Genomic DNA, 41033 nt, shown 5'->3' on the forward strand with positions numbered 1-41033 from the left:
ATACTGTTCTCCTTAGCGTGGCGGCACCCTAAACGGCTGTCCAATACAGGGCGGCACCTGATGGCCGGCGCCCCTGACCTCGGGGGTCAGGCTGCCTCCGGCCTCTGTCACGAGTCCCTCTCAGCCTAGCCAGTTGCTTGCATGATCACTAGCTGACCGGCCGCGGGAGGGTGTCCGCCAGGCGACGGCAGGATGCCTTTGGAGAGACCATTCGTCGCTTAATCCGCACCGCTCACTGTTCGCCGTGTGACGCGGGACACGCCGGAATGGCGGGAAGCGATAGGCTGTTTTCCGGAACAGCTCTTTGCGGTACGTCCGCGACCGGCCGCTCCCCGACGATGCGCTGTGCGGCGGGTGACGGCGGGGCCGCGGTCCGCCCGCGCAGCAAAGATCGATGAATGATGAGGTTCACCATGTCCCAAGACACTCCCGGCTCGACAGCCACCGCCGCCAGCCCCGCCCAGCAGGGCGACGCTCTTGAAAATCTGCTGCATGAGAACCGCAAGTTTGCCCCCTCCGAGGACTTCGCCGCCAACGCGGTGGTTGGCGCGGAAGTGTACGCCGAGGCGGACGCCGACCGCCCGGCGTTTTGGGCCAAGCAGGCGCGCGGGCTGCTGACGTGGGAGAAGGACTTCACGCAGGCTTTGGACTGGTCCGACCCGCCGTTCGCGAAGTGGTTCGTCGGCGGCGAGGTCAACGCCGCGTACAACGCCTTGGACCGCCACGTTGAGAACGGGCTCGGCGATCGGGTGGCCATCTACTTCGAGGGCGAGCCCGGGGACTCCCGCGCCTACACCTACGCGGAGCTGACAGAGGAGGTCAAGAAGGCCGCGAACGCCTTTGAATCCCTCGGCGTTGCCAAGGGCGACCGCGTGGCGGTGTACCTGCCCATGATCCCTGAGGCCGTGATCACCCTGCTGGCCTGTGCCCGCATCGGGGCGGTGCATTCGGTGGTATTCGGCGGCTTCTCCGCGGACGCACTCCGGTCCCGCATCGAGGATGCCGAGGCCAAGCTCGTCGTCACCGCCGACGGCACCTACCGCCGCGGCAAGCCCAGCGCCCTGAAGCCCGCGGTGGACGCAGCCCTGTCCCTTGAGGGAAGCGGGGGCGGCCACACCGTACAGAACGTCGTGGTGGTCAAACGCAACGGCCAGGACGTGGACTGGCACGAGGGCCGCGACCACTGGTGGGACGACACCGTCGGAGCCGCGTCCGCGGAACACACCGCCGTCGGGCACGACTCCGAGCACCCGCTGTTCATCCTTTACACCTCCGGCACCACCGGCAAGCCCAAGGGCATCCTGCACACCACCGGCGGCTACCTCACCCAGACCGCGTTCACGCACAAGGCGGTCTTTGACCTGCACCCGGAAACTGACGTGTACTGGTGCACGGCCGACGTCGGATGGGTCACCGGGCACTCCTACGTCGCCTACGCCCCGCTCATCAACGGCGCCACCCAGGTCATGTACGAAGGCACGCCCGACTCCCCGCACCAGGGCCGCTGGTGGGAGATCGTGGAGAAGTACAAGGTCTCCATCCTCTACACAGCCCCCACAGCGATCAGGACCTTCATGAAGTGGGGCCGGGACATCCCGGACAAGTACGACCTGTCCTCCATCCGGGTCCTGGGCTCCGTGGGCGAACCCATCAACCCCGAAGCCTGGATGTGGTACCGCGACGTCATCGGCGGCAACGCCGGCAAGCACGGCGAGAAGAAGGACAACCCTGCCCCCATCGTGGACACCTGGTGGCAGACCGAAACCGGCGCCCAGATGATCGCCCCGCTGCCCGGCGTCACCGCCGCCAAGCCCGGCTCCGCCCAGGTGCCGCTGCCCGGCATCGCCGTGGACGTCGTCGACGAAAACGGCAAATCGGTCCCCAACGGCCACGGCGGCTTCCTGGTGATCCGCGAGCCCTGGCCGGCAATGCTCCGCGGCATCTGGGGCGACCCCGAGCGGTTCAAAGACACTTACTGGTCCCGCTTCGAGACCATGTATTTCGCCGGCGACGGCGCCAAGAAGGACGAGGACGGCGACATCTGGCTCCTGGGCCGCGTGGACGACGTCATGAACGTCTCCGGGCACCGGCTCTCCACCACGGAAATCGAGTCCGCCCTCGTAAGCCACCCGGCCGTTGCTGAAGCTGCCGTCGTCGGCGCCGCCGACGAAACCACCGGCCAGGCCGTCGTGGCGTTCGTCATCCTCCGCGGTGACGCCGTGGACTCCGGGGACGAAATCGTCCAGGAACTCCGCAACCACGTGGGCAAGGAAATCGGGCCCATCGCCAAGCCGAAGAACATCCTGGTGGTTCCCGAACTGCCCAAGACCCGCTCGGGCAAGATCATGCGGCGGCTCCTCAAGGACGTCGCCGAGGGACGCGACGTCGGGGATGCCACCACGCTCGCCGACAACACGGTGATGCAGCAGATCGCGGCGTCGCTGAAGAAGTAGGCGCATCCGCTGTGAACTGGGCCCGTCCGGATGACCCGGGCGGGCCCGGTTCATTGCCCGCGCCTAATGTTGTTTTTCGAGCTTTCCTGTTCCCTTTTGCGAGGAGTACGCGATGATGGGCTATGAGAGCGCCGCCCGCGGTCTTGTCGCCTGAAAGGATCCCGATGCTTCCCGCCGCCCGCCACCAATCCATTGTGGACGCAGTCCAGCGCGAGCGGGTGGTCCGGGTGTCGGACTTGGCCCAGCAGCTGGGAGTTTCCCTGATGACGGTGCGTCGCGACATCGAGCTGCTGGAGGAAAGCGGCCAGGTGGAGCGGATCCACGGGGGCGCCAAGCTGCCCGGCGACGCCAGCACCCATGAGCCCGGCTTCGAACTGAAATCCACCCAGCTGACGGCGGAGAAGCGGGCCATAGCCCTCGAAGCCGCCACGCTGGTGCACGAGGGCATGGCAGTGGCCCTCAGCGCCGGCACCACAACGTGGGCCCTTGCCAAGGAACTGGTAAACGGGCCCCGGATCACCGCCGTGACCAACTCAGTGAAGATCGCGGACCTCTTCCACCACGCCTCGGCGGCAGGCTCGGGCCGCCACGCCTCCACGGTGATCCTCATCGGAGGCGAGCGCACGCCGTCGGACGCCCTGGTGGGTCCCATCGCCACGGCGGCGCTGCGGCAGCTCCACCTGGATCTGTTGTTCCTCGGCGTGCACGGCATGGACGAAGAGGCCGGCTACACCACGCCGAACCTCCTGGAAGCGGAAACGAACCGCGCCTTCGTGGCCGCATCCCGCAAGGTGGTGGTCCTCGCGGACCACACCAAGTGGGGCACCCAGGGCATCAGCACCATAGCGAAGCTTGAGGACGCCGACGAGGTGATCAGCGATGCCGGCCTGTCCCCCGAGGCCCAGCGGATCCTCAGGGACCGGGTCAGCCGGCTCCGGCTGGTTTAAGGTACGGTCTCACGGGCAGCCGCAGGACTGCCTGACCAGCAGCCTGGTCGGGAAGACGCGGTGCTGTCCGGGGGTGCCGCGGTCCGCTCCGACGAGCGCGCGGACGGCGGCCTCGGCCATGTCACGCACGGGCTGCTCCACGGTGGTAAGCGTCGGCCAGGAGTATTCCGCGTCCTCCGAGCCGTCGAAGGAGGCAAGCGCGATGTCCCCCGGGACGGAGAGGCCCGCCTCGTGGAGCGCGCGGAGAATGCCGATGGCCTGCATGTCAGAGCTGGCAAAGATGGCGGTGGGCCGGTGTCCCGACGCCAGGAGCCGCTGTCCCGCGGCGTAACCGCCAACCCGGGTGAAAGCACTGCGGGCAATCGGGCCCTCCGGCAGCCCCGCATCCTTGAGTGCCTGCAGCCAGCCGTCTTCGCGGGCGTCCGCTTCGTTGCCTGTAGTGGTGCCCATGGCCAGCCCGATGTTGGTATGGCCATGCCCGATCAAGTGTTCGACGGCGGTACGGGCACCCTTGGCCAGGTCCACGCCGACCGTGGTGACCCCGGCCGAACTCCCGCTGTGGCTCAGGAGCACGGACGGGATCTCCGCGGTTTCCAAATCGGCCAGGTCCGGCTCGAACAGCACGCTCGCCAGCACCACGCCGTCCACCTGCCGCGCCGCGAGGTTCCGGATGTTCCTGCGCTCCTTGGCTAGGTTGCCGTCCGAATTCGTCAGCACCAGGGCGTACCCGAGAGCGGCAGCCGCATCCTCCACAGCATGGGCCAGCATCGAGAAGAAAGGGTTGCTGTTGTCCGGGATGACCAGACCGATCGTTTCGCTGGACCCCAGCTTCAGGGCCCTCGCAGCCGCATTCGGACGGTAGCCCAGTTGCCGGATGGCTTCCTGGACCTTCGCTTCGGTGGCCGGTGCCACCTTCTTCGGCCCGCCATTAACTACATAGCTGACGACGGCGGTGCTCACCCCGGCGTACCGGGCAACATCCTTGCGGGTCACTTGGGTCCGCGGGGCGGGCACTGCAGGAATGGTCATGGTGTCCATGCTAGCTACAGCACACCCGGGGCATCTCCAAAGTCACGGATGGGCAGGCGCTCACCGTTTCTCCGGGCCGACTCGTGGGCCACGATGCCGGGCAGCGTGAAGCGCGCCGCCGTCCATGCGTTGACGGGCGGCAGGGACCCGGTATTCACGGCCGTGACAAAGTCGTCCACCAGGAAGTGGTGGCTGCCTTCGTGGCCGTTGGGAGCGCCGCGGAATTCCTCCGGAAGCCGGCTGCTGTCATGCACCGGGGCCAGTCCGGACACGAAGGCGTCCCGCAGTTCGGGTGACACGTTGGCGAGCGAGGGATCGTCCAGGGCCATGCTGGGCCGGGACTCCATCTGCTCGGAGATGTCGTGGACGTTGGCCTTGTCCTGCCACACGGTCACCTTGGCCAGCTGCTCGAAGCTGGCCTCGGTGCCGAAGAAGCGGAACCGGGACTCGCGGATGTGCGACGGGTAACCCACCCGGCGCATTTCGTTGGTCCGCATGGCGCCGCCGTCGTTCAGTTCGAACAGGGCCGTGGCGTTGGAAAAGTCGTTGCCGAACATGCTGACGTCCTTGTCGAACACCCCGTCCTGGCGGTCGTCCCGGACGCCGACGCAGCTGACGCTCACGGCGTGGGCGGGCAGCGCGCCCAGGACCCCACCGATCGCGTGGGTCGGGTACAGCATGGGAGGGTAGCTGGCGGTCTCCTTCCAGCGCTCTCCCCCGCTGTACTGGTAGGCGTCGTAAAAACCCAGGTCCATGTCGTGGACGTAGTCGCCTTCGGAGTAGAAAACCCTGCCAAACCTGCCGGCCTCGTGCTGCCTCCGGGCGTAGACCGTGGCCGGGTTGTAGTAGCTGGTTTCACCCATCATGTAGACCTTGCGGGTCTCGCGGACGGCGTCGATGATCCTCGCGATCTCATCCTCGGTGACCGCCATGGGCACAGCCGAATAGACATGCTTTCCGGCCCGCAGGGCCCGCTCAACCAGCGGGCCGTGGGTCCACCGCTGCGTGAAGATGGCGACGGCGTCGACGTCGGACGCCAGCAGTTCCTCGAAGGTGCCGAGGGAGCCGGCGAGGCCATACCGCGCGATGGCCTCGTCGGCGCGCTCCGGCCGCTCGTCCACGGCAAAGACCTCGCTGACTCCGGGGTGGAGGTTGAAGAGATGGGCGAACTGGCCGCCGAACTGCCCGACCCCTACAACTCCGATTGAAAACGTCATTGTTCCTGCCTTTCCGGCCATGGCCGCACCGCCGTCCGGTGCACGATTCGTGTTGGTGCACAGTCTTTCAGTCGGATCTACTCGAGTCAACATCTGCAACGTTGCAGAGATCTTGGGGCGGCATTGCTTGGCAAATATCCTTGCGATCCAATTTCTACTCGTGTAGATTCGGTGGCGATTGTTAGTTCCATCACACACCCAGGAAGGGTCGACGATGACCACCCTTACCAAGAACAGCGCCCCTGCCGGGGAACAACAGCTGCGCGACCCCGTCAGGCGGCGCCGGCTGTCCGGCCTGGGCGACCTCAGGATTGCGCTTCTGTTCATCCTCCCCGCGATGATCGGGTTCATTACCTTCTTCGTGGTCCCCACGCTCCGCGGCGTGTACCTGAGTTTCACGGAGTACAACATCCTCGGAGATCCCGAATGGATCGGTTTCGACAACTACGCAGCGATCGCGAAGGATCCGCTGTTCTGGAACTCCCTGGCCGTCACCGGGCAGTATGTCCTCATCAACATCGCCCTCCAGACAGCCTTGGCGCTTGGACTGGCCCTCCTGATGCACCAGGTCGCCAAATCCACCATCATTCGCGGGACCCTGCTCCTGCCCTACCTGATGTCCAATGTCATCGCTGCCTTGCTCTGGTTTTGGATGCTGGATTACCAGATCGGCGTCGTGAACCAGATCCTCGAATGGACAGGGCTCTCCCGCGCCGCATTCTTCGGCAGCGAAGAGTGGGCCATCCCCACGCAGGCCCTGATCAACACTTGGCGCCACATGGGCTACACGGCCCTGCTGATCTTCGCCGGCCTCCAGGCCATCCCGCAGCACCTCTATGAAGTAGCAAACCTGGACGGCGCTTCACCCTTCCAGACCTTCCGCAAGATCACCTTGCCGCTGCTGCGCCCGGTCATGGTCCTGGTTCTCGTCGTGACGGTAATCGGTTCCTTCCAGGTCTTCGACACCGTGGCCGTAACCACCCAGGGCGGCCCGGTCAACGCCACCCGGGTCGTTCAGTACTACATCTACCAGCGGGCCTTCACGGAGTCGGACTTCGGCTACGGATCCGCCATCGCCGTCATCCTCTTCCTCATCCTCGCTCTTGTGGCCTTCGTCCAGATGAAGTTCCTCCGGGGCAATGAGTCGGACCTGGACTAAGGAACCCAGCATGAACACCACCACCAGCCACGCACAGCAGCCTGCCGCTGCCCGCCGTCGCCCGTTCAACGCCCGCCGAGCGGTGGCCTGGGCACTGCTCATCCTGGCCATCGCCGTTTCCGTACTGCCATTCCTGTGGGTCCTGCGCACGGCGCTGTCCACCAACAGCGCGCTGGCGTCCCAATCGGCCAGCCTGCTGCCGGCGGACTTCACCTTTGGCGCGTTCAAGCGCGTACTCGGCCTGCAGAGCCCGGCCGAGGCCGTCGCGGAAGGCGGTTCCGGGGCCGCCATCAGCTTCTGGCTGTACCTTCGCAACTCGATCATTTTCTCTTCAATAACCACCGCCGGCGCCGTGTTCTTCAGCGCGATGGCCGCCTACGCCTTCGCCCGGCTGCGCTGGAAAGGCCGGAACGCCGTCTTCAGCCTGTTCCTGGGGACCATGCTGGTTCCGCCGATCTTCACGGCCCTGCCCAACTTCCTGCTGATCAAGAACCTGGACCTGCTCAACACGATGCTCGGCATGGTGCTGCCCTACATCTTCATGACCCCCTTCGCCATCTTCTTCCTGCGGCAGTTCTTCCTGAACATGTCCCGGGAGGTCGAAGAGGCCGCCATGCTGGACGGCGCCAAGCATCTGCGCATCTTCTTCCAGATCGTGCTGCCCAACGCCGCCGCGCCGCTGGCCACGCTGGCCCTGCTCACTTTCATCGGCCAGTGGAACGAATACTTCTGGCCGCTGCTGGTCGGTTCCCAGGACGACGTACGTGTCCTGCAGGTAGGCCTCGGCGTCTTCAAATCTCAGTCCCCGCAGGGAGCACCCGACTGGTCCGGCCTCATGGCCGCCACGTTGATTTCGGCGCTGCCGGTCCTGGTTCTCTTCGCCGCCTTCGGCAAGAGAATTGTGAACTCCATCGGCTTCTCCGGCATCAAATAGTCCTCTTTTGCACTCAACCAACCCACCCTCCTGCCCCTCCGAAAGGTCCATCATGAAAAGAACCCTCGGCGCCATCGCCGCCGCCGCCACGATCGCACTGTCCCTGTCCGCCTGTGGCGGCGGTTCCTCCGCCGGCTCGTCCGAAGCCAAGGGCGAAATCAACTACTGGCTCTGGGACGCCAACCAGCTCCCCGCCTACCAGCAGTGCGCTGACGATTTCACCAAGGCCAACCCGGACATCAAGGTCAAGATCACCCAGCGCGGCTGGGACGACTACTGGAGCATGCTCACCAACGGCTTTGTGGGCGGAACGGCTCCCGACGTGTTCACCAACCACCTCGGACGCTACGGGGAGCTGGCCGAGAACAAGCAGCTGCTGCCTATTGACGACGCAGTGGAGAAGGACAACGTGGACCTTGCTGCCTACAACGAGGGTCTCGCGGACCTCTGGGTGGGCCAGGACGGCAAGCGCTACGGCCTGCCTAAGGACTGGGACACGATCGCGCTGTTCTACAACAAGGCGATGCTCGCCAACGCAGGCATCTCGGAGGACGAGATGAAGAACCTCACCTGGAACCCGGAGGACGGCGGCAGCTACGAGAAAATCATCGCCCATCTGACCGTTGACAAGAACGGCAAGCGCGGGGATGAGGCCGGCTTCGACAAGAACAACGTCGCAGTGTACGGCCTCGGGCTCAACGGCGGCGGCGATTCCTCCGGCCAGACTGAGTGGAGCTACCTGACCAACACCACCGGCTGGTCCCACACGGACAAGAACCCGTGGGGCACGCACTACAACTACGATGACTCCAGGTTCCAGGCCTCCATCGACTGGTTCGCGGGGCTGGCTGAAAAGGGCTACATGCCCAGGCTGGAGACCACCGTCGGCGCTAGCATGGCAGATACCTTTGCAGCCGGGAAGTCGGCCATCAACGCACACGGGTCCTGGATGATCGGCCAGTACACGGGCTACAAGAACGTCAAGGTGGGCATCGCCCCCACGCCTGCAGGACCGGAAGGCAAGCGTGCCAGCATGTTCAACGGCCTGGCCGATTCCATCTGGGCAGGCACCAAGAACCCCGCCGCCTCGGTGAAGTGGGTCGAGTACCTCGCCTCGGCCGCGTGCCAGGACGTCGTGGCGTCAAAGGCGGTTGTCTTCCCGGCGCTCAAGAGCTCCTCCGACAAGGCAGCGGCAGCGTTCAACGCCAAGAACGTGGACGTTACGGCCTTCACCGAGCACGTCAAGAACAAGACCACGTTCCTGTACCCCATCACTGACAACACCGCCAAGGTCAAGGGCATCATGGAGCCTGCCATGGACGCCGTCGTATCCGGCAAGGCACCCGCCAGCTCCCTGACCCAGGCCAACGAACAGGTCAACAGCCTGTTCAAGTAGGGGCACTCCCCCCAAAGCTGTGACTGCGGATGTGGCCGCAGCCACCCGGCCCGGGTGCCGCCGCTTCCTCCTCGCGGCGGCGGCATCCGGACCACGCCGGCTCCACCTCTCCAACACCGTTCCAGCGCCACCTTGCGCACACCTTGATTACCGAAAGAGACTTACCTATGGATCCCCTGCACCTCCGTTCCGCCGGCACCAGCCTGGTGATCAGCTTCAGCAGCGGGGAGGCCGAGGTCATCCACTGGGGCGCCGACCTTGGCAGCGAACTCCCGGACCTGGCGATCCTCACCGGGGCCATCCCCCACTCCGCCATCGACGCCACCGTCCCCGCGGGGTTGCTCCCCCAGGCATCCTCCGGCTGGCGCGGCCGGCCGGCACTGCGCGGCCACCGCATCGCCGACGGCGTCTCCGGCCTCGATTTCTCTGTTCGCCTGCGCGCCGTGCGCGCCGCAGCCAACGGCAACTCTGCCGCCGTCGTTCAGCAGGATGCCGACGCCGGCATCACCGTCGAATCCACGCTCGCCCTGCACGGCGGCGGCCTGCTGGAACTGCGCCACACCGTCACGAACACCGGAACCTCACCGTTCCAGCTGGACGAACTGGCCACCGTCCTCCCGGTGGCGCCGGACGCCGTCGAACTTCTCGACCTGACCGGACGCTGGTGCCGGGAACGGCATCCGCAGCGCCGTCCCATCCAGCAGGGCACGTGGGTGCGCACCGGCCGCCACGGCCGCACCGGCCACGACTCCTCACTGCTGTTCGCGGCCGGCTCCGCCGGCTTCGGTAACCGCCACGGCCGGGTCTGGGCCACGCACCTGGCCTGGAGCGGCAACCACGAACAGTTCGCTGACACGCTCGCGGACGGGCGCACCATGATCGGCGGCTCCGAACTGCTGGGCCCGGCCGAAGTGGTCCTCGAGCCCGGCGCCGGCTACACCACGCCCACGCTCTTCGCCGCCTACTCCGACCGCGGCCTCGACGGCATCAGCGAGGCGTTCTACAGCTGGTTCCGTTCGCGCCCGCACCATGTGCTGCCGGCTGCGGGCGGCGGAAAGCCGCGCCCCGTGGTGCTGAACACGTGGGAAGCAGTCTACTTCGACCACAACCTGGCCACCCTGATCGAACTTGCGGACTCGGCCGCCGATCTCGGCGTGGAGCGGTTCGTCCTGGACGACGGCTGGTTCCGCGGCCGCCGCGACGACACAGCCGGCCTGGGCGACTGGTTCGTGGACGAGACGCTCTGGCCGGACGGGCTGACGCCGCTCATCGACGCCGTCACGTCCCGCGGGATGGAGTTCGGCCTGTGGGTGGAACCCGAGATGATTAACCTCAACTCCGACGTCGCACGCGCGCACCCGGACTGGGTCGTGGGGCCGGCCGCCGTCTCCCATAAGGACGGCGGGCGCCTGCCGCTGGCCTGGCGGAACCAGCACATCATCGACCTTGTGAACCCGGAGGCGTGGCAGTACGTCTTTGAACGGATTGACGCCCTCCTCCGCGAGAACAACATCAGCTACCTCAAGTGGGACCAGAACCGGGACCTCACGGAGCACGGGCACGCCGGACGCTCTTCAGTCCACGAGCAGACCCTCGCTGCCTACCGCCTGTTCGACGAACTGCGCAAGGCCCACCCCGGCGTCGAGATTGAAAGCTGCTCATCCGGCGGGGCACGCGTGGACCTGGGCATCCTCGAGCGCACGGACCGCATCTGGGGTTCGGACTGCAACGATGCGCTGGAGCGGCAGACCATCCAGCGCTGGACCGGCATCGTGGTTCCGCCCGAGCTGGTGGGCGGACACATCGGCCCCACCACATCGCACACCACCGCACGCACGCACCACCTCTCCTTCCGCGCCATCACGGCTCTTTTCGGCCACTTCGGCATGGAATGGGACGTCCGGGAGGTCCAGGGCGAGCAGCGCGAGGAACTCAGGCGCTTCATCGCGCTGTACAAGGAACACCGCGGGCTGATCCACAGCGGCCGGATGGTCCGGGCGGACGTCCCTGACGATTCGCTCTTGCTGCACGGCGTGCTGGCAGCAGCCGGTTCCCTCGCAACCGGCACGACGGCGGCCCTGTTCGCCCTGGTGAGCACGCGCACGTCGTTCGCGGAACAGCTGGGACGCGTCGCCCTTCCCGGACTCGAGGCGGCACGCCGCTACCGCGTGGAGGCCATCTTCCCGACGCCGGGGGACGCCGATTACGTTCATACCTTCACGCAGATCCAGTCGCCGGCCTGGCTCGCTACCGGGGCAGAAGCAAACGGCCGTTTCCTGGCCGAGGTGGGACTCGCCATGCCCAACCTCAACCCGGAGCACGCGCTGCTGCTGAAGGTCACGGCCCTCTAGGCTTCGAAAGTCCACATCGCGGATTGCCCCGCCGTTCCCGCTCTCCGGAGTAAGCGGGACGGCGGGGCGGCCCGCGCTTATCCAGAGGAACGCACATGAGAATTCTGGTTACAGGGGGCACCGGGTACATCGGTTCCCACACCGTCCTTTCCCTGCAGGAAGCCGGCCACGACGTGGTGGTGATCGACAATCTGGTGAACTCCAGTGAGGAATCGATGCGCCGCGTAGCCCGGCTCAGCGGGAAGACCCCCGAGTTCCACGCCGTGGACCTGGTGGACGAAGCCGCAGTGGAAAGAGTGTTTGTCGCCCGCGGCATCGACGCCGTCATCCACTTCGCCGGCCTGAAGGCGGTCGGTGAATCTGTCCGCGAACCCCTCAGGTACTACTACAACAACCTCGTCGGCACGCTCAACCTCGTTCGGGTCATGGAGCGGCACGACGTCCGCTCCCTCGTGTTCAGTTCATCGGCCACCGTATATGGGGAACACAATCCGGTCCCCTATGTCGAAAAAATGGAGATCGGCGCCAACAACCCCTATGGCAGGACCAAGGAGCAGATCGAGGACATCCTCTCGGACCTCGGCGACTCGGACCCCCGTTGGCACATTGCGTTGCTGCGCTACTTCAATCCGGTAGGCGCACACCCCTCGGGCCACATCGGCGAGGACCCGCAGGGCATACCCAATAACCTGGTGCCCTTTATTGCCCAGGTTGCCGTCGGGCGCCGCGAGAAGCTGATGGTCTTCGGCGGCGACTACGACACGCCGGACGGTACCTGCCTGCGCGACTACATCCACGTGGTGGACCTTGCCGAAGGCCATGTCGCCGCCCTCGACCACGTGGCCGACCGCGCCGGTGTGTTCCGCTGGAACCTCGGCTCCGGCAGAGGCTCCTCGGTGCTGGAAGTCCTGCGGTCCTTCGAAAAGGCAGTGGGCCGGCCCATCCCCTACGAGATCACGGCACGGCGCGCCGGTGACCTTCCCGCGTTCTGGGCTGATGCCACGTCCGCCCTTGCCGACCTCAGCTGGTCCACCACCAAGACCGTAGACCAGATGTGCGAGGACCACTGGCGCTGGCAGAAAAACAACCCCAACGGGTACACCGGCTAGGACCGCAGCGACGGAGAATCCCATGATCACCCCGCGCAGTCACACTGCCAAAGCCCTGACCGCCGCGCTTGCCGCGGCGTTGCTTGCCAGCTGTGCCGCGCCGCCGGCAGAGAACGAAGTCACGCTCCGCTTCTTCCAGTTCAAGCCCGAAGCGGTACAGGAATTCGCCGCTCTCATCGAGGAGTTCGAAGCCGCGAACCCCGGCATCCGGGTGCTCCAGGACAACGTCCCGGATCCGGACACCGCCATCCGGACACTCCTGGTGAAAAACAAGACACCGGATGTGCTGACCCTCAACGGAAACGCCAGCTTCGGCCTCCTCGCCGAGGCCTGCGTGTTCGCCGACCTCAGCCAGGAACCCTCGGCGCCGGAGGTGCTTCCAGCGGTGCAGGACATTCTCAACGCCAACGGGCGCTGCAACGGCTCGGAGATCAACGGGCTTCCCATGGCGAACAATGCCAGCGGCATCCTGTACAACCCCGAACTCTTCGCACAATACGGTGTTTCCGTTCCCCGGACCTGGGATGGGCTCATAGCGGCGGCCGAAACGTTCAAGGCCAATGGGATCGCACCTTTTTACATGACACTCAAAGACGCCTGGACCACCTCCCCGGCGCTGGTGAACCTTGCTGCCCAGCTGCAGCCGGAGGGATTCTTTGACCGGCTGAACGCGGCCGGTGCCGACAGGGACAACAGCCCGGTGTCCTTCACCAAGGATTACCAGGAGATCGCCGACAAGTTGCTCCAGCTCTTCAGGTACGCCCAGCCGGGCGCGATCGGGGCAGATTACGCGACAGGCAACAAGGCCTTCGCCGACGGCAAGGCCGCGATGTACCTCAACGGCAGCTTCGCAGTGCCGGCCATCCGAGCGGCGAACCCGGACGCCAAAATCGCTTCGTTCCCCTATCCCGCCACGAATGATCCCGCCAGGACCACGGTGGTGTCCGGTGTCGACGTCGCGCTGGCGATGGGCAGGGACACTCCCCACCGGGCTGAAGCGCAGAAATTCATCGCCTTCCTGATGAATAAGGTAGTGATTGACAGGTACGCCAAAATCCAAAGCGCCTTCGCCCCCATCAGGTCAGCTGCGCCGCAACAGGACCCGGCCCTCAAGGGTATGGCCCCCTACTTCACCGCCGGCAAGGTTGATGGCTACATGGACCACCGGCTGCCACCCAGCATTCCACTGGTCAACATCACGCAGCAGTTCGTCCTTGACGGAGACAAAGCGCGGTTCCTGAACAGCCTGGACAACGAATGGTTCAAAATTGCCGCCCGCACGCCGAAGCGAGGTGACCAGGAGTGACGCACTCCACCAAGGCCTTCTACTGGATGGCTGTTCCCGCGCTGCTGCTCTTCGTCACCCTGCACACCGTTCCCGTGATCACAGGCATGTTCTTCAGCCTCACGGACTACGCCGGCTACGGAAAATGGGACTTCGTTGGCCTTCAGAACTACGTCAGCCTGTTCAGGGACGACCGCGTCCTGGCCTCCTACGGGTTCACCTTCCTGTTCGCGATCACGACGACGGTGGTCGTCAATGTGCTGGCCCTCGGAATCGCCATGCTGCTCAACGCCAGGATCAAATTCCGCACCGCGTTCCGCGGCATCTTCTTCATCCCGAATGTTCTGGCGATCCTCATCATTGGCTACGTCTTCAATTTCATCTTCTCCAACTCCCTCCCCCTGCTGGGCCAGTCGCTGGGAATCGACTGGCTCTCCACCTCGATCCTGGCCAACAAGGATCTCGCCTGGCTGGGCGTCGTGACGGTCTCGGCCTGGCAATCCATCGCGTTCAGCACCATCCTGTACCTGGCCGGACTGCAGACCATCCCCGCGGAGCTGTACGAGGCGGCGGGCTTGGACGGTGCCGGCTACTGGCGGCAGTTCAGCTCCATCACCTTTCCGATGATCGGGGCGTTCTTCACCATCAACATGGTGCTGGCCCTTAAGGGCTTCCTGCAGGCCTTCGACCAGATTGTCGCCCTGACCGGCGGCGGTCCCGGCACCGCGACCGAATCCGTCGCCATGGTGATTTTCCGCGGCGGCTTCCAGGGCGGCGAGTACGGCTACCAGATGGCCAACTCCGTTGTTTACCTGCTGGTGATCGTGGCCGTGTCCGTGATCCAGCTCCGGACGCTCCAGCGCAAAGAGGCGGACTTCTAATGACCACCACAACCGAGACGGCAGCATCAGCCCGAACCGTCAGAAGGTCCCGCGGCCCGCGGCGGCGCGGCCGGCGGCTCGACGGCGTGAACTGGCCGCTGACGGCCCTGGCCGCGGTCCTGGCACTGACGGTGCTCATCCCGCTGTACCTGACGGTGGTCACCGCGCTCAAGACGCCGGACCAGCTGGGCGGCTCCGGCTTCGAGTGGCCCAGCCGCGTCCGGCTGCAGAACTTTGCCGACGCATGGAACCTGACCAACTTCCCGCGCGCCCTGCTGAACTCCGCAATCGTGACGGTGGGCGCGGTGGTCTTAACCATCCTGTCCAACTCCCTGGTGGCCTACGCCATCGCACGGAACCTGCATAAGCGCTTCTTCAGGTTCCTCTACTACTTCTTCGTCGCCGCGCTGTTTGTGCCGTTTCCGATCATCATGCTGCCCGCCACCAAGGAAACTGCTCTCCTGGGCCTGGACAACCCGGTGGGACTGTTCCTGCTGTACACGGTCTACGGGCTCAGCTTCAACGTGTTCGTCTACACGGCCTTCATCCGCTCCATCCCGCGCGAACTGGAGGAAGCAGCAACCATGGACGGCGCCTCCACCTGGGGCATCTTCCGCCGCATCATCTTCCCGCTGCTCACGCCGATGAACGCCACCGTAGGGATCCTGACATGTCTTTGGGCCTGGAACGACTTCCTGCTGCCCCTCGTCATCCTCTCGGATCCCGGGACGCGCACACTGCCACTTGCCCAGTATGTGTTCCAGAGCCAGTTCAACACCAACTACACCGTGGGCTTTGCGTCCTACCTGATGGCCCTGGCACCCCTGCTGCTGGTCTACCTGTTCGCACAGCGCTGGGTGATCTCAGGTGTCATGCGCGGCTCGATCAAGTGACATTATCCAGCACCAAACCCGAACGCGCGATAGATTTGCACCCATGACTGAAGACCCTCCCGCCAGCGCAGCCGGCCGCGGAACGATCCTTGTCCTCAACGGCCCCAACCTCAATCTCCTCGGCACCCGCGAGCCGGAGAAGTATGGCACGGCAACCCTTGCCGACGTCGAACAGCTCGCCAAGGATGCCGGCGCGGCGCACGGGCTGGACGTGGAGTGTTTCCAGTCCAACCATGAAGGCGCCCTCGTGGACGCGATCCATGCTGCGCGGGGCAAGGCAATCGGCATCGTGCTCAACGCCGGCGCCTACACCCACACGTCGGTGGCCATCCGGGACGCCATCTCGGCGGTGCAGGTGCCCGCTGTGGAAGTCCACATCACGAACGTGCACGCCCGGGAGGAGTTCAGGCACCATTCCTATCTCTCGGATATCAGCAAGGCCGTCATCGCTGGAGCCGGAGTCATGGGCTACCGCTTTGCCGTTGAGTACCTCGCCGACCTGAATGCCGGCAAGGCCTGACCAGCCCAGGCAAAGGCGCCGCTACTGCTGGATGCGCCGTCAGTGCTGGATGCACTGCCCCGATGACACAGCGTTGGTGAGTTCCGGCGCCTGGGCGGCCACCGGGCGCAGGTCGATCATGGGGATGGCGAACCCGAGCGCAGCGTCGGAGGTGGTCTTGGCGAAGATCACGCCGGCCACTGCACCGCCGGCGGTCAGCAGCGGCCCGCCGGAGTTGCCCGGCTGAATGTCGCCCGCAAGCTTGTACACCTCGTCCGGAACCGGATTGTCGCCGTAAATGTCGGGCACCAGCACGGTTGAAATGCCTTGGACGGTGGCCGGCTTCGACTGGAAGGGGCCGCCGTGGGGATAGCCGGCAAAGGCGGCGGCGGTGCCGGCGGGAAGATCCGGGCTCAGCGGCAGGGCGGCGCTGGGCAGGCCGTCGACGGCGAGCACCGCCAGATCCCGTTTGCCGTCGAAGTACACCACGCGGCCGGGCATCGCGCCCCCGCCCGGCACCTCAACGACCGGCTGCGACACGCCCGCAACGACATGCGCGTTTGTGACCACCCTCCCCGGCGAGACGACGAATCCGGTCCCCGTCTGGTTCTGGCCGCACTGGAACGCGGTGCCGGCGATCTTCAGCACCGACCCGGCCGCGCGATTCAGGGCAGGGGTATCGGTGCTGGCATCCGGAACTGGAACCCGCTGCGGCTGTCCGATGCCCTCAATCAGCCGGGGAATGCGGTCGCCGATCACCGCCGAGCGCAGCTGCGCCATGGTGGCTTTGACGGGGTTGGGGGTCATGCCGTCAATGAACCGGATGACCCTGGAGTCAGCCAGCTGCTGGGAAACGAACGGCACACCCAGGGCGCCGATGCTGAAGGCCAGCATCGACATGACGAGTGCCGCCACCACGACGTTCACGGCACCGCCCACCATCCGGTCCACCGCGCGCAGCGGCTTCAGACGGACGGCGCTGCGAATGCTGCGGCCGATGGTTGTGCCCAGGGCGTTGCCCAGCACCACAAGCACTATGGCGGTGGCGATGATTGCCGTGAGCCGCCAACTGCTGTCCTCGACGAGGTCGCTGACCACAGGCACGGAAAGGAAGGCAGCCACGGCGCCCGCCGCGAAGCCGGCTATCCCGCCGACTGTCACCAGGAAGCCGTTGCGCAGGCCGTAAATCAGGTAGGACAGGAGCGTTAGTATCAACGCAAGGTCCAGAACGGTCAGGCCAAACAACGGGTCTCCTTACAGCCAGCTACGCCCGATTGTACTGGCGGAATCTGACAGTTTGCCGTGGGCGGCCCGTGACCTTCATGGGCTCCGGACGCCTTATGGGCCCGGTTCTGCTGCCAAGTACGCCACAGATCCGTAAAAATTCTGAAACAATGGCACAAGCGCCCCAGCCGACACATTTTAATCAGGAGAATTCATGGACATCGAGGTATTGCGCCGCGCGCCCCTTTTCGCCACCCTGGACGACGAGGCTTTCCGCCTGCTGACGGACGAGCTCACAGAGGTTGACCTGTCGCGCGGGGCATCGGTTTTCCGTGAAGGCGACCAGGGTGACCAGCTCTACTTCATTGTCTCCGGCAAGGTAAAGCTCGGCCGCACCTCCCCCGACGGCCGCGAATCCCTGCTCGCGATCCTCGGCCCGGGCGAGCTCTTCGGCGAGATGGCACTCTTCGATCCCAGCCCCCGCACGGCCACTGCCACGGCTGTCTCCGAGACCCGCCTGGCCGGGCTCCGGAACGAGAGCCTGAACTCACTGCTGCGCACCCGCCCCGAAGTTTCGGCGCAGCTGCTGCAGGCCCTGGCCCGCCGCCTGCGCCGCACCAACGACTCCCTGTCCGACCTTGTCTTCTCGGACGTTCCCGGCCGCGTGGCCAAGGCGCTCCTGGACCTGGCCGACCGCTTCGGCCGCCCCGCCACGGACGGCGTCCTGGTAGCGCACGAGCTCACGCAGGAAGAATTGGCCCAGCTGGTCGGCGCCTCCCGTGAAACGGTGAACAAGGCCCTGGCCGAGTTCGTCCAGCGCGGCTGGCTCCGCCTCGAGGCCCGCGCCGTCGTCATCCTGGACATGCAGCGCCTCCGCCAGCGCTCCCGCTAAGAGATGCTGAGGACGCGCAAAGGCTCCTAGGACACCGAAAAGGCCCGGGACATCCAAATATGGGTGTCGTGGGGCCTTTTGCGTGTCCTCAGGCTGCAGGGAAGTTTTACCGCTCACGCTGGGGCTCGTGGGCCACCGTCTTCGCGGCTTCGACTTCCAGCATGAGCCTTCCGTCTTCCTCAACGAGCCTCGGCTGGTAGACGTGCGGCGTGCGCTTGTAGCTGAGATAGGCGATGCAGCCGGTTGCGGCCGCCATTTTCTCGAGCATGATTTCAGAGCCCGGCACCATGAGCTGCCCGAGGGTCAGCCCCACGGTGTTTTCCTGGCCGACTTCATCACCGAGTGCGCTGGTCTCGCGTTCGGCGATGATGTTTGCGGCACACACCCACCTGCCCCACACACCCTTGCTCTCCAGAAGCGTGGGCTGCTGGTTCATCGGGACTGTCGCGGCGAAGTAGCGGGTGTTGAAGCGGTGGTGTGCGAAGTCCGGGCTGAGCCAGTTCACCAGCGGCTTGAGCAGGTCCGTGCGCAGGGACAGCCCGCGCTGGGCCAGCACCTCCGTGAAGGACTTTTCCTGCGAGGCAACCGCTTCGCGCACTTTCATCCACTCGGGCGTGGCTGTGCCTTCAACGGTGGAGGACACGTCCTGCCCGGCCAGGAGCACGCCGGTTTCTTCAAACAGCTCACGGATGGCGCCCACAACGTGGCGGCGCGCCAGCCCGACGTCGTCCGTTCCCATCTGCTCGGCCCAATGCTGGGGCGAGGGGCCCAGCCAGCCGAGCGCGTCGTCGTCGGACGCATCCAGGGACCCGCCGGGAAAGGCGAGGACGCCCAGCGGCGAAGACCCGGGCCGGTAGCCCAGCCAGGTCTCCAGGCCGTTGGGCGAATCGCGCAGCAGGACCACTGAGGAGGCGAAGCGCGCCGCGCGGGGCGTCCGCTCTCCCTGTTCAAGCCAGCTTCGCGCCGCCCCTTCGAGTTCGGGCGGAAGGGCAAAGAGGCGGCGTGCTAGCTGCGGCAAGGAAACTACCGTGCCTTAGCTGAATTCCGCGATCAGTTCGACCTCAACGGGTGAGTCGAGCGGCAGGACTGAAACGCCGACGGCGGAACGGGCGTGCTGCCCCGCGTCACCGAGGACACGGCCGAGGAGTTCTGAGGCGCCGTTGATCACGCCCGGCTGGCCGGTGAAGGAGGGGTCCGAGGAGACGAAGCCCACAACTTTGACGATCCGGGTGATGCGGTCGAGGTCGCCGATGACGCTCTTGACGGCGGCCAGGGCGTTGACGGCACAGACGGCGGCGTACTCCTTGGCGTCCTCCGGGGACACCGTGGGCTCGTCCGAGGTGCCTTCGTTGCCCGCCGCAACCTTGCCCGCAGCTGGGAGTTTGCCGTCAATAAACGGCAACTGCCCGGACGTGTAAACGTGGCTGCCGGAAATGACGGCAGGAACGTAGGCGGCCACCGGAGCGGCCACCTGCGGGAGCGTAATGCCAAGCTCGGCGAGCCGCTGCTCGACGGCGGAAGTCGGCGCCGCTGCGGCGCCGGAAGCGGTTTCCTGAGGAGTTGTCATGCTACTGCTTCTCCCTCTTCAAGTAGGCCACCAGGCCGTTGCCTTCGGGGCCGGGGACAACCTGGACAAGCTCCCAGCCGTCCTCTCCCCACTGGTCCAGAATCTGCTTCGTGGCATGGATGATGAGCGGAATCGTTGCGTACTCCCATTTGGTCATGAACTCCAGCCTAGTCCTTGCCGGTAAACTGGAGAACATGGTGACTCGTAGGAACCCCATATTCGACACGGCCACTACCCTCGGAAAGATCTTTGCTTTCCTTGGCGTGAGCGCTATTTGCGGCGTCCTGGTGGCCGGCCTGCTGGTTCCGGCGGCCGCCGTTTCAGGCAGCTCGGCGAGCAGTTCGATCGACTTTTTCGACACTCTCCCGGCGGAGCTGCAGGTGGACCCGCCCAGCCAGTCGACCAAGGTCCTCGCCGCTGACGGGAGCGTGATCGCCAACCTGTACGCGGAAAACCGCACCCGTGTTCCGCTGGAGCAGATCTCCCCGTATATGAAGGACGCGGTGATCGCCATTGAGGACAGCCGGTTCTACGAGCACGGCGGCGTGGACACGACAGGCATCCTCCGTGCCCTCGTCAGCACGGCCCGCGGCAACAAACAGGGTGCTTCCACCATCACGCAGCAGTATGTCAACAACGTCCTCAACGCCAATCTTGAAGCGGAAGGCAACTCCGACGCGATCAAGCTCAACGGCGTTAACAAGGGCGTGGGCGACAAGCTTCGAGAGATGAAGCTCGCCATCGCCCTGGAAAAGAAGTTCACCAAGGACCAGATCCTTGAGGGCTACCTCAACATCGTGTTCTTCAACCGTGACGCCTACGGCATCGAAGCCGCGTCGAAATTTTTCTTCAGCACCACCGCGAAGGACCTGACGCTCCCCCAGGCAGCGCTGCTCGCGGGCCTCGTCAACAGCCCCTCCGCGTTCGACCCCATCTCCAACCCGGAGAACGCCAAGGCCCGCCGCGACCTCGTGCTGAACGTCATGCTCGGCCAGGGCAAGATCACCAAGGCGCAGCACTCCGCCGCCGTAGCCACCCCGGTCAAGCCCAAGATCACTCCGGCCCGCCAAGGCTGCGCCTATTCGACGATCGCTCCGTACTTCTGTGACTACGTCCTGCACCTGCTCCTCAACAACCCGGCCTACGGTGCGGACCCCGAGGAACGTGAAAAGAAGATCTTCCGCGGCGGCCTGACCATCAAGACCACCCTGGACCCGAAGGCGCAGAAGGCCGCGCAGGACCAGGTCAACGCTGCCGCCGGCTCCAACCCGGACAAGTGGGGCGCCGCCCTCGTCTCCGTGGAGCCGAAGACCGGCAAGATCACCAACATGGCCCAGAACACCTCGTGGTTTCCCGGCAAGGGGAAGTTCGACAGCCAGATCAACTTCAGCGTTGACCAGTATGACGACAAGGGCAATGACCTGAACGGCCTCGGTGGCGCCCAGCCCGGCTCGACGATGAAACCGTTCACGTTTGCCCAGTGGCTGGAGGAGGGCAAGTCGATGAACACCATCGTCAATGCCTCCCAGCGCCGCTACAGCCAGGACTTCCCGTGGCGGAACACCTGCCCCACGCCTACCGTCGGATGGTATGACAGCACCAACGGCACCGATGACCTCCAGAACGCCGAAGAGGGCTATTACCGCCCGATGACGGTGCTGGACGGCCTGAAGAACTCGATCAACACGGCCACCTTCGCCTCGGCTGCGCAGGTTGACCTGTGCGGCATCCAGAAGATCGTGGACGCCGTCGGGCTCCATGGCGGCCTTCCGCTGCGCGACAAGGATACGAACGCCGTCGTTGACGCGAATCCCAAGGTCACCATGACCACGCTTGGCAACCTGCTGGGTTCCACGCAGACGGCCCCGCTGACCATGGCCAGCGCCTTTGCCACGTTCGCCAATGACGGCAAGTACTGCGCCCCGATCGCCGTCACCTCGGTGACCGACCAGACGGGTGCACAGCTCCCGGCACAGTCGACACAGTGCCGGGACGCCCTTAAGCCGGAGGTTGCCCGCGGTGTGAACTACGCGCTCCAGAAGGTCCTGAACGAGGGATCCGGTTCACTCATCCAGCCCAGGATCTCCACTGACACCAACTTCCCGATTGCGGCGAAGACCGGTACGTCCAACAACAACGGTTCCACCTGGGTTGTCGGCCACACCACGGGCCTTGCCACCGCCTCCTGGTTCGGTGATGCGCTGGGAGCGCAGGACAGGGCAGGTCAGAATGTCACAGTGAACGGCAAGTTCTACACCGGTATTGACGGTTATATGATCGCCGGCCCGATGTTCTCGCAGTTCATGGCCCAGATTGCACCGGCTTATGGCACCGAGCCCTTCCCGGAACCACCGTCCAACCTGCTCTACGGGGCCCCCCAGTACCAGCCGCCGGTCCAGAACATTCCGCAGCCGCCGATCAATCCACAGCCGATCAATCCACAGCCGCCGAGCATTCAGGAACCGCCCAGCAAACCGGAACCCTCCAGCGGTACCGGCGGCTCCGGCGGTAATGACTCCGGTAAAAAGGGGAATGACTGACGTTGATTGATACAACACAGCTGGCAAGCCGCGCGCGAGGCATCGCGCGCGGCTTTGCCGTCACTGCCGCAGCCGGAACCGCCGTGGGCCTTGCCGCCACAGGCTACGGCCTCTGGGAGAAGAACCAGTTTGTGTTGCGGAACGAAACGCTTCCCATCCTGCCTGAGGGCCAGGACCCGTTCCGGATCCTTCATCTGAGCGACATCCACTTTGTTCCGGGGCAGAGGGCAAAGTGGGAATGGCTCCGGTCGCTTGCCGAGCTGAAGCCGGACCTCGTCGTTAACACGGGCGACAACCTGAGCCACCCCAAGGCCGTGGATCCGCTGCTCACTGCCTTGGAGCCGCTCATGGAGTTTCCGGGCGTCTTCGTCCCGGGCTCGAACGATTACTATGCTCCCAAGCTAAGGAACCCGGCGTCGTACCTGCGGGGGCCGTCCACGCTCAAGCGGGATGCGGAGGAGCTGGACTGGCCGCGGCTCCGCTCCGGCTTTGGCATGGGCGGCTGGGTGGACCTGACCAACCGCCACCAGTCTGTTGTGCTCAGGGGCATGCGGTTCGATTTCTCGGGCGTGGACGACCCCCACCTGAAGCGTGAACGGTATGCGGGCTGGCCCAGGGGCACCAGGGGCCAGGACTCCAACGCCCACCTGCGCGTGGCTGTGATCCATGCCCCGTACCAGCGCGTGCTGGATCACTTCACGGAGGACGGCGCCGATCTCCTCCTCGCCGGCCACACCCATGGCGGTCAGCTCTGCATACCCGGCTACGGTGCGGTCATTGCCAACTGCGACATTCCGACGTGGCGGGCCAAGGGGCTGCACGACTGGCACAGCAACGGACATACGACGCCGGTCAACGTCTCGGGCGGCATCGGCACCTCACGCTTCGCTCCCGTCAGGATCGCCTGCAAACCCGAGGCTGTCCTGCTGACGCTGACGGCCCGCGCCTGAGCAGGCTCACGTGAATGGGCGCCTGCGGCGCCACCTGATTTTGACTCCGTCTGACGTTCGGCGTGCCGTGTGAACCGCGCGACCCGTAGCATAGGGTAGTTGCTACGGGACACTACATACGCACCTGAGTTCGAGAAGCGGGCATGGCTAAGCAGACTTCGTTTTTCAGATCCGTCAGCCGGCTCTATCCCCATGTGAAGCCGATTCTCCCCCGGCTGTTCATGGGGCTGCTGTGCGCTCTCCTGGCCAGCGTGGTGGCCCTCACCATCCCGCAAGTGCTGCGGGTGCTGATCAATGAATCGCTCCGGCCCGGCGCCACTGCGGAGGCGGTGTGGTCCTCCGCCGGCGTCATCCTCGTCCTGGGGATCGCCGAGGCCGGGCTCGTCGCGCTCCGCCGGACGTTCGTCATCAACCCGGCCACGACAGTCGAAACGCGGATGCGGGTTTCGTTGTACAGCCATCTGCAGGACCTCACCGTCTCCTTCCACGACCGGTGGGGCTCAGGGCAACTGCTCTCCCGCGCCATGACGGACCTGAACCTCCTGCGGCGCTGGATGGCCTTTGGGGCGATCATGCTGGTTGTCACTACATTGACTGTGGTCATCGGCGTCGCCGTCATGTTCGCCATGAGCTGGCAGCTGGCGCTGATCTTCCTGGCTGCGGCGGTGCCCATCATGATTTACGGCTTCCGTTTCCGGACCCGCTTCAGCAAGGTTGCCCGGCGCAGCCAGGACCAGGCCGGCGACCTCGCCACCACAGTGGAGGAATCAGTCCACGGCATCCGGGTACTGAAGGCATTCGGCAGGAGCCGCGAGGCGCTGGAAACGTTCAACGGCCAGGCCGAAGAACTCCGCCAGACCGAGATCGCCAAGGCCAGGCATCAGGCCACGTTCAGCATGGTGGTCACCCTCCTGCCCGAGCTGGCCCTCGGCACCGGGCTGGTGGTGGGTATCCTCCTGGCGGCCGACGGCCAGCTCAGCATCGGCGCGCTCGTTGCCTTCTTCGCCACGGCGGCCGTCATCGCAGCACCCGTGGAGTTCTCCGGAATGCTGCTGGCCATGGCGCTGACGGCGAAAAGCGCACTGGACCGCCACTTTGAGGTCATGGACGCCGAGAACACCATCACCAGCCCGGCCAATCCCGCGCGGCCTGCAGAGCTGAACGGCGCCCTGGCCTTCCACAACGTCACCTTCGCCTTCGAGGACGCCCCGGACAAACCCATCCTCAAAGACGTCAGCCTGGACATCCGCCCCGGCGAAACCATGGCGCTGGTGGGCGTCACCGGGAGCGGCAAGAGTGCCCTGCTGCAGCTTGTTCCGCGCCTCTATGACGTCACCCAGGGGTCCATCACGATCGACGGCGTGGACCTGCGCGACTTCAGCGTCGAGGAGCTGCGCGGCGTGGTGGGCGTTGCTTTCGAGGACACCACCCTCTTCTCCAATTCCATCCGGGACAACGTGTTGCTCGGCGTCCGATCAAGAAGCGCCGGCGACGACGGCCCGGAAGCCGTCCTGGACGAAGCCCTGGACACCGCCCAGGCGCACTTCGCCTATTCCCTGCCGGACGGCGTGGATACCCTGATCGGCGACGAGGGACTGAGCCTGTCGGGCGGACAGCGGCAGCGCATCGCCCTGGCACGGGCCATCGCGGCCAAGCCCAAAGTCCTCGTGCTGGACGATCCGCTGTCCGCCCTGGACGTCAACACCGAGGAACTGGTGGAGAACCGCCTGCGGGAGGTCTTGGCCGGCACAACGACACTGATTGTCGCGCACCGTCCCTCCACCGTCATGCTGGCCGACCGGGTGGCGCTGCTCGAGGACGGACGCATCACCGCCGTCGGAACACATGCCGGACTGCTGGCGGCCAACCATCATTACCGGTACGTCATTGCCAGCCTGGAGACTGAGCCCCGGGACCTCGACACCGAACTGTCCGCCCTGGACGACGCCGAGGAGGCCATCCCGTGAGCACCACAGCGTTCGGCACAGCCAACGAGGACAACGCCCACCTGAGCAGGAGCGACAGCAAAGCCGTACGACGGCGGTCGCTCGCCTTACTGGCGTCGCTGATCCGGCCGGTCCGGTTACGTTTCTGGCTCACCATCGCCACGGTGGTCCTCTCCCAGGCGGCGCGCGTCGCCGGACCTGCGCTGATCGCCTTCGGCATCGACCACGCACTTCCGGCGCTGCGCGCCGGCGACAACGTCCCGCTCGTAATGACCGGCGTCGCCTACCTCGCGGCGGCACTGGCGACCGCAGGCCTCACCGCCCTCTACGTGACATCTACGGCGAAACTCAGCCAGGCCATGCTGCTGGACCTGCGTCTCCGGGTGTTCCGGCACACCCAGCGGCTCAGCCTCGAGTTCCACGAAAAGTACACCTCTGGCCGGATCATCGCGCGGCAGACGTCAGATCTGGAGGCCCTCCGCGAACTCCTCGATTCCGGAGTCAGCTCCCTGGCATCCGGCCTGATCTTCATGCTCCTCACTGCCGTCACGGTCTTTGCCCTCGACTGGAGGAGCGGGCTGATGGTGCTCGCTGCCGGCGTCCCGATGTTCTTCCTGGCCCGCTGGTACCAGAAGCACTCGCAGATCGCATTCCGGGAATCCCGCGTGGTGTCTGCCCGGCTGATCGTGCACTTCGTGGAAACCATGACCGGAATCCGCGCGGTCAAGGCATTCCGGAAGGAACGCGACAACGCCGCCCAGTACGGGGAACTTGCCGAGGAGTACCGTAAGGCGACCGTCCGGTCCATCAACCTGAACGGCGTCTTCCAGCCGGGGCTGGTGCTGATCGGCAATGTTTGCGTGGCCGCGGTACTGCTCTTCGGCGGCTTCCGCGTACTCAGCGGTGACCTCGCCGTGGGCGTGCTGCTGGCGCTGATGCTGTCCGCCAAGCGCTTCTTCCAGCCCGTGGACCAGATGGCCATGTTCTACAACTCCTTCCAAAGCGCGCAGGCGGCGCTTGAGAAGGTGTCCGGCCTGCTCGAGGAGGTGCCCACGGTCCGCCCGCCCCGGAACGCGGTGGACCTGCCTGAGGCGCGCGGCACCCTTGAGTTCAAGGATGTGGAGTTCCGGTACGGCAGCGGCCCGCTCGTCATCCCCAGACTCAACCTCAGCATCCCGGCGGGCCAAACGGTGGCACTCGTGGGGCAAACCGGCGCGGGCAAATCCACCCTGGCCAAGCTCATCGCCCGCTTCTACGATGTCTCCTCCGGCTCAGTCTCGCTCGACGGCGTGGACCTGCGGCAACTCAGCACCGCGGATCTGCGGCGGAACATTGTGATGGTCACGCAGGAGGCGTTCCTTTTCAGCGGCTCCGTGGCGGACAACATCGCACTCGGCCGGCCGGACGCGTCAAGGGAAGAAATCGAGGCAGCCGCCAAGGCCGTGGGCGCCCACAAGTTCATCCTGGAACTTCCGGAAGGCTACGACACCGACGTCAACAAACGCGGCGGCCGCGTGTCGTCGGGGCAACGGCAGCTGATCAGCTTCGCCCGCGCCTTCCTGGCCCGGCCCGCCGTGCTGATCCTCGATGAGGCCACGTCCGCGCTGGACATCCCTTCGGAGCGCCTGGTGCAGAGCGGCCTGGCCAGGCTGCTGCGGGGTGGACACTACGGCGCCACGGAACATGACGGCGGTACAGAACACGACGGCGGGATGGCACACAACGGTGGGCGGCGGACCGCGCTCATCATCGCGCACCGGCTGTCCACCGTGGAGACCGCGGACAGGGTGCTCGTGGTCCACGACGGCCGTGTGGTGGAGGACGGCACGCCGGAGGAATTGATCGGCGGCGGAGGCCGCTTTGCCCGGCTTCACGGTGCGTGGAAGGACTCGCTGGTGTGAGATCGGTGTTTCTCGTGGCGGGTACGGCCACGATTTCGCATGTGCCCCTCCCATCCGGTATTCTTGTTGAGTTGCTTTCGCAGCGGATCGGGATGTAGCGCAGCTTGGTAGCGCGCTTCGTTCGGGACGAAGAGGTCGCAGGTTCAAATCCTGTCATCCCGACCAAAAGAAAGAGGGTCTCCCACGGGAGGCCCTCTTTTCGCATCTGTGCCTTTAGGCGGCCCGCCGGTTCAGAGTTCCTGGTTGGTGATGTTGGGCCGTGCCTGTCCGTCTCCCAGCAGTGGGATCCGGGGGCGGTCTGTGCCACGGTCCTCCAGGTAGTTGCCACGGCTCTCGTAGCTCTGGACAGTGTTCACATAGCGGTGGCGCAACCGCAGGCCGATCGCGAAAAGCACCAGCGCCTCCAGCAGCGCCGCAATGCCAATGATCCCCCAAACGAATGATCCGGCGTCGGCCGTACCGCTCAGCACGCCGAGGACCGATGTCCCGGCAACCGCGGCCACGATGAGCGAGGTGCCGGCGACGGTCCAGAGGAAGTACGCCCGCTGCAGCCCGTTGGTCCTCTGTCGTTTCATGGTGCACGCCCTTCTTCGATGGAGCAGTTCGATGAGTCTGTCTGATGGAGTCCAATGGATCAGTTCGATGCTGCGTGCAGTGTAACGGCAAAAAGAAAATGGCTCCGGGACATGGTTCGCGCATGTCCCGGAGCCAGGTTTCCTGAGGAAGCCTTGTTACATCGGATCGGGCCAATTGCCGATCGTCATGTAGTTCGCGCCGTCGAAGCTCATCGGATCGGGCCAGTTCCCAATGGCAACGGCTGTGCCCGCGTTGTCAGTGGTAGAACCGGCAGACAGAACGGCCGGAGCCGTGGCGGAGAATGCGAGTGCCCCTGCCAGCGCGGCAGCGGCTGCAATCTTCTTAAACATGTGAGTTCCTCAATACGAGTCGGATTCGTTACTTAGTCAGCACAGTCCTTGTTGACATACATTGTAAAATGTTTTCCACAGGGGCTGTCAACCATGGTGTACAACGCTGTCCGGAATGAGGAGGATCCCGTGGGGAACGGTTTCGGAGAGAAGCTCCGAGCAGAGCGGCTCGAGCGTGGTCTGACCCAGGCGGAACTGGGCAAGGACCTTTACTCTCCAAGCTATATCTCGCTGCTGGAAACCGGTCGCCGGGAACCGACAGCGGACGTCATCGAGGAGCTCGCCCGCCGGCTTGAGCTGGCACCGAAAGCGCTTGAGGCCTGGAGCCAGCCTATCTCAGTCAGCGACGCCGAGTACGTTCTCGCCGGCCTCTACGCCCGGCAGGCCTGGGACCTGCGTGATTATGCCCTGGCCGCCGAACATGCCGCCGCGGCTGCCCGGATCGCACTTGAAGGCAGGAACACCAGCGCGTGGTGGAACATGACCTACATGCAGGCAGAGTGCCTCATGAAGCAGGGCCAGCTCAAGGAATGCCAGAAGATCATGGAGCATCTGCTGGAGCACCCCATGGCCACCGAGTCCGCGGGCCTGGGCGTGCGCGCCCGCCAGATGCTCGCCGCGTTGTGCCACGGACAGGGCCAGCTCACCGCCGCCGTCGAGCACGCCCAGCGGGCCGTGGAACTGTGCGCCCAGCTGCCCAAGGGTTCCACGCTGATCATCGGCGCGCTCCGCGCCCTGATTGGTGCACTCGCCGAGAGCGGGCGGCTGGATGAAGCCTGGACGTACTGCCAGGACATGAACGAGCAGATGGATGAGCAGTCCATGTCACAACTGGCCGGCGAGGTGGCCTGGGTCATCGGGAACGTCGCGTTCATGCGCCACGACTACACCGAGGGCATCAGGCACCACGAACGCGCGGCCAAGCTGCTGTCGCCCGCGAACGACATCGATCTTTGGGCCCGCTTTAACAAGGCCTCTGCCGCCGTCCGGCTCTCGTCCGGGATCGTGGAACCGGAAACGCTGTCCGCCATAGAACGCGCCGAACTTGCGCTGTCCATCGTGGGCGGCAACAAGACCGACCAGCTCGAGGTGGCCTTCATCCGTGCACGCTGGCTCTACCTCACCGGCGACATCGTGGCCGCCGTGCAGAAGCTGCGCGAGATCCACGCGGAGCGCTCCGCACTCGCCAAGCACACTGCCGGCGAGGTCTCCCTCCTGCTGGGCAAGTCGCTGAAGGCGGCCGGCGAATCAGAGGAAGCGCTGGCGCTCCTGCAGGAAGCCCAGAAGGAGTTCAGCGCCGCAGGCGCCCAGGACCGCGTGCAGCAGGCCCTGGACGCCATGCTCGAGATCAGGCTGGCGCAGCGCCGCGCCGAGGCATCCGAAGCCAGCTAGAACGTCCGGCCGGTAAGCCTTTCGTAGGCCTCAACATAGCGGTCCCGGGTGCGCTCCACGACGTCCGCGGGCAGAGCAGGCGGAGGCGTGTTGGCTGCCTTGTCCCAGCCGGACTCGGCCGAGGTCAGCCAGTCACGGACATACTGTTTGTCGTATGACGGCTGGGCCCGGCCCGGCTTGTACGTGGAGGCATCCCAGAACCGCGAGGAATCCGGAGTGAGGACCTCGTCGCCCAGCGTGATGCTGCCGTTCACCACGTCGTAGCCAAACTCCACCTTGGTGTCGGCAAGGATGATGCCGCGTTCGCGGGCAATCTCCTCGGCCCTGGTGTAGATCGCCAGGGTCAGCTCGCTGAGTCGGCCCGCAATGTCGTCGCCCACCATGGACACGACGGCGTCATAGGTGATGTTTTCATCGTGCTCCCCCACGGCTGCCTTGGCCGACGGCGTGAAGATCGCCTTTTCGAGGCGGGACCCGTCCACGAGCCCTTCGGGCAGCGGAATGCTGCACACGGTGCCGGACTCCCGATACTCCGCCAGGCCGGAGCCGGTGAGGTAGCCCCGCGCGATGCATTCCACCGGGAACATCTCCAGCTTCTTGCAGATCATGCCGCGGCCTTCCACGGCGGCGGGCACGCCGTCCGCCACGGTCGATGCCAGCACATGGTGCTCAACGTCCAGCTGGTCGAACCACCACAGGCTCAGCTGGGTCAGGATGCGGCCCTTATCCGGGATCTCGCTGCTGAGCACGTGGTCAAAGGCGCTGATGCGGTCACTGGCCACCACGAGCACGCAGTCCTGACCATACTGGTCATTGATCGACGGGTCCGCGGGTTCGTACAGGTCGCGGACCTTGCCGGAATAGACGTGCGTCCAGCCCGGAAGGTCCAGGGTTGCGGTGGCCAGTCCGCGCTTGGGACCACCGGCGTTGTTCTGGGATTCAGCCACGGTCATGCCTTTGCTTTCGGGGCGGATTCGGTCTGGGCAGCGGAGCTGCCGGCCAGCTTGATTTCACCGCGGGCTGCCTTGCCGCCGATGTCCCGGCGGAACTGGGCGCCTTCCAGCTGGACCAGTTCCACGCCGTCGTACGCCTTTTCCCGGGCTTCCACGAGATCGGAGCCGAGCGCCACCACCGCGAGGACGCGGCCACCGGCGGAGACCACCTTGCCTTCGTCGTCCAGCTTGGTTCCGGCGTGGATCACGTGGACACCGTCGAGCTCGTCGATCTTTTTGAGGCCGCGGATGCGGTCGCCCGTGCGGGGGGTGTCAGGATAGTTTTCGGAGGCCACGACGACGGCGACGGCGGTCTCCTTGGACCAGCGCAGCTCCTCTGCCTTGTCCAGTTCGCCCTTGGCGGCTGCGAGGAGGAGGGAACCGAGCGGGGTCTTGAGCCGGGCCAGCACCGCCTGGGTCTCGGGATCGCCGAAGCGGACGTTGAACTCGATGACGCGGGTGCCGCGGGAGGTCAGTGCGAGGCCGACGAACAGGACGCCGACGAACGGCGTACCGCGGCGGGCCATCTCGGTAATGGTCGGCTGGGCTACGCGGTCGATGACTTCCTGGACCAGGCCCTCGGGTGCCCATTCGAGCGGGGTGTAGGCGCCCATGCCGCCGGTGTTGGGGCCTTCGTCGTTGTCGTAGATGCGCTTGAAGTCCTGAGCCGGCGAGAGTGCAACAGTATTGCGGCCGTCGCACAGGACAAACACCGAGACCTCGGGGCCGTCCAGGAACTCCTCGATCACCACTGTTCCGCCGGCGTCGAAGCAGCTCTGGGCGTGGGCCAGGGCGTCGTCGCGGTTGTTCGTGACCACCACGCCCTTGCCGGCGGCCAGGCCGTCGTCCTTCACGACGTACGGGGCACCGAAGGTGTCAAGGGCAGCTGCGGCTTCCTCCGCATTGCCTGCCACGAGCGCCATCGCTGTAGGGACCCCGGCCTCCGCCATAATCTGTTTGGCGAAGGCTTTGGAGGCTTCCAGCTGGGCGGCCGCCTTGCTGGGCCCGAACACGGGGATGCCCGCGGCGCGGACGGCGTCGGAAACACCGGCGGCGAGCGGAGCCTCGGGTCCAACAACCACCAGGTCGACGTCGAGCCGGGTGGCCAGCGCCGCGACGGCATCCGGATCGTTCCCGTCAATGGCGTGCGTGGGGACGAGCCTGCTGATGCCGGCATTGCCCGGAGCCGCGTGGACTTCGGAGACATTGGGGTCTGCAAGCAGGGAACGGACAATGGCGTGTTCGCGGCCACCGGGGCCAATGACGAGTACCTTCACAGTCTCCAAGCGTACTTTGTGGACACCCCGGGCTCCTAAGCTATGTCGTGGAAGGCTCTGGGGCACTCCTGCCGCATCTGAATGGCACCGGAACAATCCAGGAGGCCCGCCGCTACGAACCCAAGGCATGAAGAAGCTGATGAAGTGGCTCAAGGGCCCAACCGCTCTGGCGGCGCTGGCCGGAGTGGCGGCGGCCGCCGTCGTGCTGTCCGTTGCGGAGCTGACGGGAGCGTTCTTTACGGCCCGTGCGATGCCCTTGCTCGCGTTGGGCTCCACCTTCATCGACTTCACCCCGCCATGGCTGAAGGACTTTGCGATTGCCACGTTCGGCACCAACGACAAGGCGGCCCTGTTCGCGGGCATGGCCCTGACCATCTTCGTGCTCGCATGCATGTTGGGTGTGGCGGCATATCGGAGGTGGGCGCTGGGCGTGGCCGGGGTGCTGCTGATGGGTGCGGTGATGGTGGCGAGCGTGGTGACCCGGGCCGGCGTGGCGCCGGTCGATGCCATTCCCACCCTGCTGGGAACGCTCGCCGGGCTGGTGGTCCTGCGGCAACTGGCCTCCCGGCTGTGGCGGATGCAGCCATTTCCCGATGCCCCCGCCGGAGCCGCAGCGAAGGAGCCCGAACGGCCGGCCACATCCCGGCGGGCCTTCTTCGCCGCCACCGGAGTGGCTGCGGCTGCCGCAGGCATCGCCGCCGCCGGCGGCAGGCTGCTCAGCACCGCCCGCAGCAACGTCGCCCGGGCCCGGGAAGCGCTGCGGCTGCCAGTCCCGGCGCGGGCTGCCCCTGCCCTTCCGGCCGGCCTGCAGTCCGCCACGCCGGGCGTCACGCCGTGGCTGACGCCCAACGGGGACTTCTACCGGATCGACACCGCCTTGAGCGTGCCGGAGATCAATGTGGACGACTGGGAGCTCCGGGTGCACGGCCTGGTGGAGCAGGAAATCAGGCTCACATTCCAGGACCTGCTCGACGCCGACCTGATCGAGTCCCATGTGACCCTCACCTGTGTCTCCAACCCGGTGGGCGGCAACCTCGCCGGAAACGCGAAATGGCTCGGGCTGCCCGTCCGCGACGTCCTCAACCGGGCCCGCCCCAGGGATGGGGCGGACATGGTCCTGTCCACCTCGATCGACGGGTTCAGCGCCTCGACTCCGCTGGAAGTCCTGCAGGACAACCGCGACGCCATGCTGGCCATCGGCATGAACGGCGAGCCGCTGCCGCTCGAACACGGCTACCCCGTTCGCATGGTGGTTCCCGGGCTGTACGGCTTCGTATCCGCGACCAAGTGGGTGGTGGACCTCGAAGTCACCCGCTTCGCTGACAGCAAGGCGTACTGGACGCAGCGCGGCTGGTCCGAACGCGGCCCCATCAAAACCATGGCCCGCGTGGAGGTGCCGAAGTCCTTCGCCGTGGTCAAGGCCGGGCGGGTGGCGGTCGGGGGCACGGCCTGGGCACAGACCCGCGGCATCGCGAAGGTCGAGGTCCAGATCGACGGCGGCGACTGGGCGCCGGCGGCCCTTTCCGAGGAAGCGTCGGTAGTGACGTGGCGGCAGTGGTCCTTCGCGTGGGATGCCACGCCGGGAGCCCACTACATCAAGGTGCGCGCAACGGACGGCACCGGCGAAGTGCAGACCGAAAAGCGCGCCGATCCCGTGCCGGACGGCGCCTCCGGGTGGCAGTCCGTCATGGTCACTGTCGAGTAGCACCGAGGGGGGCCATGACTGTGAAGGACAGCCGGAATGGCTTCGAAGGGAATGCCAGCCCGGCACCATAGACTGGGGCCATGCCCCTAAATCCCCATGCCACGTTCACTGTGGAGTCCGCCGTCGAACTCGCGGTCATTGAACGGAGCGGCTTCATTGAGTCCCGGCACATCGGGGCTGCAGTGGTCCTCGCCGGGGACGGCAACATCGTGACGGAACTCGGAGACATCACCACGCCGATTCTGGCCAGGTCCACGCTCAAGCCGCTGCAGGCGCTGGCGTCCATGCAGTCGGGTGTCCCCCTGCGCGGCGCCCAGGTGGCGGTCGCCTGTGCCAGCCACACCGGGTCCCTGGACCATATGGACGTCGTAGAAGGAATGCTCAAGGCAGCCGGCGTCAAGGAGAGCCAGTTGCAGTGCCCGGAGGCCTGGCCGCAGGATGAGACGGCCCGGACCTGGCTCACCCGCTCCGAAAAGGGCAAGTCCCGGTTGGCTTTCAACTGCTCCGGCAAGCACGCCGCCTTCCTGTGGGCGTGCACGGAGAACGGCTGGGACACCCACAGTTACCTCGAACCCAACCACCCCCTGCAGCAGCGCGTCCGCTCCGTCATCGAGGAATACTCGGAGGAGAAGATCGCCCACCTCGGCATCGACGGCTGCGGCGCCCCAGTGGCCGCCATTTCCCTGACGGGCCTGGCCCGGGCCTACTCCCGGCTCGGGAAGGCGCCAAGCGACAAGAACTCCAACGCCCGCGCCGCTACAATCGCCACGTCCATGCTGGACTATCCGTGGGCCGTCCAGGGCAAAGGCGAGGCCAACACCATCGTCATGGAAGAACTGGACGTCATAGCCAAGATCGGCGCCGAGGGCGTGCTCGTCCTGGCCACGCCGCAGGGTGTCTCGGCCGCCGTGAAGGTGCTGGACGGCAACCTGCGGGCTACGTCCCTTGTGGGACTGACCCTCCTGGCCGCAGTGGGCGCGGTGGACATCCCCGGGGTCTCCAGCGTGTTGGAGAAGGTGGTTGAGCCGGTCCTCGGGGGCGGACGTCCGGTAGGCAAGATCCGGCTGGGCCACGCCGTGTCGGCCCTGCTTGACTAGTCCGCTGTTCCCTACAGCACCAAAGGCCCTCAGCACCAAAGGAGGCGGCGATGGCGGTTGCGCGTCGCAGAATTGATATCGAAGCCGGCAAAGCGGCACTGGCGGAGTGGCTGGAAGCCAGCCAGCCGTCGTCGGGCGCTGCGGTTCCGCGCACAGTGATCGCGACGGCGGTGCGATACTCCCTCGAGGAGGTCACCGCACGGGCGCCCGGCAATTCCGTGGAGGTCAGGGTTCCGCCGTTCGGCGTCACGCAGTGCGTGGAAGGCCCTCGCCACACGCGCGGCACTCCCCCGAACGTCATCGAGTGCGACGCCGCAACCTGGCTGGCGATGGTGGCCGGGACGCTGAGTTGGGCGGATGCAGTGGACACCGGGCGCGTCGCGGCCTCCGGGCTCCGCGCGGACCTCTCGACGCTGCTGCCGCTCTGAACCGGCGGGTGGCCTATGCACATGCGAGAGCCGGGCGCCGATGCGGGCCTAGTGCGGCTCCAGTGCCAGCCGGGCGCCAAAGCCGATGAGCACCGTTCCGGTGATGCGGTCGATAATCCTGATTGACCCCGCGCTGCGCAGCCACCTCGAAGCGAAGCCCGTGCCGATGATGATCAGCGTGAACCAGCCCATGGCCATGATGCCGTGAACCGCAGCAAGCAACAGCCCCATGGCCAGTGGTGACATCCCGGCGGGAATGAACTGCGGGATGGTTGCAATGTAGAACACGCCGACCTTGGGGTTGAGCAGGTTGGTGGCCGCCCCCTTCAGCCAAGAGCCCCACAGCGTGCCATCGTGGGCCGGAGCAGGATCTGCGGCCATGTGCGGACCTGCTGCACCCTTGCGGCCGATCGTCTTCCAGATCAGCGATGCTCCCAGCCAGGCCATGTACGCCGCCCCGGCCAGCGTTAACGCGCGGTAGGCGATGCCGGATGCGGCAAGCAGCGCCGAGGCGCCGACGGCGGCGGCGGCTCCCCATGCGAGTGCACCGCTGCAAACGCCCGCCGCTGTCGCGAAGGCGGCAGCCCTGCGGCGCGTGAGACCTGCGCGGAGCACGATGGAGGTGTCAATGCCCGGGACGAGGGTGAGGAGACCGGCCACCACAGCGAAGGACAGGACGGCCTGGGGAAACGTCATGGCGCCAGTGTATGGGCCATGCCGCCGGCCGGGAAAAGCGCAGACCCCGCCCCGGGGTTTCCGGAACGGGGTCTGGCTGCGGGCAGCGTCAGGGCGCTGCCGCTATTCGTGGTGGATGGCCGCCGAACTTCCCGTGGAGGATGCGGGCCTGGTCATCTGGAACTCAGGGATGTCCTCCGGATTCGGGCCCCCGCGGAACTTGGGTGACGGCTGGCCGCCTTCGCTGATCCGCTCAAGCTCCTGGTCCTCGAAGTCTTCCTCGACGCCGAGCATGATGGCGGAGTCGTGATTCGTGATCTCGCCCTGGAACGCCCGGACCATGACACTGCGATCGAACTGGCCCTCCCATTTGGAGACAACGAATGTCGCGACGCAGTTGCCGAGGAGGTTGACCACAACGCGCATGGAGTCCATCAGCCGGTCCGCGCCCAGCAGAAGGGCGACGCCGGCCACCGGGAAGATCCCCAACGCCGCCGCGGTGGCGGAGAGTGCCAGGAAGGAGGACCCGGGAACGCCCGCCATGCCCTTGGAGGTCAGCAGCAGGACGCCGAGGGCCGCCAGTTGCTGGCCCAGGTCCAGATTGTGGCCGAAGGCCTGGGCGAGGAACAGCAGCGAAATCGAGAGGTAGATCGCGGCGCCGTCGAGGTTGAAGGAGTAGCCCGTGGGGACGACAAGGCCGGTGGTGGCCCGGGAGCAGCCGGCATTGGTCAACTTGGTCATGATGCGCGGCATCACGGCTTCGGTGGAGGCCGTGCCGAGGGCCAGCAGGAACTCCTCGCGGGTGTACTTCATGAACTGCCACAGCGGGACCCGGGCGAAACTCCAGGCGACGAGGAACAGCAGTCCGATAAAGACGATTGCCGCACCGTAGCAGGCCGCGATGAGCATTGCGTAGGTGCTCAGGGTGTCGAGACCGTACTGGCCGATGATGAACGCCATGGCACCGAAGGCACCGACCGGGGCAACCTTCATGATCCAGGACATGATCTTGAAGATGAGCTCGAGGACGGTCTCCATGAGGCTGATGACCGGCATGCAGCGCTCGCGGCCGATGACCACGATCGCGGCCCCGAAGAAGACCGAGAAGAAGAGGACCTGCAGCAGGCTGTTGCTGGCGAAGGCTCCAATGACGCTCGTGGGGATGACGTCCAGGATGAAGGATGCGGCGTCCTTGGGCGCGGCGTTGCCGGTCTTGGCGTCCAGCGCCTCTTGGGAGAGCGTGCTCGGATCGATGTTCAGGCCGGCTCCGGGCTGAACGATGTTGCCAACGACCAGGCCGAAGACCAGGGCGAAAAGCGTAGCTGCTGTGAAGTAGAGAAGTGCCTTGACTCCTACCCTTCCGACCGCCTTGACGTCGCCTACGGCTGATATTCCGGTCACGATCACCAGGAAAATCAGCGGCGCGATGATCATCTTGATGAGCTGGATAAAACCGTCACCTAGAGGCCTCAGCTGGGAGCCAAGGTCCGGCCAGAAATGCCCTATGAGAACACCTGCCACGACGGCGATCAGAATTTGGAAGAAGAGCGACCTGTACAGGGGCTTCTTCTTCGACGGCGCCGAACTCGCCTTCAGCGCCGAGGAATCTGGGATCTTCATTGATCTGTACCTATTCAATCGGGGACAGCCCCGGAAATCGGGGTCTGATTCCAAAGTAACCCCGCTCACACTATTCCGCAAGAGGAAAATTCAATTCCATAATGCGGAATCAAGGGAGGGTCGCGGGCATGCGAAAAGCCGCCGCGTGAACGCGGCGGCAAAGGTTCGTTCGCTGTCAGCCGCGGCCGACGAAAGGCATGCCGGCGGCCGTGATCACCACTGAGCCCACACTCGCCGAGGCCGGCATTCCGGCCATCAGCAGCACAGCCCTCGCGGCGTCCTCCACGGGAAACATGGGTTCGACCTTGCGCGTGCCATCGGCCTGGAGCGCACCGGAACCGACGCCGATGGTGTCCATGATTTCGGTGGCAGTGTTGCCGATATCGATCTGGCCGCAGGTGATGCCGAAGGCGCGGCCGTCCAGCTCAATGCTCTTGGTCAGCCCGGTCATGGCGTGCTTGGTGACCGCATAGGCCACGGTGCGGGGCCGGGGCGAGTGAGCCGAGATGGACCCGTTGTTGATGATCCGCCCGCCCTGCGGGTGTTGTGCCTTCATGGCGCGGACGGCCGCGCCGGCACACAGCAGCGAACCGGTGAGGTTCACGGCCACCGTGGCGTCCCAGTCATCGAGGCTGATCTCATCCACCGAGGCCGCCGGGCCAAAAACGCCGGCGTTGTTGAAGAGCACATCCACCCTCCCCCACCTCCGGAGGACGGCAGCAAAGAGGCGCTCGACGTCGTCGGGCACGGTGACGTCGCACGGCACCGCCAGCGCGTCCGGGTGGCCGCCCGCCGCTTCCAGCAGCTGCGGCTCCCGCCGCCCCGCCAGTGCCACCCGGTAACCCTCGGCCAGCATCTGCCGGGCCACCGCCCTGCCGATGCCGGATCCGGCCCCGGTGACGACGGCGACCCGCCCTGGCTGTGGCTCTGCGGCCGGCGGCGTTTCGGTCATGGGGTACTCCTGGATTTGCTGCCGCGCCGGGCATGGCGCGATTACTGGGACGCGGGCACGTCCGCACCCACCAACGGCCAGCCTATGACGGTCTTGGGCCGCGGGGCGGCATAGGTCCGGACCTTGGAAGTGGAGAGCCGCATCCTTACGAGCGCTTCAGCAATCGTGACGGCTGCCGCCACGCCGTCGACCACCGGGACGCCGGCGCGCTGCCGGATCTGTTCATCCAGGCCGGCCATGCCGCCGCAGCCCAGGACGATGACCTCGGCCTTGTCTTCACGGACGGCCAGAAGTGCCTGTTCGATGATGGCCTCGACGGCCCGCTCCGGCTCCTCCTCCAGTTCCAGCACCGCCATGCCGCTGGCCCGCACCGAGGCGCAGCGTGCGTCCAGCCCGGCCAGCTTCAGCCTGTCCTCGATGAGGGGCACGGCCCGGTCAAGCGTGGTGACCACAGAGTATTTGTGCCCGAGGAACATCGCCGTGCTGGCCGCGGCCTCCGTGATGTCGACAACGGGCACGTCCAGAAGCTCCTGGAGCCCCTCGCGGCCATGTTCCCCGTAGCCCGCCTGAATGACGGCGTCGAAAGGCTCCGGATAGTTCACCACCCGGTCCATGACGGCGATGGCCGCAAGGTAGCTTTCAAAGTTGCCCTCGCAGGAATCGGCGCCGAACCGCGGGGTGATGCCGATGATCTCCGTTCCCGGGGCCGCGATGCCGCGGGCCTGGGCGGCGATGGAATCGGTCATGGACTGGGTGGTGTTCACGTTCGCGACAAGGATGCGCATGGGTGCCTCCGCTTTCGGTGGGGAATGGTCTGGGTTCTCGTCAGTGGGTGCTTGCCACGGCGATGGCTTCGCCGTCAACGTCGTCGAGGCGCTGCGAGCGGTCCGCGATGACGAAATACACCACGGCGGCAATGCCGGCCGCGAAGAACCAGGCGAACGGGGCGGCGGCGCCCAGCGCCGGAACAAACGCAATCAGGAGCGCGACGGCGGCCGCCGGGACCATGGCGATGATCGCCCGGGGGTTGAAGCCCTTGCGGTAGTAGTAGGCTCCGGAGCGCTCTTCCGTGTACAGCTCAGGCACGTTGACCCGGCCACGGCGCAGCAGCCAGTAGTCGGCCATGACGACGCCGAACAGCGGACCGAGCAGGGCGCCGAGACCGCCCAGGAAGTACACGATCACGAGCGGATTGTTGTACAGGTTCCACGGCAGGATGATGAGTCCGATCGTGCCACTCACCCAGGCTGCCTTGCGGAAGTTCAGGTGCTTGGGGAAGAGGTTGGTCAGGGCATAAACCGGGGCCACGAAGTTGGCCATCAGGTTCACGGCGATGGTCAGGATGAGCAGCGCGAGGCAGGCCAGAACGAGGAAGAGCGTGTTCGGAATGGTCTGGACAATGTCCGAGGGACTCTCGATGACTGCGCCGTTGATCTTGAACTGGCCGCCTGCCATGACCACGACGATTGCGCCGAACAGCAGCATGTTGATCGGGATGCCCCAGAAGTTGCCGCGCACCACGGCCTTCTTGGAGACGGCGGAGCGGGTGAAGTCGCAGAAGTTCAGGACGAAGGTCCCGTAGATGGAGACCCAGAGGGCGCCTCCGGCGAAGATGGTCCGCCACATGTCCGCGCCCTCAAGTGCGTTGTCCGGGGCCCACGCTATGGAGCCGCCGGCCTCGGCAAAAATCCAGACGGCGATGGCGGCCATGGTCACCAGGATGACGGGGCCGGCGAAGGCCTCATATTTACGGATCATCTCCATGCCGAAGCTGACGATGACCAACTGGACAATCCAGAGGGATACGAAGGCAATCCAGCCAAGCGTCGACAGCCCGAGAATGGAGTTGTTGTCCATTTCCTGAAGTGATGGAATCATCGCTACGAGCATGACGCGAAGCACCACGGACGCGAGGTACGTCTGGATGCCGAACCAGGCCACGGCCACCGCCCCGCGCAGGAGACTGGCGATCTGGGCTCCCCTGATGCCGAAGCTTATGCGGCTCATGACCGGAAAAGGGACACCTGTCTTGACGCCCATGAAGCCCGAGAAACTGAGCAGCGCGAACAGCAGGACGGCACCGACCCCCAAGGCCAGGAGAATCTGCCAGCCGCCGAGGCCCAGCGCGAAGAGTCCAATGGCGAAGGCATAGTTTCCAAGGCTGTGGACGTCATTGGCCCACAGGGTGAAGATGCTGTAGCTGGTCCAGCGGCGGCCTTCCCGCTTGGTCGGGGCGAGGTCGATGTTGTACAGGCTGGGGCTGATGCTGCGCCCTGAGGCGGCGCTCGCTGTTTCACACAGGGCGTCGACGCCCGTTGCGGGATGGACCGGCTGGCCCGACAACTCTGTCGGGACGGGAGCGGTTTCGACGCCGACTGATGGGGTCGTCTGCATCTGGATCTCCAGTTCTTGGGATGGGCATGGGCGGAAGTCAACGCTTCCGGCGATCTATTTCCATATAGTGGAAACTGGCTTTTGAAGAGTGGAATAACTGTATGACCTGAATCACGCGGCGGTCAAGGGTGCCGCGACTGCCCAGGCAGTCACAATTGGTAGGTAGCGGCTCCCAGGGCGCGGCGCCGGGCGGCGGCGCGCCCGCACCTTGACCGCGGCGCAGGAGGCTGCCTAATCTCGAATAGCAAGAATGTTTTCTCACAATACGAAAACATGGCCCAAACATTCAAAGATGAAACGAGGCTGCCGTGGCTGCAGGAGAAGATACCTCCCATATCCTCAGCGGGTTGACTAACCAGCTGCCTGATCGTGATCCGGAAGAGACCGCCGAATGGGTTGAGT

Annotated in this window: 36 protein-coding genes and 1 tRNA gene (1 of these 37 cut by a window edge); 21 read left to right on the plus strand and 16 right to left on the minus strand. The window is 65.5% G+C overall.

The annotated features are described in order from the left end of the window. Positions 1–2, minus strand: partial view of a hypothetical protein gene (locus ACIP90_RS10990; RefSeq protein ID WP_400579339.1) — a 2-nt sliver only. It extends 1492 nt beyond the left edge of the window; just 2 of its 1494 coding nucleotides fall inside the window; its start codon straddles the left edge of the window (only 2 of its three bases are visible, at positions 1–2); the stop codon falls past the left edge of the window. A gap of 411 nt (positions 3–413) precedes the next feature. Between ACIP90_RS10990 and acs the strand changes: the two genes are divergently transcribed. Together acs and ACIP90_RS11000 are read left to right on the plus strand one after the other, a co-directional pair. Further along, entirely contained in the window at positions 414–2453 is a 2040-nt protein-coding gene (gene acs, locus ACIP90_RS10995) for an acetate--CoA ligase (protein WP_400579385.1), read from the plus strand. 164 nt (positions 2454–2617) lie between these two features. After that, entirely contained in the window at positions 2618–3400 is a 783-nt protein-coding gene (locus tag ACIP90_RS11000; RefSeq protein ID WP_400579340.1) for a DeoR/GlpR family DNA-binding transcription regulator, read from the plus strand. 9 nt (positions 3401–3409) lie between these two features. Here ACIP90_RS11000 and ACIP90_RS11005 read toward each other — a convergent pair whose 3' ends face one another. Together ACIP90_RS11005 and ACIP90_RS11010 are read right to left on the minus strand one after the other, a co-directional pair. Beyond that, positions 3410–4429: a LacI family DNA-binding transcriptional regulator gene (locus ACIP90_RS11005; protein WP_400579341.1), complete on the minus strand. Its 1020-nt coding sequence runs from the start codon at positions 4427–4429 to the stop codon at positions 3410–3412. A 14-nt stretch (positions 4430–4443) separates the two neighbouring features. Then, a complete protein-coding gene (locus tag ACIP90_RS11010; protein WP_400579343.1) occupies positions 4444–5646 on the minus strand; it encodes a Gfo/Idh/MocA family protein in 1203 nt (400 codons plus the stop codon). A 214-nt stretch (positions 5647–5860) separates the two neighbouring features. Here ACIP90_RS11010 and ACIP90_RS11015 point away from each other — a divergent pair, with 214 nt between their 5' ends. The 9 genes from ACIP90_RS11015 to aroQ all read left to right on the plus strand — a co-directional run bounded on the left by ACIP90_RS11015 (position 5861) and on the right by aroQ (position 16174). Then, complete coding sequence (locus tag ACIP90_RS11015; protein ID WP_400579344.1) at positions 5861–6805, plus strand: carbohydrate ABC transporter permease; 945 nt, start codon at positions 5861–5863, stop codon at positions 6803–6805. Between the two features lie 10 nt (positions 6806–6815). Next, positions 6816–7739: a carbohydrate ABC transporter permease gene (locus ACIP90_RS11020; protein ID WP_400579345.1), complete on the plus strand. Its 924-nt coding sequence runs from the start codon at positions 6816–6818 to the stop codon at positions 7737–7739. A 52-nt stretch (positions 7740–7791) separates the two neighbouring features. Continuing rightward, positions 7792–9135, plus strand: a complete 1344-nt coding sequence (locus ACIP90_RS11025) for an ABC transporter substrate-binding protein (protein WP_400579347.1) — start codon at positions 7792–7794, stop codon at positions 9133–9135. 167 nt (positions 9136–9302) lie between these two features. Next, positions 9303–11486 carry an alpha-galactosidase gene (locus ACIP90_RS11030; RefSeq protein WP_400579348.1) on the plus strand — a complete coding sequence of 728 codons (2184 nt, stop codon included), beginning with the start codon at positions 9303–9305 and terminating at the stop codon, positions 11484–11486. Between the two features lie 95 nt (positions 11487–11581). Further along, the gene (galE, locus tag ACIP90_RS11035) at positions 11582–12595 is read left to right on the plus strand and encodes a UDP-glucose 4-epimerase GalE (RefSeq protein ID WP_400579349.1); all 1014 of its coding nucleotides are present in this window, start codon (positions 11582–11584) and stop codon (positions 12593–12595) included. Positions 12596–12617: 22 nt separating this feature from the next. After that, positions 12618–13901 carry an ABC transporter substrate-binding protein gene (locus ACIP90_RS11040; protein ID WP_400579350.1) on the plus strand — a complete coding sequence of 428 codons (1284 nt, stop codon included), beginning with the start codon at positions 12618–12620 and terminating at the stop codon, positions 13899–13901. Then, positions 13898–14761, plus strand: a complete 864-nt coding sequence (locus ACIP90_RS11045) for a carbohydrate ABC transporter permease (protein WP_400579351.1) — start codon at positions 13898–13900, stop codon at positions 14759–14761. Before ACIP90_RS11040 ends, ACIP90_RS11045 begins: the two co-directional genes overlap by 4 nt. Then, positions 14761–15654, plus strand: a complete 894-nt coding sequence (locus ACIP90_RS11050; protein WP_400579352.1) for a carbohydrate ABC transporter permease — start codon at positions 14761–14763, stop codon at positions 15652–15654. The genes ACIP90_RS11045 and ACIP90_RS11050 overlap by 1 nt, the downstream gene beginning before the upstream one ends. Before the next feature lie 43 nt (positions 15655–15697). After that, on the plus strand, positions 15698–16174 hold the full coding sequence (aroQ, locus tag ACIP90_RS11055) for a type II 3-dehydroquinate dehydratase (RefSeq protein ID WP_400579353.1): 477 nt from the start codon (positions 15698–15700) through the stop codon (positions 16172–16174). A 39-nt stretch (positions 16175–16213) separates the two neighbouring features. Here the strand turns inward: aroQ and ACIP90_RS11060 are convergent, their stop codons facing one another. Beyond that, positions 16214–17398, minus strand: coding sequence for a MarP family serine protease (locus tag ACIP90_RS11060; protein ID WP_400579354.1), 1185 nt, complete (start codon positions 17396–17398; stop codon positions 16214–16216). A 193-nt stretch (positions 17399–17591) separates the two neighbouring features. On the opposite strand from ACIP90_RS11060, the gene ACIP90_RS11065 reads away from it, so the two are divergent. After that, positions 17592–18269, plus strand: coding sequence for a Crp/Fnr family transcriptional regulator (locus tag ACIP90_RS11065; protein ID WP_205652417.1), 678 nt, complete (start codon positions 17592–17594; stop codon positions 18267–18269). Between the two features lie 106 nt (positions 18270–18375). Here ACIP90_RS11065 and ACIP90_RS11070 read toward each other — a convergent pair whose 3' ends face one another. The 3 genes from ACIP90_RS11070 to ACIP90_RS11080 are packed head-to-tail and all read right to left on the minus strand — an operon-like array spanning position 18376 to position 19993. Next, complete coding sequence (locus ACIP90_RS11070; RefSeq protein WP_400579355.1) at positions 18376–19287, minus strand: NUDIX hydrolase; 912 nt, start codon at positions 19285–19287, stop codon at positions 18376–18378. 15 nt (positions 19288–19302) lie between these two features. Continuing rightward, positions 19303–19836 carry a RidA family protein gene (locus ACIP90_RS11075; protein ID WP_400579357.1) on the minus strand — a complete coding sequence of 178 codons (534 nt, stop codon included), beginning with the start codon at positions 19834–19836 and terminating at the stop codon, positions 19303–19305. Position 19837: 1 nt separating this feature from the next. Beyond that, on the minus strand, positions 19838–19993 hold the full coding sequence (locus ACIP90_RS11080; RefSeq protein ID WP_205652420.1) for a DUF4177 domain-containing protein: 156 nt from the start codon (positions 19991–19993) through the stop codon (positions 19838–19840). A 37-nt stretch (positions 19994–20030) separates the two neighbouring features. On the opposite strand from ACIP90_RS11080, the gene ACIP90_RS11085 reads away from it, so the two are divergent. From ACIP90_RS11085 to ACIP90_RS11105, 5 genes are all read left to right on the plus strand, one after another. Next, positions 20031–22376 (plus strand): transglycosylase domain-containing protein, encoded by a 2346-nt coding sequence (locus ACIP90_RS11085; protein ID WP_400579358.1) that lies wholly within the window; start codon positions 20031–20033, stop codon positions 22374–22376. Between the two features lie 2 nt (positions 22377–22378). Further along, positions 22379–23326 carry a metallophosphoesterase gene (locus ACIP90_RS11090; RefSeq protein ID WP_400579359.1) on the plus strand — a complete coding sequence of 316 codons (948 nt, stop codon included), beginning with the start codon at positions 22379–22381 and terminating at the stop codon, positions 23324–23326. A 143-nt stretch (positions 23327–23469) separates the two neighbouring features. Further along, a complete protein-coding gene (locus tag ACIP90_RS11095; protein ID WP_400579360.1) occupies positions 23470–25293 on the plus strand; it encodes an ABC transporter ATP-binding protein in 1824 nt (607 codons plus the stop codon). Beyond that, positions 25290–27173, plus strand: a complete 1884-nt coding sequence (locus ACIP90_RS11100) for an ABC transporter ATP-binding protein (protein WP_400579361.1) — start codon at positions 25290–25292, stop codon at positions 27171–27173. The genes ACIP90_RS11095 and ACIP90_RS11100 overlap by 4 nt, the downstream gene beginning before the upstream one ends. Before the next feature lie 88 nt (positions 27174–27261). Beyond that, positions 27262–27338: transfer RNA gene (locus ACIP90_RS11105), tRNA-Pro, on the plus strand. Between the two features lie 65 nt (positions 27339–27403). Here the strand turns inward: ACIP90_RS11105 and ACIP90_RS11110 are convergent. Then, positions 27404–27748, minus strand: coding sequence for a hypothetical protein (locus ACIP90_RS11110; protein ID WP_400579362.1), 345 nt, complete (start codon positions 27746–27748; stop codon positions 27404–27406). A gap of 156 nt (positions 27749–27904) precedes the next feature. Continuing rightward, entirely contained in the window at positions 27905–28099 is a 195-nt protein-coding gene (locus tag ACIP90_RS11115) for a hypothetical protein (RefSeq protein WP_400579363.1), read from the minus strand. A gap of 129 nt (positions 28100–28228) precedes the next feature. On the opposite strand from ACIP90_RS11115, the gene ACIP90_RS11120 reads away from it, so the two are divergent. Next, positions 28229–29491, plus strand: a complete 1263-nt coding sequence (locus tag ACIP90_RS11120; RefSeq protein WP_400579386.1) for a helix-turn-helix domain-containing protein — start codon at positions 28229–28231, stop codon at positions 29489–29491. On the opposite strand, the gene ACIP90_RS11125 is transcribed toward ACIP90_RS11120, so the two are convergent. Beyond that, entirely contained in the window at positions 29488–30444 is a 957-nt protein-coding gene (locus ACIP90_RS11125; protein WP_400579364.1) for a phosphoribosylaminoimidazolesuccinocarboxamide synthase, read from the minus strand. The two genes, ACIP90_RS11120 and ACIP90_RS11125, sit on opposite strands and share 4 nt — an antisense overlap. Then, a complete protein-coding gene (gene purD, locus ACIP90_RS11130) occupies positions 30441–31760 on the minus strand; it encodes a phosphoribosylamine--glycine ligase (protein ID WP_400579387.1) in 1320 nt (439 codons plus the stop codon). Before purD ends, ACIP90_RS11125 begins: the two co-directional genes overlap by 4 nt. A gap of 127 nt (positions 31761–31887) precedes the next feature. Between purD and ACIP90_RS11135 the strand changes: the two genes are divergently transcribed. From ACIP90_RS11135 to ACIP90_RS11145, 3 genes are all read left to right on the plus strand, one after another. Beyond that, complete coding sequence (locus tag ACIP90_RS11135) at positions 31888–33465, plus strand: molybdopterin-dependent oxidoreductase (protein ID WP_400579365.1); 1578 nt, start codon at positions 31888–31890, stop codon at positions 33463–33465. A gap of 80 nt (positions 33466–33545) precedes the next feature. Continuing rightward, the gene (locus tag ACIP90_RS11140; protein WP_400579366.1) at positions 33546–34562 is read left to right on the plus strand and encodes an asparaginase; all 1017 of its coding nucleotides are present in this window, start codon (positions 33546–33548) and stop codon (positions 34560–34562) included. A 50-nt stretch (positions 34563–34612) separates the two neighbouring features. Then, positions 34613–34990 carry a sterol carrier family protein gene (locus tag ACIP90_RS11145; RefSeq protein WP_400579367.1) on the plus strand — a complete coding sequence of 126 codons (378 nt, stop codon included), beginning with the start codon at positions 34613–34615 and terminating at the stop codon, positions 34988–34990. Between the two features lie 48 nt (positions 34991–35038). Here ACIP90_RS11145 and ACIP90_RS11150 read toward each other — a convergent pair whose 3' ends face one another. The 5 genes from ACIP90_RS11150 to ACIP90_RS11170 form a co-directional block, all read right to left on the minus strand. Continuing rightward, on the minus strand, positions 35039–35686 hold the full coding sequence (locus tag ACIP90_RS11150; RefSeq protein ID WP_400579368.1) for a LysE family translocator: 648 nt from the start codon (positions 35684–35686) through the stop codon (positions 35039–35041). A gap of 102 nt (positions 35687–35788) precedes the next feature. Then, entirely contained in the window at positions 35789–37285 is a 1497-nt protein-coding gene (locus ACIP90_RS11155) for a cation:dicarboxylate symporter family transporter (RefSeq protein ID WP_400579369.1), read from the minus strand. 175 nt (positions 37286–37460) lie between these two features. Further along, a complete protein-coding gene (locus tag ACIP90_RS11160; protein WP_400579370.1) occupies positions 37461–38237 on the minus strand; it encodes an SDR family oxidoreductase in 777 nt (258 codons plus the stop codon). Between the two features lie 41 nt (positions 38238–38278). Beyond that, a complete protein-coding gene (locus ACIP90_RS11165) occupies positions 38279–39022 on the minus strand; it encodes an aspartate/glutamate racemase family protein (RefSeq protein WP_400579371.1) in 744 nt (247 codons plus the stop codon). 40 nt (positions 39023–39062) lie between these two features. After that, positions 39063–40631, minus strand: a complete 1569-nt coding sequence (locus ACIP90_RS11170; protein ID WP_400579372.1) for an NCS1 family nucleobase:cation symporter-1 — start codon at positions 40629–40631, stop codon at positions 39063–39065. Positions 40632–41033 lie beyond the last annotated feature (402 nt).

The organism is Arthrobacter sp. NPDC093139, assembly GCF_044754165.1.
Classification (GTDB): Bacteria; Actinomycetota; Actinomycetes; order Actinomycetales; family Micrococcaceae; genus Arthrobacter.

Coding starts and splice junctions, on each gene's coding strand:
- ACIP90_RS11160 (WP_400579370.1), bottom strand. CDS start 38,237: ATGACCGAAACGCCGCCGGCCGCAGAGCCACAGCCAGGGCGGGTCGCC.
- ACIP90_RS11155 (WP_400579369.1), bottom strand. CDS start 37,285: ATGAAGATCCCAGATTCCTCGGCGCTGAAGGCGAGTTCGGCGCCGTCG.
- ACIP90_RS11005 (WP_400579341.1), bottom strand. CDS start 4,429: ATGACCATTCCTGCAGTGCCCGCCCCGCGGACCCAAGTGACCCGCAAG.
- ACIP90_RS11135 (WP_400579365.1), top strand. CDS start 31,888: ATGAAGAAGCTGATGAAGTGGCTCAAGGGCCCAACCGCTCTGGCGGCG.
- ACIP90_RS11075 (WP_400579357.1), bottom strand. CDS start 19,836: ATGACAACTCCTCAGGAAACCGCTTCCGGCGCCGCAGCGGCGCCGACT.
- ACIP90_RS11140 (WP_400579366.1), top strand. CDS start 33,546: ATGCCCCTAAATCCCCATGCCACGTTCACTGTGGAGTCCGCCGTCGAA.
- ACIP90_RS11010 (WP_400579343.1), bottom strand. CDS start 5,646: ATGACGTTTTCAATCGGAGTTGTAGGGGTCGGGCAGTTCGGCGGCCAG.
- ACIP90_RS11165 (WP_400579371.1), bottom strand. CDS start 39,022: ATGCGCATCCTTGTCGCGAACGTGAACACCACCCAGTCCATGACCGAT.
- ACIP90_RS11085 (WP_400579358.1), top strand. CDS start 20,031: ATGGTGACTCGTAGGAACCCCATATTCGACACGGCCACTACCCTCGGA.
- ACIP90_RS11050 (WP_400579352.1), top strand. CDS start 14,761: ATGACCACCACAACCGAGACGGCAGCATCAGCCCGAACCGTCAGAAGG.
- ACIP90_RS11020 (WP_400579345.1), top strand. CDS start 6,816: ATGAACACCACCACCAGCCACGCACAGCAGCCTGCCGCTGCCCGCCGT.
- galE (WP_400579349.1), top strand. CDS start 11,582: ATGAGAATTCTGGTTACAGGGGGCACCGGGTACATCGGTTCCCACACC.
- ACIP90_RS11170 (WP_400579372.1), bottom strand. CDS start 40,631: ATGCAGACGACCCCATCAGTCGGCGTCGAAACCGCTCCCGTCCCGACA.
- ACIP90_RS11040 (WP_400579350.1), top strand. CDS start 12,618: ATGATCACCCCGCGCAGTCACACTGCCAAAGCCCTGACCGCCGCGCTT.
- acs (WP_400579385.1), top strand. CDS start 414: ATGTCCCAAGACACTCCCGGCTCGACAGCCACCGCCGCCAGCCCCGCC.
- aroQ (WP_400579353.1), top strand. CDS start 15,698: ATGACTGAAGACCCTCCCGCCAGCGCAGCCGGCCGCGGAACGATCCTT.
- ACIP90_RS11110 (WP_400579362.1), bottom strand. CDS start 27,748: ATGAAACGACAGAGGACCAACGGGCTGCAGCGGGCGTACTTCCTCTGG.
- ACIP90_RS11145 (WP_400579367.1), top strand. CDS start 34,613: ATGGCGGTTGCGCGTCGCAGAATTGATATCGAAGCCGGCAAAGCGGCA.
- ACIP90_RS11030 (WP_400579348.1), top strand. CDS start 9,303: ATGGATCCCCTGCACCTCCGTTCCGCCGGCACCAGCCTGGTGATCAGC.
- ACIP90_RS11095 (WP_400579360.1), top strand. CDS start 23,470: ATGGCTAAGCAGACTTCGTTTTTCAGATCCGTCAGCCGGCTCTATCCC.
- ACIP90_RS11150 (WP_400579368.1), bottom strand. CDS start 35,686: ATGACGTTTCCCCAGGCCGTCCTGTCCTTCGCTGTGGTGGCCGGTCTC.
- ACIP90_RS11025 (WP_400579347.1), top strand. CDS start 7,792: ATGAAAAGAACCCTCGGCGCCATCGCCGCCGCCGCCACGATCGCACTG.
- ACIP90_RS11115 (WP_400579363.1), bottom strand. CDS start 28,099: ATGTTTAAGAAGATTGCAGCCGCTGCCGCGCTGGCAGGGGCACTCGCA.
- ACIP90_RS11065 (WP_205652417.1), top strand. CDS start 17,592: ATGGACATCGAGGTATTGCGCCGCGCGCCCCTTTTCGCCACCCTGGAC.
- ACIP90_RS11125 (WP_400579364.1), bottom strand. CDS start 30,444: ATGACCGTGGCTGAATCCCAGAACAACGCCGGTGGTCCCAAGCGCGGA.
- ACIP90_RS11015 (WP_400579344.1), top strand. CDS start 5,861: ATGACCACCCTTACCAAGAACAGCGCCCCTGCCGGGGAACAACAGCTG.
- ACIP90_RS11080 (WP_205652420.1), bottom strand. CDS start 19,993: ATGACCAAATGGGAGTACGCAACGATTCCGCTCATCATCCATGCCACG.
- ACIP90_RS11000 (WP_400579340.1), top strand. CDS start 2,618: ATGCTTCCCGCCGCCCGCCACCAATCCATTGTGGACGCAGTCCAGCGC.